The sequence below is a fragment of the Actinomadura sp. NPDC048021 genome, from assembly GCF_040653135.1.
Classification (GTDB): Bacteria; Actinomycetota; Actinomycetes; order Streptosporangiales; family Streptosporangiaceae; genus Spirillospora; species Spirillospora verrucosospora.
Map to the genome: position 1 here is coordinate 54,334 of NZ_JBEZJQ010000030.1, position 54,589 is coordinate 108,922.

The following is a 54,589-nucleotide window of genomic DNA, read 5'->3' on the forward strand; positions in this document are numbered from 1 at the left end:
GCCGCCGCGGATCGCGCCTCCCCCGCCTCCCCCGCCGCCCGCCCCGGCGCGGGAGCAGGCCCCCGAGCCGCCGCCGGAGCGGGAGCCTGTCCCGGAGCCGGTGTGGCCGTCGGAACCCTACGAGACGCAGCTGGACACCGACGCCTTCCGCACCCAGCTCGATCCGGGCCCGGCGTGGCCCGGATCGGACGCGCCGCCGGGCCCCGCCCAGCCCTCCCCCGTCCCGCCCCCCGCGCCGCACGCGGACCTGCCCCCGCCCCCCGCGCCGGTGCCCGAGCCGCCGCCCCCGCTGCCGCCGGCGCCCGCGCCCGAGCCGGTCCCGCAGGTCGCCGAGGCCTACGGGATCCGGTTCCTGTGCGGCGCCGACGACATCGAGCGCGTCATCACCGAGGTGCGGCGGCGCGGCAAGTGGGCGCGGCGGCTGCGCGGGCAGGACGTGTCGAGCGCGTCGGCGCCGGCGCTGCTGCTGATCGGCGCGCCCTCCAGCGGGCAGCGGCGGCTGGCGCGGATGACGGCCCGCGCGCTGGCGGAGGTGGAGGCCTCCAGCGGCGAGGTCCACTCCGTCCACGCCGAGGACCTGCGCGAGCACGGCCCCGACGGGCTGCGCGCCGCGCTGGAGCAGCACGCGGGCCACGTCCTGCTGCTGGACGGCCTGGACGGGCTGATCCTGGACGAGTCGCAGGGCCCCGCCTACGCCTCCGTGCTGTACCGGACGCGGCTGGAGGGCGTGAACGACACGGCCCTGCTGGGCACCTGCGAGCCCGACCGCGTCGGGGAGCTGTCGGCGGCGTCGCCGGAGCTGGTGACCGACCTGCGGGCGGTGCGGCTGCCGGACCTGTCGGGCGCGCAGGCGCGCGCGGCGCTGGTGCGGCTGCTGGCCGAGGAGCGCAGCCTGCGCCTGGGGTCGGACGCGTGGGCGGTGGTGAACCGCGAGGTGGGTTCGCTGCGCCCGCGGGGCCGGCTGACCGGTGCCCGGCTCGTGGAGGCCTACCTGGACCGCGCCGCGACGCGGCATCTGGGCAGCGCGGAGGCCACGCAGGCGATCGGCAGCGCGCTGTCGCTGACGGCGGCCGACTTCCAGGGCCTGGCGGTGGAGCTGTCGGGCCGCTGACCCGCGCCGGGCGGTGTGCCCGGCGGGGCGCGGCCCGCGACGTGCCGCGACGTGCCGCGGGGTCTGGTGCGGGGTCCGAAACCCCGCGCTGGTAAGGGTTTTAAGCCCCTGCGGGAGGGTGTTTCGGGGGCGGGCGGGGTCACGATGGGGGCGTGGACCGCGTAGACCGGCTGCTGGCGCTCGTCGCGGAGCTGCGGGCGGCCTCGCCCGACCCGCTGGATCCGGCGGTGCTGTCGGCGCGGCTGGGGGTCAGCGAGCGGACCGTCCGCCGCGACCTGGAGCTGCTGAGGCACGGCGGGCTGCCGGTGCTGGCCCGCAAGGGCCGCGGGTACGCGCTGCCCGCCCCCGGCGCGCGCGAGCCGCTGAGCGAGGTCGGGTCGCTGATGGGCCCGGTGCACGACACGCTCGCCGAGGCGGTCCGGGCCCGCCGCGTCGTGCGGCTGGCCTACACCGACCGGGCGGGGGCGCGCAGCTTCCGCGACGTGGAGGCCCACGGCCTGGTCGTGGCCCCCTACGGGGAGTACCTGGTGGGGTGGTGCCGCATGCGCGACGGGCCGCGGATGTTCCGGCTCGACCGGATCGGGGCGGCGGTGCTGTCGGGGCGCGGCGCCGAGGTCCGGGACCTGGACGACCTGCTGGCGGCGCTGCGGGTGCCCTTGCCGCGCCCCGCGGCCGAGGCGGGGCCGCGGGGCCCGGCGGGCGCGGCGCGGGCGCGGGCGTGGACGCTGGACCGGCTGGAGTTCGTGCGGTCGCGGCTGCGGGACGCGGCCGCGCAGGTCCGCGGCGGCGGCGAGGGCGCGGCGGCGCTGCGGGGGGTGCTGGGGCATCTGGCGGAGTGGACGCGGTGGCAGGCGGCCGCGATCCGGTCGGCGGCGACGGGCCGCGAGCCGGTGCTGGAGGGCCGCCCGCCGCCGTTCCCGCCGGCGTTCGGGTGGGACGTGCCCTACGACGCGCGGGAGCGGATGATCCAGGACGCGATGGCGCTGCGGTCGCTGGGCGATCTGGCGCGCGATCTGCAGCAGGTGCTGGAGGCGGTGGCGCACTGGGCGGCCGACTGCGACGACGCGCTGTGGGAGGCCGAGCTGCCCGACCCGCGCCCCTACGGGCCGCCGGGGCCGCCGCGCCCGCTGGCCGACCTGCTGGCGGGCTGGCGGGGCCCGCTCGCCCACATCGAGTGGCATCTGGACCGGCTGGCCGACGAGCCGCCGCTGCCGCCGGAGGGCGAGGACGAGGACGTGTGGGTGGTGGACCGCTGCCCTCTGCAGGCCTGACCCCTGCCCGGCCGGTGTCAGCGGGCCGGGGTGTCAGCGGGCCGGGTGCCGAGGGGTGAGGGCGGGGGCGTCGATGGGGTCCAGGTCGCGGGTGAACCAGACGGTCTTGCCCGGCGGCGCGGGCCGGGTGCCGAACTCGGTGGCGAGGGAGGCGACCAGGAGCAGGCCGCGGCCGGCCTCGGCCCAGTCCAGGACGGGGGGCGGCCCGGCGGGCACGCCGGGCGCGCGGGGGTCGGCGTCGCCGACCTCGCCGGTGAGGCGGACCCCGGCGGGCGCGGCCTCCAGGCGCAGGGCCAGGCGGACGGGCCCGGCGCCGTGCACGACGGCGTTGGCGACGAGCTCGTCCACGATGAGGACGACGTCGTCGACGTCGTCGGGGCCGGTGACGCGCCAGCGGCGCAGTGACCGGCGGGTGAGCGCGCGGGCCTGCGCCGGGGCGCTGGGGCCGGCGGCCAGATCCCAGGCCGCCTCCGCGCCGCCGTCGCCATCGCCGTTCTCGGTGTCGCTTCCGGGGTCGTTTCTAATGTCGTTTCTAATGTCGTTTCTGGTGTCCCCGCCCGCAGGCCTGGTGATCCCCGTCCCCGTGGTGCGCACTGCCCCGTCCCCTCGTCTGTGCCGGGCCTGGCCGCCCGTTCGTGTGCGGTCGGTGCGGGTCCCGCGCGGCGATCCGCCGGTCTCCCCGCGTTTCCCCGCATCGACTCATATTCGTGGACGCTTCTCCCGGCGGGGCGGTGCACGGGCGCAGGCGACCCTCACCGCGGGGTGAGGTGAAGTTCACGTGCGGGGTGGCGGTGGAGGAGGCACTGGCGCGGAGCCGCTAGAGTGGGTGCGTCGGTGTGGCATGTGTCCCCCGGGCTCTACCTGATGCCTTCGGGGAATACCGCCGGTCCCATGCGGTCCGGGCTGGAGCTTCGTTGTGCCTTTCGCCGTGAGGCGACCACCACACCGGCTTGACGCCAAGGCCCCGGCGGGTTGATCCCGCCGGGGCCTTGGCGTTCGTCCCTCCTTGGCCCCTCCGTGCGGGCCGTCTCCGCTGTGCGCCCACTCTCACCCTTCATCGCCCTCGTCCTCTCACACCCCAAATTATTCCTTGACAGGAATATTCGTCACGGGGAATGATTGGGGCCATGGAGGAGATCCTCAACGCTCTGGCCGACCCGGTCCGGTGGCGGCTCGTGGCCCTGCTGGCCGAGCGGCCGCGGCCGGTCGGCGTCCTGGCGCAGCTCGCCGGCGCGCGCCAGCCGCAGACGACCAAGCATCTGCAGACGCTGGAGCGCGCCGGCGTCGTCACCTCGCAGCGGGCCGGCCAGCGCCGCGTCTACGCGCTGCGGCCCGGTCCCCTGCGGGACCTGGCGGCGGCGCTCGGCCGCCTCGCCGACGACGCCGACCGGCTCGGCGGCGCGCACGAGACCTTCGACCGCTACGGGGCCGGCCTGGTGGCGGAGCGGCTCGCCGCGCGGGAGGCGGGGTGGGCCGACGGCCGCACGTTCGCCTTCGCCCGGTCGCTGCCGCGGGGTCCCGAGGCGGTCTGGCGGCACCTCACCGAGCCGTCGCTGCTGGCGGGGTGGTGGGCGCCGCAGGACCTGCGGGTGTCCGCGCTCGTGTTCGAGGCGCGGCCGGGCGGCAGGGTCGTCCTGGAATACCGCGACGCCGAGGACGCCGGCGGGTCGGACGCGGTCGCCGGGCGCGCCGAGGGCGTGGTCGACGAGGTGCGGCCGGGCGAGCGCCTGTCCTACCGGTCCTCCCCGGTGCTGCCGGACGGGGAGCCGGCCTTCACCGCCCACGTCGATCTCGACCTGCGCCCCGAGGGCGCCGGCACCGGCCTGGACGCCCGGGTGCGGATCACCGGCAGCACGGTCGAGTCCGCGGACTTCGTCGCGGGCATCGAGATCGGCTTCGGGCAGAGCCTGGACAAGCTCGCGGCGGTCCTCGCCGCGGAATCTTCGCAGGGCACAGGGCACGACACCGAGTACGCCACCGACCATGACGATGACTCAAGGAGCATGAGATGACCGGCACCACCGACCGCAGGGTGACAGCGAATCTGGCCCTGACTCTCGACGGGCGCTACCACGGCCCCGGCGGCCCCAGCGACTTCGGCTTGTTCGTCCCGTATGTGACCAGCGAGGTGGCCCGGGACCACCTCACCCGGATCCACGAGGGCGCCACGACGGCGCTGCTGGGCAGGGTCAACGCCGAGGGCTTCATGGGTTTCTGGCCGGCGGTCGCCGGGGACGCGGGCGCCGATCCGCGTGACCGCGGATACGCCAAGTGGCTGGTCGACACCGAGAAGGTGGTGCTGTCCACCACCTTGACCGAGGCGCTGTGGGAACGGACCCGCGTGGTGAACGCGCCCGCCGCGGACGTCGTCGCGAGGCTGCGAGCCGAGGGCGGGGGCGACATCCTGGTCAACAGCAGCGCCAGCGTCATCAAGCCGCTGCTGGCCGCCGACCTCGTCGACCGGCTGTACCTGCTGATCCTGCCCGAGATCGCCGGGGGCGGGGGGCGTCTGTTCGAGGACGGCCTGCCGTCGACCGGGTGGGCGCTGAGCCGCCAGGAGACCGGTGAGCTGGGCGAGATGGCCGTGATCTACGACCGCGTCCGCTGACGCGGCCGTGCCGCGGTGGCCGCGGAGGCGCGCTCGTGCCGCCTCCGCGGCCACCGCGCGGGCGCGAAGGGCCTTTCCCGCGGGGCCGCCGGGGAGCCGGGGCCCGGGGCGGGCGGGCTGCCTCTAGAGGATCGCCGCGGCGATTCCGGCGGCGACCGCGGCCAGGACGATGATGACGGCGGCCGCGGCGAGGACGATCGTGCGTGCGCGGCCGGCGCGGGGGGTGCCGAGGCGGGCGAGGCGCTGGGCCAGCCGCGGGTCGTCCTCCTTCAGGCGGACCTCGATCTGGCTGAGGATCCGCTGCTCCTCCATCGACAGCGCCATGCTTCATACCTCCGGGGGGTGGTCAGGTGTGAGATTCCTCCCCACGGAGCATGATCATTATCCCTCGGGGGCGGTGGCCGTTGCGCCGCGTCCGGGGCGGCTCTCGTGGTGGAGGCGGTCCAGGGCGGTGACGGAGTAGGTGTAGGAGCGTCCGGGCTTGGCGGTGGGGTCGATGATGCCGCCGCCGCGGACGGCGGCGATGAGCCGGCGGGGGTCGACGGGCGCGCAGCCGGGCTTGGCGCCCTCGACGCGGTAGACGGCGTAGGAGGTGGCGCCCTGCGAGGCGCGCCAGGTGACCTTCACGCCCTTGCCGTCCTTGCCGGTGGCGGGGGCGGCGGCGGTGCCCTGGACGGGCGGGGGCGCCTGCCCGCCGCGCCGGGCGGGGACGGGCGGGACGGCGGGGCGGGTGTAGTGGTCGGCGCGGACGCGGGCGGCGGATCCGCGCCGGTTGGCGGCGATGTCGGAGGCGCTGAAGAACACGTCGCCGTTGATCTGCGGGTACTTGGCGTTCAGGGTGAGGTGGCGCGACAGTTCGTCGGACTTGCGCCAGGCGGCGTCCTCGCCGACGCGGTAGGCGGCCTGCCCGATGGTCAGCTGGACGCCGGTGCCCTTGACCTGGCGGGCCCACCAGGGGGTGAGCTCGGCGTAGTCGGCGCGGGCGTCGCCGATGGGCCAGTACAGCTGGGGGGTGACGTAGTCGAGCCAGCCGCGTTTGATCCATTTGCGGGTGTCGGCGTAGATGTCGTCGTAGCTCTGCAGCGCGGCGGTCGGCGACCCGTCGGGGTCGCTGCTCTTGTTGCGCCACACGCCGAACGGGCTGATGCCGAACCGGACCCAGGGTTTGGCGGCGTGGATGCGGCCCGACAGCGACTCCACGAGGGTGTCGACGTTGCGGCGGCGCCAGTCGGCGCGCTTCATGCCGGCGCCGTAGGCCTTGAAGGCGGCGTCGTCGGGGAAGTCGCCGTCCTCGGGATAGGGGTAGAAGTAGTCGTCGAAGTGGACGGCGTCGATGTCGTACTTGGTGACGACGTCCATGACGGCGTTGGTGGCCAGTTCGCGGACCTGGGGCAGGCCGGGGTCGTACCACAGGCCCTTGCCGTACTTGCGGACCCAGTCGGGGTGCTTGCGGGCGGGGCTCTTGGGCGACAGCTTCTTCAGGTCGTCGTGGCGGGAGACGCGGTAGGGGTTGAACCAGGCGTGGAACTCCAGGTCGCGGGCGTGGGCCTCCTTGATCATGAAGGCCAGGACGTCGTAGCCGGGGTCCTTGCCCTGGGTGCCGGTGAGCCACTGCGACCACGGCTCGTAGGGGGAGTCGTAGAACGCGTCGGAGTTGGGGCGGATCTGGACGAACACCGCGTTCATGTTCATCGCGGCGGCGGTGTCGAGGAGGCGCGTGAACTGCCCGCGCTGGTCGGCGGCGGAGGCGCGGGGGTCCCGGGGCCAGTCGATGTTGCCGACGCTGGCGATCCACATGCCGCGCAGCTGGCGTCCGGCGGCGCCGTCGGGGGCGGGGACGGCCGGGCACTCGGCCTTGGCTCCCGGGGGGACGGCCCCGTCCTCGCGTCCGGTCGCGCCGCCGAAGGCGGTGATGCCGCAGGCGGTGAGCGCGCTCGCCGACGCGCCCGCCGCCAACGCCGCCGCCACTTGCCGGGTCCTCGATCGCCATGCCATAGCGGCCCATTGTTACGCACGAGCCGGGATGCCATGCACGAAACGCGGCCGCCCGTGTGATCCCTCACCGTCCCGTTTCGCCTGATCCTCGCGTTGCGATCTTCGAACACGCGTTTCATACTGGCGGGACGTGGCTTCGCTCAAGTGTTCGAGGAGGTGGGGGGGTGCGCTGGGATCACCTCCGGCTGGACGGGGACGACGGGCCGGCGCCGCCGCTGATCGAGCGCGGCGCGGTGGCGCGCACGTTCGACACCCCGGAGTTCCGCGGCATGACCTTCTATGAGGTGCGCGCCCGGACGGTCGTCAACAAGGTCCCCGAGGCGTCCCGCGTCCCGTTCCGCTGGACGGTCAACCCCTACCGGGGCTGCACCCACGCGTGTTCTTACTGTTTCGCCCGGAAAAGTCACGAGTATCTGGATTTTGATGCGGGTGCGGACTTCGACTCGCGGATCGTGGTGAAGGTGAACGCCGCCGAGCGGGTCCGGGCGGAGCTGGCGGCGCCGCGGTGGCGGGGCGAGCACATCGCGATGGGCACCAACGTCGACTGCTACCAGCGGGCCGAGGGCCGCTACCGGCTGATGCCGGGGATCATCACGGCGCTGGCGGAGGCGGCCAACCCGTTCTCGATCCTGACCAAGGGCTCGTTGATCCTGCGCGACCTGCCGCTGCTGGTGGAGGCGGCGGCCCGCACGCGGGTCGGCGCGGCGGTGTCGGTCGGGTCGCTCGACCGTGACCTGGGGCGGGCGGTGGAGCCGGGCGCGCCGCCGCCGCGCCGGCGGCTGGAGGTGTGCGCGGCGCTGAACGAGGCGGGCATCGGCTGCGGGGTGCTGATGGGCCCGGTCCTGCCCTACCTGTCGGACTCCCCCGCCCAGCTGGAGGCGGCGGTCCGGCAGATCGCCGACGCGGGCGCCACGTCGGTGTCGGCGATCACGCTGCACCTGCGCCCCGGGGCCCGCGAGTGGTTCCTGTCCTGGCTGCGCGAGCACCATCCCGGGCTCGTCGTGCCGTACGCGCGCCTGTACCGCGGCGGCGCCTACGCGCCGCGCGAGTACCAGGAGCGGATCGCGCGGCGGGTCCGCGACCTGGCCGCCGAGTACGGCGTCGGCGGCCGCGCGGCGCACCGCCGCTCCCCCGCCCCTCCGCCTCCTCCTGCCGCGCGATCCCGCCCGGAGCAGCTGACTCTCCTGTGACGCCGACTACGCCACCGCCTACGCCGGGGACGGGCGGCGGCGGACGCCGATTTCGCGGTGGCGGTGCGGCACGGGCTGGAGGCGCTGGAGGTCACGGACACGGTGGTGGTGCCGGCGTCGTACCTGCTGGACGAGAGCCGTCCGGGCAGGGCCGGTGGCGGCGGCCGCGGGGCGGGGCTCGGGGGGAGCTTAGAGGTCGCGCGGATAGGCGCGCTTGGGAACCCCGACAACAGAACGGGCGCAGGTCCCGGTGATCACGGAGTTGCGACGCTCTGTGACCACTGAGGAGACCTGTGCCCGCGTTGCCGTCATGGCTCACCGAACCGCTCTGGGACCAATTCGTGGCTCTGCTGCCCAAGCGGCCGCAGTTCCATCCGGACCATCCACTCGGCTGCCACCGCCGGCGCATCAGTGACCGGATCATCTTCGACTCGCTCACCGGTCGACCGTGGCAAACAGGGCCTGAAACGCTCGGGCATGACGGACGGGTACGGCGCACAACGGGGTGAAGGCGCCCATCCAGGCCAGTCAGAGGTGGCATGTCGAACGCACCCACGCCTGGCAGAACGCCTTCTACCGGCTCACCCGCTGCTACGAGCGGCGCACCGTCATCGACGGCTTCTTCAACCTCGCCGGCACGATCATCACCGTGCGCAGTCTGATCCGGCAGGCATGGACCACACACCGATGGGACACCCGTCCTCGACACCGCCCATGACTGATCACCAGGGCACGGGCGTTCCGTCCCAGGAGAAGAAGCCACCGGTGGGGCCGTCGTCCGGCAGCAGGGCCAGGCGGAGGGCACCCTGCCCGGCCTCGGCCGGGTCGCCGCCGGCAGCGGCGGCCCGGGGGTTGAGATCAGTGGTCCGCAGGCCGGGGGCGAGCGCGTTGACCTTGAAGCCGTCCTCAGCCAGCGTCTGGGCGTAGAGGACGGTGAGGGCATTGAGGGCGGCCTTGGACGACCGGTAGGCGCCGCCGCCGCCGCTTCCCGGGGTGAACTGGGGGTTGGGGGTGGTGCTCCAGGTCAGCGACGCAGTGCCACTGGAGATGTTGACTATGCGCGGGCTCGGGGACCGGCGCAGGGCGGGCAGGAAGGCATTGGTCACCGCCACTACCCCGAACACATTGGTCTCGTATGTGCGCCGGTACTCCTCGACGCCGGTGTCGGCCGGCGGGGCGAGTGACGGCGAGATGCCGGCGTTGTTGACCAGCACGTCCAAGCGGTCCATCCGAGCCGCGGCCTGTGCGACGCCGTCGGGGTCTGTCACGTCGAGGACCAGCAGACGGGCCCCGGCTCCGATCTCCTCGACGGCCCGTTGCCCGCGCCCGGGGTCACGGGAGCCCACGTACACGGTGAGGCCCTCGGCAGCGAGCAGCCGGGCGATATGCTTGCCGATGCCCTTGTTGGCACCGGTGACCAGAGCTGTGCGTTCATTCATGGCGACCACACTTCCCTGGTCGTGGGTGCCCTGCCAGGGACAGCCTGTACCAGGCAGTGGGAGGAGGCGACATGGCGCGGCAGGAGCTGGCCCACTACCTGCGGGACCGCCGGGCGGCCCTGCGTCCGCACGAGATCGGCCTGGCGGCGACGGGCACCGACCGCCGCACACCGGGTCTGCGCCGCGAAGAGGTGGCGGAGCTCGCCCACATGTCGGTCGACTACTACACGCGGCTGGAGCAGGCCCGGGGGCCGCGGCCATCGGCCCGGATCCTGGACGCGTTGGCCCGCGCGCTGCGGCTCACGCCGGCCGAGCGCAGCCATCTGTTCCGCCTGGCGGGTTCGAGCGCGCCGCCCGGCATCAGCGCCGTGCGGCGGGTGCGCCCGCACATGGCACGGATGCTGGAGCGGCTGCCGGAGACCGGTGCCATCGTCACTGACGCGGCGTACGACGTTGTCGCCTGGAACCCCCTGGCCCGGGCACTGCTCGGCGCCGACCTTGGAGGCGGGACGACGAACCTGGCCCGTCGCCGCTTCCTGGGCCAGGGGCGGACGTACGAGAGCTCCAGCGCCGAGGAATTCGGGCACATCGTGGTGGCGCGGTTGCGCCGGGCCGCGGACCGCTACCCGCATGACCCGCAGCTGGCCGCGCTGCTGGCCGAGCTGCACGCCGGCAGTGAGGAGTTCCGGCAGATCTGGGAGGCGCGTCCGGTTCACGCCCCCGGGCATCGCGCCAAGACCCTGGACCATCCAGAGGCCGGTGCGCTGCGGTTGAACTGCGACGTCCTGCTCGTGCCCGAGGATGACCAGGAGGTTGTCCTGATGACGGCCGACCCCGGATCACCTGCCGGGCGGGCCCTGCGCAGGCTGGCCGCGCAGGCGATCTGAAACGAAACACTGGACCTGCGCCCAATATCGTCATTACGTGATTTTTGAGGGCGTTGACGACATCCCGTGGGGGGAACTCACCTACGGTTACTCGGGCCGCTGCGACGTGCCCGCACTCCTGCGCTCTCTCTTGGTCGACGGCGAGGCCTTCGAGGCAGCCGACGAGCTCCTCGACGAGCTGTACCACCAGGGTGGCTTCGTCTGCACGGCCGCCCCGGCGATCCTGCCGTTCCTCATGGAGGCCGCCGAGTCGCCGCGTGTACTCTGCCGTCCAGAGGTGCTGGAGATCGTCGCGCGCCTTGCAGGGACGGCCGCGGCGGTGCCGGCCCGCCGCGTGGCCGCCGACTGGCCTCGGATGTGGGTGCGTGCGCGCCCCGCCCTTCTCGCCCTGCTCGGCGATCAGGACCCGGCGGTCCGGACGGGTGCGATCTGGGCGCTCTGCGAAGACACTGTGGACCCCGACGAGGTCGCCCGGGCGCTCGTCGCGGGGTGGCCCGACCCCGACGTCTCCGTCCGGACCGATACGCTTCTCGCCCTCGGCGGCCTCGCGGAGCGCCTTTCGGTGTCCGTCTTGCCTGAGATCCTCGTCTTTCTGCGTGAGCAGGCGGACGGCGCAGACGCCCACCACGCGCTCTACGCGACCCTCGCGCTGGCCGAGGCGCTCCCCGGCCGCCCGGTTCTCACCGCCCCGATCATCGCTGGGGTCACCGCCGAGCCGGTCCCGCTCCCTCACAGCAACCTCGCCTCAAGCGACCCCGCTCATGCGACCGCGAACGTGCTGCGCAACCTCGACCGGCGGAGCACCGAAGCGATCTGTGCCGCCCTGCTCGCTCACTCCGAACAGCGCCTGCGCATCGCGGCCGTCAGCGCGGCGAGCGGAGCTCTCGTCCGCACGCGCGCGCCCGGCCTGCTCTCTGCTCTGCGCGGTTGCGTGGACACCTTGGACGATCCGGCTCCTGTCCTGGCGATCCTCGCCGCGCACGCCCGTCGCCAGGACGCCCACGACACCGACCTCATGGCCGCCCATCTGGACGGGCCGTCGGCGGACGTCGCGCTCTGGGGCCTGGCCTGGTCCGGTGACGACCGCGCCGTCCCCGGCCTCCTTGGTCTGCTCGCCCGGCGGGAGACAGGCTTCACGCTGCACGGACAGCGCGCCGGGAAGCTCGGCTTCTGGCCGAGCGCGCCCTCGCTCGCGGAGCTGCTGACGCCGTGCGCACCCTGGGCCGGCTCCCTGATCCCCGCGATCGCCCCGAACCTGCGCCCGGACTGCGCCGGCGACCTCCGGCGGTCACTGCTGGAGATCCTCGCGGAGTGGGCCGCCACGCGAGCCTTCGAGGTCGTACGGGTCGTCCCGGAGCTGACCGCGCTCCTCGAGCGCGACGAGTGGGGCCGGGCCGCTGGAGTGCTCGGCGCGATCGGCCCCCAAGCCGCTCAAGCCGCCCCCGGACTGGAACGGCTCCTCGGCACGGGTGAACGGCGGATGTGCATCGAGATCGCTTGGGCGTACTTCCGGGTGACCGGCGATCCCGAGCCGGCCCTGCGGATCCTCGGCCCCCGCCTCGGCGAGGACCACCACGTCTCCCGCCGCCTCGGCGACCTCGGCCCGCACGCCACCGCCCACGTTCCGACGCTGCGGCTGCTGGCCAAGGCCCTCGACCGCTGGACGGCCCACGAGGCCGCCTACGCCCTCGTCAAGATCACCGGCGATCCGGGCGAGGGCGCCCACGTTCTGATCCGGCCCATCGCCGAACTCCTCGAAGGTCGCCCGCTCCCCGTCGCGTCGGCCGCCGCCCGGGCCCTCGCAGGCGTCGACCGTCTGCCAGGCGGCCATCTCGCCATCATGAGGGACGTCCTGGCCGACGACCGCCGCCATAGTTACTGGGGTGGCGTCACCGCCATCAGCGAGGACCTGGAGCTGCGTGCCCTGCTCACCGAGCGGCTATCGCGCGCCTGAGCCGCCTACGGCGAGTCATGTCGCCGGAAGGCCCGAAGTTCCAAGCGTCGGTCGGTGCGCAGTTGGATCTCGCGGTACGGGGTCATGCCGGTGTCGAACAGCGGGGTGGGCCCGCGCCGGTCGACGTCGGTGGGAACGGCTGTTCGTCGACGAGGGCGCGGTGCTGACCTCGGCGGGCGAGGCGGCGGGCATCGACCTGTGCCCGCCGTGATCCGCCGTGATCACGGCGCGACGTTCCGCGGCCCGGGCGGCGGCTGAGGGGTCAGGCGTGCTCGGCGTCGAGCTCGACGGGTTCGGCGATGACGTCGACCATGGCGCCGTTGCGCAGCACCGTGATCGGCAGGGGCCGGCCGATCGCCTCGGCGAACATGAGCCGCTGCAGGGACTGGGCGTCGGTGACCGGCGCGCCGCCGGCGGTCAGGACCAGGTCGCCGCTGCGCAGCCCGGCCCGGTCGGCGGGCCCGGCGGGCACGACCTCGGCGACGCGCAGCGCCTCGCTGCGGCCGGTGCGCTCGCGCAGGTCGGCGGGCACGGGGACGGGCGCGGCGGCCAGGCCGAGGAACGCGCGGCGCACGCGGCCGTCGCGGATGAGGGCGTCGATGATGCGGCGGGTGGTGGCGTTGACGGGGACGGCCAGGCCGAGGCCGATCCCGGCGACGGCGGTGTTGACGCCGACGACGCGGCCGTGGGCGTCGGCGAGCGCGCCGCCGGAGTTGCCGGGGTTGAGGGCGGCGTCGGTCTGGATGACGTCCTCAATGACGCGGACGGCGGTGCCGGTGCGGGTGCGCTGGGAGGCCGGCAGGGACCGGCCGAGGGCGGACACGACGCCGGCGGTGACGGATCCGGCCAGGCCGAGGGGGTTGCCGACGGCGACGACGAGCTGCCCGACGGCCAGGGCGTCGGCGTCGCCGAGGGTGACCGGGTCGGGGACGGGCCCCTCGGCGCGGACCACGGCCAGGTCCGACAGGGGGTCGGTGCCGACGACGGTGAACGGGCCTTCGGCCCCGCCGGAGAACGCGGCGTGCCCGCCGGTCGCGGCGCCGACGACGTGGGCGTTGGTGAGCAGGAACCCGTCGCCGGTGAACACCACGGCCGACCCGGCGCCCTCGCCGCGGCGGTGCCGGACGCGCAGGGCCGCCACGCGCGGGGTCAGGTCGCGGGCGACGGCGGTCACGACGCGCGAGTAGGCGTCCAGGGGCGGCTCGTCCCCGGCGGGCCGGTCCGCGCGGGGGTCGCTGTCATGGGGGATCATCGCACCTCCCGATGATTACATCGTTACACGGTAACGGTGTGAGGGGGAGGTGTGTTCCCGGCCCCGTCCGCCGGGGTCCTCTGCTTCCCCCGGGGGGTTGCCGGTGGCGTCCCTTCCGGGCCCGGGGGTCAGCGCAGGGTGGACAGGCCGCCGTCGACGTGCAGGACCTGCCCGGTGACGTAGGACGCGCGGTCCGACAGCAGGAACACCGCGGCGTCGGCGACCTCCCACGCGGTGCCCTGCCGCCGCATCGGGATCAGCTCCGCGACCCGGTCGCGGCCGGCGTTCCCGGCGGAGGCGTCGCGGCCCATCACGGTGTCGATCAGGCCCGGCGCCACCACGTTGGCGCGCACGCCGCGGGGCGCGCCCTCGGCGGCGATGTGGCGCACCAGCCCGGTCAGGCCCGCCTTGGAGGCGTCGTAGGACGGCGACCGCGAGCCCGGCTTGGTCCCGGCCAGCGACCCGATGAACACCATCGCCCCGCCCGCGTCCAGCGCCGGCATCGCGGCCTTGCCGACCAGGAACGGCGCCCGCAGGTTGACGTGCAGGACGCGGTCCCAGTCGGCCAGCGCCGTGCCCGCCAGCCCGTACCCGATGCCGATCCCCGCGTTGAACACCACCCCGTCCAGGCCGCCGAGGGCCTCCGCGGCCTGGAACACCACGCGGTCGCAGGCCGCCGGGTCGGTCACGTCCGCCGTCACCACGCGGGCCCGGCCCCCCTCGGCCTCGATCATCGCGGCGGTCTGCCCGGCGGCGTGCCCGTCGACGTCGGCGCACGCGACCGCAGCGCCCTCCCGCGCGGCGGTGACCGCGATCGCGCGGCCGTTGCCGACCGGCGCGGCGGGGTCGTCGCTGGGGCGCGTCCCCGCGCCGACGACCAGGATCCTGCGGTCCGGCAGCAGCCCGCCGGGCGGTTCGATGTCGGGCATGCCCGGCACCGTAGCCGACGGCGCCGCCCCCGCCCAGCCTCGCCGGCCCCGGCCCGGCTGCGGGAACCCGTCCGGGCCGGGGCCCGCGGCGGCTAGGGTGCGATCATGGGATCGGCTTCGGACACACGCGCGGAAACGGCGGCGCCGGCCGAGGTGGTCGAGCGCGCCGCCGGCCTGGGCGGCGAACTGGTGCTGCGCCGGGCGGGCGGCCACTACGAGATCATCAGCAACGGCGTGTTCCTGATGGACACCCGCAACGGCGAGTCCGAGCGGCTGCTGGTCCGCGCCGCCCTCGACGCGGCCGTGCGGCGCCCCGGCGGGCCGGCGCGGGTCCTCATCGGCGGCCTCGGCGTCGGGTTCTCCCTCGTCGAGGCCCTCACCGGCGACGGCGTGGAGCACGTCACCGTCGTCGAGCGCGAGCCCGCCGTCATCGCCTGGCACGCCACCGCGCTGCGGCCCTGGTCCCGGGGCGCCCTGGACGACCCCCGCGTCACCGTCGAACGCGCCGACCTGCTCGACTACGTCGCCGCCCCCGGCACGGGCCCCTTCGATGCGGTGTGCCTGGACATCGACAACGGTCCCGACTGGACCGTCACCCCGGGCAACGCCCGCCTGTACGCGGCCACCGGCCTGGACGCCCTCGCGGCGCTGCTGACGCCGCGCGGCGTGCTCGCGGTGTGGAGCGCGGGCGCCGCGCCCGCGTTCGAGGCGCTGCTGCGGGACCGGTTCGGGTCCGTGGAGGCCAGGCCCGTCCCGGTGCCGCGCGGCGAGCCCGACATGGTCTACCTCGCGGGCGAGCCGCGCGGCGACCTCGGCCGGGAGGCGGCGACAAAGCGGGGGCGCTCGTTTCTGTAGGCCGCGGCGTCCACTCCGGAAAAGCAGTTCGCTAGGTTTCGGCCTGACACAACCGTTTTGGGAGGATCTGTGGCTACTGCCCACGCTGCCCGGCGGCGTCCCGCCGTCCTGGGCGACCTGCTGCCCGGCTCGCTGGCCCGCGACGCCGCGCTCGTCATCGGCGCCGCCGCCTTCGTCGGCCTCGCCGCGCAGATCGCGGTCCCGCTGCCCGGCACCCCCGTGCCGGTGACCGGACAGACCTTCGCGGTGCTGCTCACCGGCGCCGCCCTCGGCTTCGGCCGCGCCGGCCTGGGCATGCTGGTCTACCTGCTCGCCGGAATGGCCGGCGTCCCCTGGTTCACCGACGGCACCTCCGGCGCCGGGTTCCCCACCCTCGGCTACGTCATCGGTTTCGTCGCCGCCGCCGCCGTCGTCGGACGCCTCGCCCAGCTCGGCGGCGACCGCACCCCGCTGCGCACCATCGGCACCATGCTCACCGGAACCGCCATCATGTACGCCGCCGGCGTCCCCTACCTGATGGCCGCCCTGCACGTCGACCTCGCCAAGGCCCTCGACCTGGGCGTCACCCCGTTCCTGGCCGGCGACGCGCTGAAGGTCCTGCTGGCCGCCGGACTGCTGCCCGCCGCCTGGAAGCTCACCGGCGCCGCCCGCCGCTGACCCCGGCCCGGCCCGGCCGCGCCGCCGCGTCCCGTCCCCGCGCATGGGGACGGGACCGACGGGCATACGCACGACCGGGCCCGTGTGGCGCACACCTCACCCCCCACCGCCACCCCGCCCGTTTGAACAGGTTCAAATCTGGCGTACAGTGGCTCACGTGAAGCTCGCCGTGACAGCACCGGACCGACTCACCGTCCGCACCGTCCCGATCCCCGACCCGGGCGACCTCGTCGCGCGGCTTCCGCACCCCTCCGCGCTCGCCTGGATCCGCCACGGCGAGGGAATCGTCGGCTGGGGCGAAGCCGCCCGCCTCACCCTCCCCGGCGGCCACGACCGCTTCGACGCCGCCGCCCGCATGCTCCGCGACCTGTTCGGCGCCGCCGCCGTCGACGACACCGTCAACGCCCCCGGCTCCGGACCCGTCGCCTTCGGCACCTTCGGCTTCGACCCCAAATCCCCCGACTCCACCCTCATCATCCCCCGCCGCATCCTCGGCCGCCGCGACGGCCACGCCTGGCTCACCACCATCGGCGACGACACCGACCCCCTCACCCTCGCCAACCCGCCCCAGGCCCCCACCGGCCTGCGCTGGAGCGACGGCGCCCTCCCCGAACACGCCTGGAAGCACGCCGTCGCCACCGCCGTCGACCGCATCCGCCGCGGCCACCTCCGTACCGGCGCCCCGCCCCCGCCCCGCCCCGCCGACAACACCGGCCACCTCGGAAAAGTCGTCCTCGCCCGCGACCTCACCGTCCGCGCCGACACCCCCATCGACGCCCGCGTCCTGCTCCAGCGCCTCGCCGCCCGCTACCCCGGCTGCTACACCTTCTCCTGCGCCGGCATGGTCGGCGCCACCCCCGAACTCCTCATCCGCCGCACCGGCGGCGACATCGAGTCCCTCGTCCTCGCCGGCACCACCGCCCGCGGCGACACCCCCGCCGACGACCAGGCCCGCGCCGCCCGCCTCTTCACCTCCGCCAAGGACCGCGAAGAGCACCGCTACGCCGCCGAGATGGTCCGCGACGCCCTCACCCCCCTCTGCGCCCACCTCACCGTCCCCGACGAACCCGAACTCCTCACCCTCCCCAACGTCCTGCACCTCGCCTCCCCCCTGCGCGGACGCCTGGCCGCCGACCGCTCCGTCCTCGACGTCGTCGCCGCCCTGCACCCCACCCCCGCCGTCTGCGGCACCCCCACCGACACCGCCATGGACCTCATCCGCGAACTCGAGGGCATGGACCGCGGCCGCTACGCCGGCCCCGTCGGCTGGGTCGACGCCCGCGGCGACGGCGAATGGGGCATCGCCCTGCGCTGCGCAGAGATCGACGGCACCCGCGCCCGCCTGTTCGCCGGCTGCGGCATCGTCGCCGACTCCGACCCCGACGCCGAACTCGCCGAAGCCCGCGCCAAGTTCCGCCCCATGCAGTACGCCCTGCAGGGCTGACCCGGCAGCGCCCCAGCACAGCCACGGCACCGGCACACTGGACCCATGCGCGCGAGCCGGCTGCTGTCCCTCCTCCTGCTCCTGCAGACCAGGGAACGCATGACCGCCCGGGAACTGGCCGCCGAGCTGGAAGTGTCCGTCCGCACCGTCTACCGCGACGTCGAATCCCTCAGCGCCGCCGGCGTCCCCGTCTACGCCGACCGCGGACCCGACGGCGGCTACCGCCTCCTCAACGGCTACCGCACCCGCCTCACCGGCCTCACCGCCACCGAAGCCGAATCCCTCACCCTGTCCGGCCTCCCCGGCCCCGCCTCCCAGCTCGGCCTCGGCGACGTCCTCGCCGCCGAACTCAAACTCATGGCCGCCCTCCCACCCGACCTGCGCACCCGCGCCTCCCGCATCCGCGAACGCTTCCACCTCGACGCCCCCGGCTGGTTCCGCACCCCCGACGACGTCCCCCACCTGCACGCCACCGCCGACGCCGTCTGGAACCAGCGCCGCATCGAGGTGCTCTACCGCCGCTGGCGCCGACCCCAGCAAGTCACCCGCCGCCTGGAACCCCTCGGCGTCGTCCTCAAGGCCGGCACCTGGTACCTCATCGCCCGCCCCGCCCCCGACGACCCACCCCACACCAGCACAGACACAGACACCGCCGAGACACCCGGCGACACCGCGCGCGAACCCCGCACCTACCGCATCTCACGCGTCCTGACCCTGCGCACACTCCCCGACCACTTCGACCGCCCCCACGGATTCGACCTCGCCGCCTTCTGGGCCGCCTACGCCGAACGCTTCGAAGCCGACGCCTACCGCGAACACGCCACCGTCAAACTCTCCCCCGACGGCCTCACCCGCGCCCCGATCCTCCTCCCGCCCACCATGGCCCGCGCCGCCCTCGACACCGCCACCCCGCCCGGCCCCGACGGCTGGGTCCACGCCACCCTCCCCATCGAATCCGTCCGCCACGCCCACGTCGAATTCCTCAAACTCGGCGCCGACGTCGAGGTCATCGACCCCCCGCACCTCCGCGCCATGATCGCCGCCACCGCCCGCACCCTCGCCGCCCGCTACACCCCCGACCAGACCTGACCCACCACTCTCCCTGCGTCAGCAGAGAAAGCCGTGACCGCCCACCCGTCCGGCCTGGTGACCGAGGCGTTCGAAGCCCAGCGCGATCGGCTGCGCGCCGTCGCCTACCGCGTGCTGGGCTCGCACGCCGACGCCGAGGACGTCGTCCAGGAAGCCTGGATGCGCCTCGTCCGCCAAGACGAGGCGACCATCGCCAACCTCGCGGGCTGGCTGACCACCGTGGTCGGCCGGATCAGCCTGGACGTCCTCAGATCACGCCAAGCCCGCCCCGAAGCCGCCTACGGGCAGCAGTACGCGGACCTCGTGGTGACGCCCGCGGACGACCCCGCGCCGGACGAGCAGGCCGTGCTGGCCGATTCGGTCGGCCTCGCCCTGCTCGTCGTGCTCGACTCGCTCACCCCGAGCGAGCGCCTGGCGTTCGTCCTGCACGACATGTTCGCCGTCCCGTTCCGCGACATCGCCCAGATCCTGGGCAAGACCGCCGACGCCACCAAGATGATCGCCAGCCGCGCCCGCCGGAAGGTCCAGGCCACGGACCGGCCGGCCGGCCCCGGCCGCGAGCACCGAGAGGCCGTCCGCGCGTTCCGCGCCGCCGCCGTCACCGGCGACTTCGAAGCGCTCCTGCGCGTCCTGGACCCGGACGTGGAACTGACCGTCGACACCCCCGGCGGCATCGTCGTCACCCTCGGCGCCACCGAGGTCGCCGCCGGCGCCCGCATGTTCTCCGGCGAAGCCGCCCGCCACCGGCCCGTCCTGGTCAACGGAATCCCCGGCCACATGTCGTGGCGCGCCGACGGAACGCCCCTCTCCGTCATCGCCTTCACCGTCACCGAAGGCCGGATCACCGGCATCCACATCGTCGTCGACCCGGCCAAACTCGCCTCGATCCGCCTGACCGCCCCGGCCTGAGGCGGCGTCGCCAGAGTCGGCCCGGCATGTGCGAGTCACCCCGGGCCGACCAACTTCCGCCGACGCGTCCGCGAGGCCTCCGCGCCCGACCCCAGCGCCACGCTCACGAAGCGCCAGAACCCCCGGCGCACAGCGCACGGTCGATCAGAGCACTGGCCGCGTCCTCCTGCTCCAGGACGTGCTCCAGCGAGTCCCCCCGCGCCTCCGACATCGACACCACCGCGCTCCGCCTCCCGTCACCGGTCACACCGTTGAGCGTGATGTAACCGCCGTCCCCACCCTCATGGCCCCAGTACGTCCCGCCGCAACTCAAAGGACGCTCGACCAGACCGAGCCCGTACCGGCCGCCCGGCCACATCCGCTCGACCTCCGCACTCACCGGAACGGTCCGCCTCATCTCCGCCAACTGCCGCGCCGGCAGCAGACGACCCGAAAGCAGCGCACGGAACAGACGGTTCTCATCCCGAGTCGTCGTCACCCACGAAAGGTTCCCGTAGTCCACCGTCACCTGATCGGTGACATCCACCCGCGCACCGGGACCGAAGAACTGGTACGCCCTGGCATGCGGCCGGGGCAACGACGGCGACGTCCCCAGCCACCGCGTCCGGTCGAGCCCGGCCGGACGCAGGACACGGTCCCCGATCTCCTCATGGGCGTGCCGCCCGGTCACCCTCTCGACGACCATGTCCAGCAGCACATAACCGGTGTTGGAATACGCCCAGCCCTCCCCCGGCGCGAAGTCCGGCGCATGAGCCATCGCCCGCGCCACCAGCGCCTCAGGCTCATGGACGTCATAGCGCTGCCGGTAGTACTCCTCCGGCGTGCTGTACCCCGGCAGATCGTCGTGGATCCCGCTGGTGTGCTGAAGCAACTGGCGAACCGTGATCCGGCCGCCGTCGTTCCCGTTCCCCCGCACCACCCCCGGCAGCCAGCGCTCCACGCTGTCGTCCAAAGAGAGCCGCCCCTCGGCCTCCAACTGGAGAACCACCACGGCGACCAGCGTCTTGGACGTGCTCGCCATACGGAAGAAGCCCTCAGAAGAGACAGGACGGCCCGTACCCAGATCAGCGGTCCCGCTGACGGCGACCGACTGCCGGCCGTCAGCCGCGACCACCCGGGCCTGCACACCACTGACACCAAGAGCGCGGATCGCCTCGGTATCGCGACGCAACCCCTCCACAGAACCCACCGGACGCGCCACCGCCGGTGCCACATCGGCGGCGAGCAGCGCCGCCACCCCCAGCGCCACAGTGATGCGCTTACGCAGAGTCGAAACCATGCCCGAACGCTAGAACCGCCACCCCACCACGCACGATCAGGCACACCCCAAGATCAAAAGGGGGGCTGTCCCCCCTCACCCCACCGGCGGCTGGCACCCCGGACACCAGAACAGGTTCCGCCCCGCCACCTCCCCCGACGCCACCGCCGTCCCGCACACCAGGCACGGCAGCCCCGCCCGCCGGTACACGTACACCTCCCCGCCATGACCGTCCACCCGCGGCGCACGCCCCATCGCCTCCGGCGTATGCTCCGGCCGCACCGTGTCGATCCGCCCCGCACGCACCCCCGCCGCCATCAACCCCACCAGGTCGTCCCACAGCGCCGCCCACCGCCGCGCGCTCAACCGCCGCCCCGGCAGCCGCGGATCGATCCCCTGCCGGAACAGCACCTCCGCCCGGTAGATGTTCCCCGGCCCCGCCACCACCGACTGATCCATCAGCAGCACCGCGATCGGCGTCCGCGCCCGGCTGATCCGCCGCCACGCCGCCTCCGGATCGGCGTCCCCCCGCAACGGATCCGGCCCCAGCCGATCACGCAGCAGCTTCACCTCACCCGGCTCGAGTAGCTCGCAGGTATTAGGACCCCTCAGATCCGCATAGTGCCCGCCGCCCTCCAGCCGCAGCCGCACCATCCCGACCGGAGCCGGCGCCGGCCCCTCCCCGAACGCGTACTTGCCGTAGATGCCGAGATGCACATGCAGGATCCGGTCATCGTCGAACCCCAGCAGCAGATGCTTGCCGTGCGCGTCCGCCTCGGACAGCACCCGCCCGTCCAACCACCGCGCCCCCTCGGCGAACCGCCCCTGCGGACTCGTCGCGGCAACGGCGAGGCCGCCGAACATCCGCTGATGTTCGACGGCCAGACGGTGAATCGTGTGTCCCTCGGGCATGGCCCGGAGCATAGCCCCGCCCTAGCGCAGCGGCTCCCCGACCTCACGCATGTGCCCCAGCGCCAGCCGGTACGACTCCACCAGCCCCGTCTCCGCGTACGGCAGCCCCACCGCCGCGCAGTGCTCACGCACCAGCGGCTGCAACCGACGCAGACTGCACCGCGGAACACCCGGGAACAGGTGATGCTCGATCTGGTAGTTCAGACCCCCCATCAGCCAGTCCGTCACCAGACCGCCCCGCACGTTCCGCGACGTCAGCACCTGCCGGCGCAGATGCCCCCACCGCTCCCCCGGCCCAGGCATCGCCATCCCCTTGTGGTTCGGCGCGAACACCGCACCCAGGTGCACCCCGAACACCGCGTGCTGAATCGCGACCAGCGCCAGCGCCTGCCCCAGCGGAAGCAAGGCGAACGCCAGCCCCAGATACCCCACCGCATGGACGAGCAGCAGCCCGCCCTCCAGGACCTGGTCCCGCCGCGAACGCCCACGCAGGAACAGCAGGCTGCCCAGCTTCAGGTTCACGCCCTCCAGCGTCAGCAGCGGAAAGAACAACGCGGCCTGGTGCCGCGCCACCCACCGCAGAACACCCCGCTTGCCCTCCGCCTGCTCACTGGTCCACGCCAGCACGCCCTCCCCCACATCGGGGTCCTTGTCGACATGGTTCGGATTCGCGTGATGCCGGTTGTGCTTGTCGTTCCACCACCCGTGCCCCATCCCCAGCAGAAGGTTCCCCAGCAGCAGCCCCAGCCACCGGTTCGCCCGAGCGCTCCGCGCGATCTGCCGGTGCCCCGCGTCATGCCCGAGGAACGCCGCCCGCGCCGACAGCACGGCCAGAGGAATCCCCAGCAGGACCGTCCACCACCCGGCCCCCGCCCACGCGACCGCCCCCCACACCGCTGCCGTCGCCGCCAGGTTCAACCCGATCGCCCGCGCATAGTAACCGCGCCGCCGATCCAGCAGCCCACTGCTGCGGACGCGCCGCGCCAGCGGCGCGAAATCACTGCCGGCCGACCGTTCGGCAGGCCGGGACGGAGCGGACAGGGTCGCGGGCATAGAGACTCCATTCACCAGGGGGTGGAACGTCACGCTGAACGCATGGAAGAAGACTCCTCGAAAGCTATGGAGAGCGAGACCGCCCGGTCGCCCCGCTGCGGAGCCATTCACCGTCTGGCTCCCAGGTCCCGGTACCGCCCGGCTCCCTCATCCGCCAAGTTGATCACCCGGCACAGCGGGCCCCTGCCCCCGAGCGCGGAGGGTGCCGCCATATAGGGTCACAAGTCATGGAAGATGACTCTCGGTGGATCGACCTGGACGGTGCCGTCAACGCCCGCGACCTCGGCGGCCTCCCCACCGCCGACGGCCGCGCCACCCGGCTCGGGCGCGTCCTGCGCTCCGACAACCTCCAGGACCTCTCGGTCGCCGACGTCAGGATCCTCCTCGACGACTACGCGCTCAAGAACGTCATCGACCTGCGCAGCGACGCCGAAGTGCGCCTCGAAGGACCCGGCCCCCTCACCCGCGTGCCGTCGGTGACGATCCACCAGCTCTCACTGTTCGCCGAGGGCGGCCGCCACACCGACGTCGCCGCCGACGTCGACAAGGCCCTGCCCTGGCAGGAGCGCCCCTCCGACGGCCCCGAACAGGACCGCTCCACCGGCCACTACCTCGGCTACCTCGCCGACCGCGGCGACTCCGTCGTCGCCGCCCTGCGCGTCATGACCCGCACCGACGGAGCCGCGCTGGTCCACTGCGCCGCAGGCAAGGACCGCACCGGAGTCGTCTGCGCCCTCGCCCTCGACGTCGTCGGCGTCACCCGCGAGGCGATCGTCGCCGACTACGCCCAGACCGGCGACCGCCTCGAAGCGGTCCTGGGCCGGCTGCGCGGCAGCGACACCTACGCGTCCGACCTCGACTCCCGTCCGGCCGACACCCACCAGCCCCACGCGGCCATCATGGAGAAGTTCCTCGCCCGGATCGACGAGGAGCACGGCGGAACCCTCGGCTGGCTCTCCGGGCACGGCTGGACCGACGAGGACACCGACACCCTGCGGGAGCGCCTCCTCGGCTGACCCGGGGGCTCCGGGAGCGTCGCCCCTCGGACCGCCCCCGGCCTCAGGCGGCGCGCACCGTCATGACGGCAGGAAGATGGCGGTCGCCTCGTCGGCGAGCGCGGCGGAGCGCGGGGCGTCCGGATCGGTCTGCGCCAGGTGCAGCAGGCCGAGGATGGCAGCGTAGGCGACCCGCGCCCGGGAGGTCGCCCGGTCCGGCGGCAGCCCGAGCTCGCGGTAGGTACGGGCGAGAAGTTCCAGCCGGGCCTGGTTCACCTGCCCGACCGCGTCCCTGACCCGCGGGTCGTTGCGATCGCCGAGCAGGCTCAGGTGCACCGACGGCGCCAGCGGCTGGACGGACTCCACGACGATGGTGAGCAGCTCGCGCAGGCGCCGCACCGGATCAGCGATCGCGGCGAATTCGGCGAGCCCGCCTTCGCCGTGGGTCCGCACCCACTCCGCGAGGGCCGCCGCGATCAGCTCGTCCCGATTCCGGTAGTGCGCGTAGAAACTGCCCTTGGTCACACCAAGCGTCCGCGCCAGCGGTTCGACCGCCACCGCGGCGAGGCCGCCGCCCGCGATCGCCTTCAGCGCGGCCCGCGCCCAGTCCTCGGCGGACAGCCGGGTCGACTCGTTCACCACGGAACACAGGATACGCCAGCGTATTGACCGGTCGGCGGACGCCGGATACGGTGGCGTATGGATACGCATCCGTATCCATACGCCACCGTACTAAGGATGATCAGATGAAACCTCCGACGATCCGCCGCGTGGTCACCGGACACGACGCCCAGGGCAGAGCCCGCGTGGTGGACGACCGCGATGTCGAGCCCATCACCTCAGAGCTGATGCCCGGCTGCGCTTTCTTCCGGCTGTGGGGCCGGGACGAACGGCCCGCCTTCCCCGACGACGGCGCACCCCGCCCCGCCGAGGCGTGGTACCCGCCCCGGAACGGATCCCGCTTCATGATCAACACGGTTCCGCCGGGCGAGCCGGCCCCGGCTCCGGGCGTCGACACGGCCGCGGCCCTGGAAGAGCTGGAGCGGCGGATGCCGGGCGCTCTGGCCGCGAACGAGCCCGGCACCCCGGGAATGCACACCACCGACAGCATCGACTATGTCCTGGTCGTCTCGGGCGAGGCCACACTGGAACTCGACGACGGCGAGCAGACCGTATTGCGGGCGGGCGACGTGCTCGTCCAGAACGGCACCCGGCACGCCTGGCACAACCGCGGCACCGAACCTTGCACGATCGTCGGAGTCGCCATCGGCGCGGACCGCATCCGCGAGGCGTAGGACGACCAGCCGGGGCCACCGCGGCGCGCGGACGATGACCGGCCACGTCGACTCGACCGCGCTGCAGGTCGGCGATTCGAGTTCGTCCAGATGCGTCTGGCATTGCTGCGGAGCGTCAGACACGAGCCCGCGCGGCCTGCCCTTGCATGACGTATGGGCTTGTGGGACGTGGAACCAACAGCAAGCGCAGTCCTGTTGTCGTGGTGGTTTTTCCGGGCTGGACAAGCGATCGCTTGTCCAGCCCGGCGCCTTTACAATGTAATTTGAGGGTTAAAGTATCGCGGACGGGTGTCGGTCCTTCGTGCGGGTGGGCTCTCGGTCAGGCGAGGATGTCGCGGACGGCCGCGTGGGCGGCCTGGCGGAGGTCGGCGTGCAGGGCCGCGTTCGCTTCCCTGTCGGTGCGGGCCTCGATGATCCGCAGCCCCTCCCCCGCCAGCGCCTTCGGCAGGTCAGCGGCCGCGGCGAGCCGCCGGTACGGGACGCCGTGCGCGGCGGCGACCGCCTCCAGGTCCACCTGGTGCGGCGTCCCGAAGACCCGCTCGAACGGGCCGCGCAGCGCCGCCTGCGGCAGCAGCGAGAAGATCCCGCCGCCCTGGTTGTTCACGACCACGATCGCCAGGTCGGGGCGCCGCTCCCGCGGCCCCAGGATCAGGCCGTTCTGGTCGTGCAGGAACGCCAGGTCGCCGAGCAGGGCGTAGGAGCGGCCGCTGTGCACCAGCGCCGCGCCCATCGCCGTCGACACCAGCCCGTCGATGCCGCTGGCGCCCCGGTTGGCCATGATCCGGATACCGCGCCGCGGCCGCATCACCTGGTCCAGGTCGCGGATCGGCATGCTCGCCGCCGTGAACAGCAGCGACCCGCCCGGCAGCGCCGCGGCCATGTCGCGGGCCAGCCGCGGCTCGCTCACCTCCGGGACGGCGTCAAGGACGGCGTCCACCGCTTCGGCCGCGGCCCGGTCGGCGGACCGCCACGACTTCAGCCACGTGTCGTCGCCCGACACCACCGGGATCTCGACCTCGGGCGCCACCTGCGTCGCCGACCGCACGGGGTCGGGCCAGTGCGCCAGGTCGGGTGCCAGGACGATGTGCTCCTCCGCGCGGCGCAGCAGCGACAGCAGCGGGCGCGACAGGCCCGGCTTGCCCAGCGTCACCACCACCTCGGGACGGTGCCGCTCCACGAACTCCGGGACGCCCAGCAGGAAATGGTGCGACGACAGCGCGTGGTCGCCGTAGCGGGCGTTGCCGTTCGGCTCGGCGAGCACCGGCCAGCCGGCCATCGACGCCGCCGCCACGTACCGCTTGACGTTCACCGCACCGTCCCCGACCACCAGGACACCGCGCCGCGTCGGCGGGACGTGCAGCACCGACCCGGGCGTCGCCGGGCGCACCTTCGTCCACGCGCCGGTCGCGTCCCCGTCCAGGGGCTCGCACCACGTCTCGTCGCCGTCGGGGATCAGCGGCTCGCGGAACGCCGCGTTCAGATGAACCGGCCCCGGGACGGGCGCCTGCGCCAGCCCCCACGCGCGGCTCACCAGCGACCGCCAGTACGCCACCATGCCCGGACGGTTCTCCGGGACGCCGATCTCGGCGCTCCACCGCACCGCCGTCCCGTACAGCTTCACCTGGTCGATCGTCTGGTTCGCACCCGTGGCGCGCAGCTCCGGCGGCCGGTCCGCCGTGATCACGATGAGCGGGACGCCCGACTCGTGCGCCTCCACCACCGCCGGATGGAAGTTCGCCGCCGCCGTGCCCGACGTGCACACCAGCGCGACCGGGCGCCCCGACCGCTTCGCCATGCCCAGCCCGAGGAACGACGCCGAACGCTCGTCGATCCGCACGTGCAGCCGGAGACCGCCCGCCTCCTCGGCGGCGTGCAGCGCCAGCGCCAGCGGCGCCGACCGCGAGCCCGGCGCCAGCACCACGTCGGTCATCCCGCACCGCTGAAACTCGTCGACCAGGACGCTCGCCAGCGCGGTCGCCGGGTTCACGGCGCCACCTCCACCACCGCCGGGCCGTCCAGATGGGCCTGCGCGGCCAGCGCCCGGCTCCGCCACGCCCCGTCGGGCGCCTCCCAGCGGCGCAGCGCCTCCTCGTCCACCGCCGGCCGGCGCACCTCGATCTCCCCCGCGACCGGACGCAGCGGGTCGCGCACGACGTCGCCCTCCAGCAGCGGCAGCGTCCCCAGCCCGCACGCGTAGGGCAGCTCCGGCAGCGCGGCGGCCAGCGCCACCCCCGCCGCCAGCCCCACCGACGTCTCCACCGCGCTCGACACCACCACCGGCAGCCCGCACGCCTCCGCGACCCGCAGCGACGCCGCGACCCCGCCGAGCGGCTGCACCTTCAGCACCGCCACGTCGGCGGCGCCCGCCGCGCGCACCTTCAGCGGGTCCTCGGCGCGGCGGATCGACTCGTCGGCCGCGATCGGCACGTCCACGCGGAACCGCACCGCCGCCAGCTCCTCCAGCGTCGCGCAGGGCTGCTCGGCGTACTCCAGCTCCCACCGGTCCAGCGACCTGATCATCCGGGCGGCGTGATCGACGTCCCAGCTGCCGTTCGCGTCGATCCGGACCCTGCCCCGCGGTCCGATCGCCGCGCGGACGGCCTCCACCCGGGCCAGATCGTCGGCGTCGCTCTGGCCGCGCTCGGCGACCTTCACCTTCGCGGTGCGGCAGCCGGACTCGCGCGTCATCTCGAAGGCCCGCTCCGGGCCGACCGCCGGGATCGTCGCGTTCACCGGGATCCGGTCGCGGACGGGCGCGGGCCAGACCTCCCACGCGGCCTCCCGGGCGGCGGCCAGCCAGCGGGCGCACTCGGCCGGACCGTACTCGGCGAACGGCGAGAACTCCCCCCAGCCGGCGGGGCCCCGCAGCAGAGCGCCCTCCCGCCGCGTCACGCCGCGGAACCGCGTCCGCATCGGGATGGAGTACACCCGCACTCGCCGACCCCCTGACCTGCCCGTCGAATCACGGCATTTCCGGATCACACCGTGCACTCGAACCCCTAGTAGTACCACCGAAAACGTATCGGATGGTGATGGCTGATGATGGCCCCGCCTGTTCCCGCCCGATACGGCCGTCTTGCCGTGCTGAACGGTGTCAACGGATCCGCCCTGAACGAGGGCAGTCCCGCTCTCCCTGGCTCCCCTCGGGCTCCCCTCCCCCATCCACGCATCGAGCGCCGCGCGCTCACGCGCTGTGCCCAATCCCTCATTCCGAGGCCTGGGAGTGGGGCCTAATCCTCCGTGACCCGGCTGCGGCGCCGCATGAGCGGGACGTGGTGCACCTGTGGCAGGTGCGGCCCGACCTGACGCGCGCGGACTCGCTGGCGCTCTCGAAGAGCGGCTTCTACCGGCGATCCCGGCTCACCACTTCGGAGCTCGGCGGCCGAGCTCGTGAAGGGCCCGGACTCGGCGAAGGTCACCACCGCCGCCGACTTCGCGCAGGTGCTGGCGCCGCTGCTGGACGGCGCCATCGCGGCCAGGGTTCTGTTCGGGCAGCGCGCCGGGTACGGGATCAGCTGGAACGCGCTGGGGCATGAGGTCCGCCCGAAGTTCCACCCCAAGTGGCCCATGGACCGGCCGAAGATCTTCGAGCAGGGTGAGGGACTCTCGCTAGTGCCTATGCCCATCTCCCCTGGAGCTCCGGCGACGTGGCGGCGTGCGTCGGCATCGACGCCCGGCCGCCAGGCCCACCCAATACCGTCCGTCGGCGTCCACCCCTTCCACCCCAATCCACGGCTCCCTATTGCTCCCTGACCGACGCTGGCCAGGCCCGGAACCTACCCGGCGGTCGCGGCTATACCGGACCCTCCTCACGGCGTTCTTCGCGTTCATCGCCCTCGCCTACCTATCCGCAGGGATCTCAGGCGACCAGGTCTGCCTACGCGCCCGCACCGCCCACACGATCATCGGCGGGATCCTCGGGACAGCCATCATCGCGCTGTGTGTCGCACTGTCCTGGGTTCTGGTCTCCTTTGGCAGGTACACCCAGGAAGCACTCACGTTCCTGACCGCACTCATCTACTTCGCGCTCACCCTCACCGCAGTGATGATCACCATGTCCGCCGTCAGCTTCTACCGGACACTGAACGGCGACGCCTTCAACCTCCCGGCCGCGTCGATGGTCGCCACCGGCTTAGTGTTCATCGCTGCCGGAGTCGTGCTGGCTGTACGCACCCGACGGTCCTCGCGCAGCCAGAAAGACAAGCTCGACAAGCGGCAGCGGCGGCGCGTCAACCAACTCGCAGGCGGCACCCTGGCCTATCTCGCGGCAGCATCCATCACCGCCGGCCTCGTCCTCACCAGCACCTCCACCGGCTGGAAAGACCCCGACACCTGGGTCATCCACGCCGCAGGGTGGGGCGCGCTCGTCCTGCCGCTGATGGTCCTGCTGTCCGCTGTCGGGGCAATCGCACACCACGTCCCCGCCGCGGCGCCGGCCTCAGGCGGCAAGCAGGCTCCAGCCCCGGGCGTCCCCGGAGCGAGGAAGCCCGACGAGACCACGGGTAGCCAGTGAGCCAGCTGGTGTGGGGGCGCGGCGCGCCTTCCGCAGAAGGCGGGCAGATACGCCCACCCTGAGCCCAGACGATCGTCAGCGACACCTGCGACAGCCAACGGCCACTCAGCTCGAGCGGCGAAACTCCTGCACCCTCTGAGCGAACTCCTCCGGCCCCTCACCAGGCTCCGGATACAACTCTGGCGGGTCCGGCGGTGGCCGCCGCCCATCACCGTCAAGGCCCGCCTCCGGCTCCGGGTCCACCCCCAGCCGCTCACCGGTATCGAAATACTCCCCGGCCTGCGGATCGTCCTCGATCGCGAAGACCTCACCGAACTCGACACCATCAGCCTCGAAGATCGTCATGTACGCCGGGACCCGAGGCGAATCCAGCAACACCGTCACAACCTCAGGGCTCGTCGGGGTGCTATCGAACTCCGCCACCCACGACCCGTCCAGCAGCGCCCGCAGGAACTTCGCGGCCAGACGCTGCTTCTCCGGGGTCTGGCTTCCCGCCCACTCGGCCACGACTTTCCACGTCGTCTTGGTGAGCCGCAGCGGGCGCATCGCTACCCCTCCAGGCGCCTCAACAGATTCTCGACGGCGGCGGGGTCGGCCGGCTCGGGGACCGCCGCCCGCTGGTCGCGGATCCGCTGACGCAGATCGGTGGTTGACTCCAGACGAACCATCCGGTCAACACTCTCCGCAAACCGCGTCAGGTGGTCAATATCCTTCGAGTGGCCGTACGCGGCAACAACCCTGAACAGCGACCGGAACACTTCCCGCTGCTCCTCCGCAGTCAGCCCGTCCCACACCCCCATCGCCGTCTTAACCTGCGGGTCGTCCTTCGCTGGCACGCCAGGAGGAGTGACCTCGACCGGTTTCATCAGCGACCTCCACTCAACGGTTACATGTCCGTTCTAAGGGCCTGCTCCGACAACCTAGGGGCACTCCGCTGATCCGCTCAGCCGCTCCTCGCCGCAGGAAGGGAACGTGGCCGGATCGGGCCCTCTGCCCGGCGGGGGTGAACCAGCGACCGACCCGACACGTCCCCGTCAACCCGCATGCTGCAACCGGCCGCACCCGTGACACAGCCATCACACATGGGCACGATGCTCTCCGTGAACCCCATCCCCCCGATCATCATCGGCGCCATGCTCCTCGCCGCCCAGGGCGCAAAGATCGACGCGAAACGCTGTAAAGCCGCCTACCACGGCCTTCAGGATGACGAGATCCCAGCCGATAAATCAGGCAGCATATCTACTGAGTGGCGCGAGCAGGTCCGGCAGTTCTTCGTTGATTCCTGCGTCAGCGGCCTCCCTAGGCCCGTCCCTGGGCAGACCGCCCCACCGCCAACGCCGACAAGCACCGCCCCCAAACCCTCCAAGTCCTGACCCCGTCCCCTCGCCCAGAAGGCGCACACGCACGGCAACGAGGCCGCGCTCTCTGGTGCTCCGGGCCGGTCATCACATCACCGCAGGGCAAGATGAGCATGGACCCTGCCTTGTAACCCTTCGCGGAAGGTTTCCCTTAAGGGAAACATTGACGAGGTGAGAAGTCGCCAGCACGTTCCACGCGGCTACGGCATCGACGACAGCGGCCGATAACCCGCTCGCCCGAGGCCCCCTAAATAAGGGCGAGAGATGATCGGCGCCCTGCGGGCCGCTGAGCGCTTCGACTTCAGTGCGTCCCGTCGACCCCGCACAAACGAGGGGCGCGGCTACGGTCACCACAGCACCCGATCGCTTCCGCCGCCGGATGGCCGATTGCGGCTTGACGCGCTGTCGCAGGCGACGAGGGAGCAGCAGACCCGGATCGTGGCCTGCGAGCGGTCGTGTTCGTCGGCGAGTGCTTGACAGGCGGCAACAACCTTGACCGGGGATATGCGCTACTCGAGGCAGAGAGCCGACGGCAAAGCATGGAGAAAAGGGTCGGGCCCTAAAGGGGTACAGCTAAACCAGCGTTGGAAATTACCGTTGTTGAGGCAGCGGCAACAGCACATTCTGACCTCGCCACTGACTTGCCCCTGCACCTAAACAGAGGACGGTCTCTACTGTTTCCCGTCATCGCGATGGGACGTCACCAAAGGAGAGACCATGCACAAGCGCGCTCGCACGGCACTCACCACCGCTGCCTTCGGCACCGGCGGGGCGATCTTCGGAGTCCTCGTCGCGGCCTTGACCCTCGGCGTCTGGGCCGCAGACCCGACCGCCGCCTTCACCGTCCCCGGCGCCTGGTACCCCATCCTCACCGGGACCATCGCCGGTTTGGCCGGCGGCATCATCGGGGGGCTGGTCGGAGGTCGCATGGGTCGTGACTCCGCGGTCTCCATCCTGGCCCTGTGCGGGGGCTTCGGCTTGATGGTCACCTTTCTGGAGACCATCAACGACCGCATCCTCTACTACTACATCGTCGATTTCGGCGTTGTACTGCTCACCATCGGCATCAGCACCATGATCGCCAACCGCATCGCCGCTGAAAGGCGGCGGTGACCACCTGAGGTGTCCGGCCTGCCGGGCACCACTTGAAGGGGCCCGGCACGCCGGGCCCCTTCCTTGGTTTCAGCGCGATCCAGTCCGGCGCATCCATGCCGTTCCTCCCCCTGTCAGCTGCGGCTCTCGGCCAGCGACTCCAGCGTCTCTTGCAGATCCCAGACGTTCTGGCCTGCGCTCGGCGCAGCGTCGGTCTTCAGATTGCGCGGCCACGCCCCGCTCCAGAAGGCGCGGCCGGTGCTCGCCTGAAACTTCGGGTGGCGCCTGCGCGCGTTCTGGAGTCGGCTCCGGACGGTTTGTCCGGTCACCGGCACGACCTCGGCCCACCGCTTGCTGTGCCTCACCCCGATGACGTCGCGAAACGACAGGTACGCGCGACACAGGTGCCCGGCCCGCCACGGCCGGGCTTTGTCATTTCTCAAGCCAGTCCATAGATCGCGTAAATGCTGTGCCGACACACCGGCCCTCGCAGAAGCGGTGTGCCGCGTAATCATTACAGCCCCGACGGAATACCTAAGACGATTACGGGAGTTGCGCGGTAAACGCGCAACGTGCAAGCAAGCACAACGGCCCATGCTCTTGGGCACGGGCCGTCAGCGATTAGTCGTGTGGCTAATCGAGTAGGTCGTGTCCGTCATGGGTCCGGACGGCCGGGGCGCCGCCAGCGACCGAGTCCAGGAGCCGCACGGCGAACGGCTCAGCCATCAGCGCCCGGACGTCGTCGGTGGTCAGCCATGCAACCTCGACCGCTTCGTCCGTCGGGTGCGCCTCTCCCCCCACCACCCGACAGCGGAAGACGAGCGACACCACTCCGCGCTTCATGTTCTTGTAGACGCCGGTCAGTTCGCCGGCCTCTACACGGACCCCGGTCTCCTCCAAGACTTCCCGGACGACCGTTTCGCGCGGGTCCTCTTCGAGTTCCACGACGCCGCCCGGCTGCACCCAAGCCCCGTTGTCTCGTCTCTTGATCACGAGGAAACGTCCGTCGTCGCGAATGACCGCGCCGCCCGCGCTCACTGAATGGCGCGGCAAGTCGGACGGGTAGGACCGTCCGTCGTTCACGGGATACCCACCTATTTGCGACCGTAGTTCGCGACGATGTCGTACCACCAGGAACTCGGTGCCACCTCGAGCGCAGCGCTTGCAAGAGCCTTCCCGGTCGGGGTCCTCATGGCGTCGACCATCGTGTCCACCCACGGCTGCACATCCGCGTACCCCTGGGCCTGATATTCGCGGGCCTGAAGCAGGCATTCCAGCTTGTCGGCGTCCTTCGCGCACCGCGCCTCCGGAGTCGCCTGCTCTTCGAACTCTCCGGTCAGGGCTCGGATTCGGTCCGCGAGATGTTGCGGCAGCTGGGCAGTCTGGTCCCGGATCACATCTGTGTCGGGCGCCATCGACACGTATCGCTTCCCCGTGGACGGAACGTCGCCCTGCCGGGTCTCTGGGAAGTCGTGGAACAGGCAGAGGGTGGCGACTCTCTCAGCGTCGGCGCCTTCCACAGCGCCGATGACGTAGCCGATGACCGCGGTGCGGAAGCTGTGCTCGGCGACCGTCTCCGGGTTCTTCACACCGGCGATCCACCACCCCTGCCGGGCAGACCTCTTCAGGTGGCCGGCTTCGTGCAGGAAAGGCACGATCTCGCGGGCGTCAGACATGGGTTCTCCTTGAGGGGTTCGCGGCCATGCGCGCCGCGTAGTTGATGTTCTCTGGTTCGCGCCTGCTCTGGTTGGGCACGTCGAGGTCCAAGAGCTCTGCTGACTGTGCGCGGGCCTGGTCCGCTAGTTCGGGGTCCTGCATCAACAGTGTGGGTCGGCGCTGGATGAGAGACGACGCGGCGCATCGAGGCGGAGCGGGAGCGGCGGCGGGCGTTGCGGCAGAGAGTGTGGGAGGCGCGTCAGGTCCGCGACACCGCAGCCCGCGACCGTGCGCTCGCTGAGATCGCGGAACTGCCGCCGCCGCGCCGGCCTGTGGGCGCCTCGACCCGGGCGCAGATCCACGCGACCCTCCGCGTCGGTCTGTCAGATGCCGCCACTCGTCACCGTGAACGTCGCGAAGCTCATCCGCATGGGCGGCGGTCGCCGCCCCAAGGCGGTCGTGTGGACGCCCGAGCGGGGTAGCGGCTGGTTCGACACCTACACCGCCGCCCTTGAGGAGGCTGGCGAGCCGCCCGAGAGTCGCTCGACGCGGGCGTTCAAGCTGTGGCGATCGCTGCCACGCCCGTCCCGGGCGATGGTGTGGACACCCGAGCAGACCGGCGCGTTCCTCGACGCCGCCGCCGAGTACCGGCTGTACGCCCTCTACCACCTGATGACGTTCGCGGTGCTCCGGCGCGGTGAGACGTGCGGGCTGGAATGGGCCGACGTCGACCTCGACGCCCGGGAACTGTCGCTGTACATCCAGATCGTGCACATCACCTACGCCGGGGTTGAGGAAGCCGACCTCAAGAGCGACGGCAGCAAGGGCACCATCCCGTTCGACACCGCGACCGGGCAGGTGCTGCGGGCGTGGCGGGCGCAGCAGCGCGAAGAGCGCCTCGCGTGGGTCCAGTCGGGGAAGGTTTTCACCCGTGAGAACGGTGAGCGGCTGCACCCCGACCACGCGTCCGCAGAGTTCCAGGCCATCGCGTTCACGGCGGGGCTCCCATCGATCCGGCTGCACGATCTCCGGCACGGCGAGCTGATGCTTGCCGGCGGCGCGGACATGAAGCTGGTGCAGGCGCAGCTGCGGCATTCCTCCATCGTGTTGACCGCGGACACCTACACGAGCGTGTTGCCGGGCGTGGCGAGGGAGGCGGTGGAGGCGGCGCAGCGATGATCCCGAGGGCCGCCGCGGCAGGCTCAGCGAGCACTTCCGGGCTCCCCTCGGGCTCCCCTCCCGCGCAGGGCGGGGGCGTGGCACCGCTCAACCGCACGAATCAGCAGGTCAGAGCGTCACGGATGCCGCGCCCCACATCCCCAAAAGAACGCGCCCCGAGTCCTAGTAGTACCACGGGAAACGCGACCAATCGGGATCGCGCTTTTCCAGGAAGGAGTCCCGTCCCTCGGCGGCCTCGTCGGTGCCGTAGGCCAGCCGCGTCGCCTCCCCGGCGAACACCTGCTGCCCCACGAGACCGTCGTCGACGAGGTTGAAGGCGTACTTCAGCATCCGCTGCGCCGTCGGGCTCTTGCCGTTGACCTTCCGCGCCCACTCCAGCGCCGTCGCCTCCAGCTCGGCGTGCGGGACGACGGCGTTCACCATGCCCATCCGGTGCGCGGCCTCGGCGTCGTACGCGTCGCCCAGGAAGAAGATCTCCCGCGCGAACTTCTGGCCCACCTGCCGCGCCAGGTACGCCGACCCGAACCCGCCGTCGAAGCTCGCCACGTCCGCGTCGGTCTGCTTGAACCGCGCGTGCTCCCGGCTGGCCAGGGTCAGGTCGCACACCACGTGCAGGCTGTGCCCGCCCCCGGCCGCCCAGCCCGGCACCACGCAGATGACGACCTTGCCCATGAACCTGATCAGCCGCTGCACCTCCAGGATGTGCAGCCGCCCCGCCCGCGCCGGGTCGATCGTGTCCGACGTCTCGCCCTCGGCGTACCTGTAGCCGTCCCTGCCGCGGATCCGCTGGTCGCCGCCCGAGCAGAACGCCCAGCCGCCGTCCCTCGGCGACGGCCCGTTGCCCGTCAGCAGCACGCAGCCGATGTCGCTGGACATCCGCGCGTGGTCCAGCGCGCGGTACAGCTCGTCCACCGTGTGGGGACGGAACGCGTTGCGCACCTCCGGGCGGTTGAACGCCACCCGCACCGTCCCGTGGTCGACGGCCCGGTGGTAGGTGATGTCGGTGAAGCCGAACCCCTCGACCTCTCTCCAGGCGTTCGCGTCGAACAGCTCCGAGACCATGTCTTCCTCTCCGTCGGGCGACCGCGCCGCGGCCGGGGCGCGGCGCTCGGGCACCATTCAACCGGCCCCGCGTTTGAACGCGTTCAGCGGGGTCGTCTACGCTGATGAGATCATGGATCGCCCGCTGCACGCCGTCGTTCTGCCGCCCGGCCCCCGCCTGCTGGACGCCCTCGCCCGTGCCCTCGACGGCGGTCCCGCGATCTGCCCCCTGCCCCTGGACCTGCCCGAGCCCGCGCTGCGCGGCCTCCTGGACGCGCTGGCCCCGGACGCGATCGAGACCGCCGGCGGCACCGTCCCGCACTCCCCCGGCGGCGGGCACTCGCCCGTCGACGCCGGCACGGCGGTGCTCATCGCCACGTCCGGCTCCACCGGCGCCCCCAAGTTCGTCGAGCTGACGGCCGGCGCGCTGCGCCATTCCGCCGCCGGCACCCTCGCCCGCATCGAGGCCGGGCCCGGCGACCGGTGGCTGTGCTGCCTGCCCACCAGCCACATCTCCGGCGTCCAGGTCCTCGTCCGCTCCCTCGTCGCCGGCACCGACCCCGTCATCGCCCCCCGCTTCGACGCCGCCGCCGTCGCGGCGGCCGAGGGTCTCCACGTCTCGCTCGTCCCCACGCAGTTGCGCCGGCTCCTGGACGCCGGCGCCGACCTGTCGCGGCTCGGCGCCATCGTGCTCGGCGGCGCCGCCGCCTCGCCCGGCCTGCTGGCCGAGGCCCGCGGCCGGGGCGGGCGTGTGTTCACCACCTACGGGATGAGCGAGACCTGCGGCGGCTGCGTCTACGACGGCACGCCCCTGGACGGCATGCGCGTCGCGATCGGCGACGACGGCCGGATCCGCCTCGCCGGCCCCTCGCTGTTCACCGGCTACCGGCTGCGGCCCGAGCTGACCGCCGCGGCCAGGGACGGCGACTGGTTCCTCACCCAGGACCTCGGCGCGATCGAGGACGGGCGGCTGCGCGTCCGCGGCCGCGTCGACGACGTGATCAACACCGGCGGGGAGAAGGTCGTCGCGGGCGAGATCGCCACCGTGCTGTCGCGGCACCCGAAGATCCGCGACGTCGTCGTGGTCGGCCGCCCCGATCCGGAGTGGGGCGAGCGGGTCACCGCCGTCGTCGTCCCCGCCGGCCCCGGCCTGCCGGAGCTGACCGAGCTGCGCGCGCTCGTGCGCGAGACGATGCCCGCGTACGCGGCGCCGCGCGAGCTGGAGCTGGTGGAGGCGATCCCGCTGCTGGCGTCCGGGAAGCCCGACCGGGCCCGGCTCCGCGCCTGCGCGCCCTGACGGAGGGCCGCGCCGCGCATGGCACGGTGACCGCCGGGGCAGAGGACGGATCATGGCGGCACAGAGCGGGCAGCAGCGGACCGAGGGCCGGAACGACGGCGGCGCCCAGGACGAGAGCCTCCTGACCGTCGTCCTTGCGTTCGCCGCCAACCTCGGCATCGCCGTCGCCAAGATCGTCGCCGCGCTGATCACCGGGTCGGCGTCGATGGCTGCGGAGGCCGCCCACTCGATCGCCGACACTTTCAACGAGGTGCTGCTGCTGGTGGGGCTTCGCCGCAGCGGGCGCCCCGCCGACCGCCGCCACCCGCTCGGCTACGGCAAGGAGCGCTACATCTGGACCCTGCTCGTCGCCGTCGCGATCTTCGGGATGGGCGCGCTGTTCTCCTACTACCAGGGGATCGAGACGCTCATCGGGCACCGGGCGGCCGGCGAGTCCGGCACGATCGTCGGGTACGTCGTGCTCGCGGTGGCGTTCGTGCTGGAGGCGGTCTCGTGGCAGCAGGCGGTCCGGCAGGTCCGGGCCGCCGCGCGGGCGGAGGACCTGCCGCTGCGCGCCTACATCCGCCGCACCGACGAGCCCACCTCGATCAGCGTCCTGCTGGAGGACTCGGCGGCCCTCATCGGGCTGCTCATCGCGTTCGGCGGCCTGGGCCTGCACCAGCTCACCGGCTCGGCGACGTGGGACGGTGTGGGCTCCCTGCTCATCGGCGTCCTGCTGACCGCCGTCGCGCTCGTGCTCGGCCGGATCAACCTGAACCTGCTGATCGGCTCGCAGGCCGACCCCCGGATCGTCGCCGACGTCCGCGCGCGCCTCGGCCGGGCGGACGAGGTGGAGTGGGTCGTGGACATCGTCACCGTGACCTTCGGCGCCGACCGCGTGCTGGTCTGCGCCCGCCTCGACTTCCGCGACTCCCTCACCGCCGCCGAGGTCGAGCGCGCCTGCGTCCGGATGGCCCGCGAGCTGCGCGGCGCGCACGAGGAGATCGACGAGGTGTTCCTCGAACCGGTCCCCCGCGACGACCCTGAGCTGCGCGAACGGGTCATCGCGCGTTATGGTCGGACATTGCGGCCCAAGGATTCGGGAGCGTAGTGGTCTATCTCACGTCGCCATGACCTGGGGCCTTTACGAAGTAAGGTAGAACCGGATCGGTTCGGGCGGTGTGAAACCGCTGGCCGTGGGCACCACGACCGTCTGGATCGCTCCTCCACGATCCCCCGCGGAGCGCCGCCCGGCGACGAAGCCGGGAACAACAGGCCCGTCCTGCGACGTTCCGTTAAGTGCGTGCGCCACGAGCGAACACAATCCGCGCCGCACTCACACACCGAAGGGAGGGGGGTGTCCCCATGCCGCGAAGCGCCGTCGAGACCCCGCTCACGGAGTCGCCGAGCCCCGCGCTCAACGACCTCCTCAAGCGTGGCCGCGCCCACGGGCGCCTCTCGCTCGACGAGGTGAGGGGGGCCTTCGAGACCGCCGGGATCAGCCCGGCCCAGGGCCGCTCCATCCTGCGCGAGCTGTCCGAGGCCGGCATCAGCCTGGCGGGCGAGCCCGACGCCGTCCGCAAGAGGGCCGCGGCCGCCGACCACGCCGGCGGGGAGACCGCCCAGGACACCTCCGGCGCCGCGGGCGCCGCCAGGAAGCGCACCGCCCGCAGGGGCACCGCCAAGACCACCGCGAAGGCCGCCGGCGCGGCGCCGCGGCCCGGCGGCCAGCGCGACGCCTCCGTCGACGAGGGGTTCGACGTCACCGAGGTCGAGGCCGAGGAGACCTCCGCGGACCTGGACGACCAGTCGACCACGATGGGCGACTCCGTCCACACCTACCTCAAGGCCATCGGCCGCCGCCAGCTCCTCACCGCCGAGCAGGAGGTCGACCTCGCCAAGCGCATCGAGGCCGGCCTGTACGCCGAGCACAAGCTGGAGGCCGAGGACCTCTCCCCCGCCATGCGCGCCGACCTGGAATGGGTCGCCGCCGACGGCCGCCGGGCCAAGGCCCACATGCTGGAGGCCAACCTCCGGCTCGTGGTGTCGGTCGCCAAGAAGTACTCCGACCGCGGCCTGTCGCTGCTGGACGTCGTCCAGGAGGGCAACCTCGGCCTGATCCGCGCCGTGGAGAAGTTCGACTACTCCAAGGGCTACAAGTTCTCCACCTACGCGATGTGGTGGATCCGCCAGGCGATCCAGCGCGGCTTCGCCGACTCGGCCCGCACGATCCGGCTGCCCGTCCACGTCCTGGAGATGCTCAGCAAGCTGAGCCGCGTCGAGCGCGACATGCACCAGCGCCTCGGCCGCGAGCCCACCCCCGAGGAGCTGGCCGCCGAGCTGGACAAGAGCCCCGAGCAGGTCCGCGAGCTGCTGCGCACCAGCCGGCAGCCGATCAGCCTGGACTCCACCATCGGCGAGGACGGCGAGACCCGCATCGGCGACCTCATCGAGGACACCGACAGCCCCGAGGCGTCGGAGCTGGTGGACCGCCAGCTCATGGCCGACCAGCTGCGCCGCACCCTCGACATCCTGTCCCCTCGCGAAGCCAAGATCATGGCGATGCGGTTCGGGCTGTACGACGGGACGCCGCGCACCCTGGACGAGATCGGCAAGGCCCTCGGCCTGACCCGCGAGCGGATCCGGCAGCTGGAGAAGGAGTCGCTGTCCAAGCTGCGGCACCCCAGCAACGCCCGCCCGCTGCTGGACTTCGCCGTCTGACCACCCGCCGGGCACGGCACGCGAAGGGCCCGCGGGACCGTCACGGTCCCGCGGGCCCTCGTGCGTCGGGCGGCGGCGGTCAGCAGCCCCGGACGGCGAACGCCAGGAACTGCGTGGCCTCGCGCTGGTCGAAGTTGTCGTCGGAGCCGGCCACCAGCGTGCACTCCCCCGACCTCAGGCGCGGCCCCCACGCCAGCGCCTCCAGGTTCTGCGCGGGATCGGCGTAGCGGCCGAGGTCGGCGACGAGGCGCTTGCGCGCCGGACGGAACCGCCCGCCCTGGTCGAGCCGGTCGCGGCGCAGCACGTCCGTGGCGCCCCGCACGTCGAACTCGTACAGCCGGACCTTGTATCCGACGCCTTCCAGCCAGGAGCGCTCCAGCGCCAGGAACCGGCGGTCCCCGGCGGCGAGGATCTCCGAGACGCCGCTGTCGGCGGCGCCGGTGGGCGGCCTCGGCGCGACCGGGAGGCGGTCGACGGGGTAGGCGTACTGGGCCGTCACTCGCCCGGCCCGGTCCCACAGGGTGAGGCGGGACATGGCGCCGTGCCGCACGGTCGGCGGCTCCCCGTCCTCGTACCGGGGGCCCTCGGCCATCGCCGCGAGGCCGTGCGGAGTGAACGTCAGCGCCTCGAAGCCGGCGTTGCGGCGCGGCCCCCGGTGCTCGGCGGTCAGCCGCAGCGACCGCGGAAGGGCCAGCTCACCGGCGTACCGGCCGTCGCGTCCGGCCCACCGCAGCGACATCGGCGCCAGGGGGATGCCCTCGTGCGCCTCGTCCGGGCGGTCGCCCTCGTTGCCCCACAGGACGCGCCGGGACCGCGGGTCGAAGCGGATCGTCTCCGGGTCGACCGACCCCGGCTTGCCGAATCCGGGGTAGGGGCGGCCGTCCGGGTCCCGCAGCGTGGACACCCCGGTGAGCCGGACCCCGCTGAACGCGCCGGTGGCGGGGTCGATGTCCAGGCGGCCGGTGTAGAACCGGGCCGGGTCGTAGCGCCACCGGTCGTCGGAGACCAGGTACCAGGTCCCGGTGCGCGGGTCGCGGTCGATGCCCGACAGCCCGCCGACCGTGGTGCCCTTGAACTTCGCCATGTGGGGAAGCCGCCGCTCCCCCAGGAAACGCGTGATCCGCAACTCCCGCGCCGCGGTCGCGGGCCGGGCCCCGTCCGCGGCCTGCGCGCGGACCGGTCCGTCCACGGCCGCGGCGCCCGCCACCGCCGCCAGTACGGCGGCCGTCGCCGCCGCCCCGCGCCATATCGTCCTGTACCCGTTCACGTTGCCGCCGTCACCCTTCGCGTCCGACCGAGTGCGCTGCGTCGCGCACGCGGCCAGTATCCTTCATCACGGCGGGTGACGGCGGCGTTTCCTCAGTCGGCGCGGCGGAACTCCAGGATGGCCACGCCCATCAGCCCCAGGCCCATGCCGAGGACGAGCAGGATCTCCAGCCAGATCGGGACCACCCAGCCGCCCCAGGTGACGCCCGGGTCGAACGTCCGCAGCAGCTGCGGCGAGACGTCCAGGTGGGAGAACACCGCGTGCCGCAGCGGGTCGACGGCGTAGGTGAGCGGGTTGAACCGGGTCAGCACGGTCAGCCACGCCGGGAGCCCGTTCAGCGGGTACAGGGCCCCCGACAGGAACATCATCGGCATCATCGCCATCTGCATGAGGCCGAAGAACGACTGCATGCTGTTGATCCGCGCGGCCATCATGACGCCGAACCCGGTGAGCGCGAACGCCCCGACGAACATCAGCCCGAGCAGCTCCAGCAGCAGGCCCGGGTCGTAGGGGACCCCGGCGAGGCCCGCCAGCGACACGATCACCGCGCCCTGCACGGTCGCCACCAGGGCGCCGCCGACGCACTTGCCGACCACGATCGCGGCGCGGCTGACCGGTGCGACGAGCATCTCGCGCAGGAACCCGAACTCGCGGTCCCACACGATCGACCCGGCGGAGAACATCGCGGTGAACATCACCGACATCGCGCACACGCCGGGGAAGATGAACGTCTTCAGGTCGACCGACCCCGCGGGGCCGCCGCTGCGGGCCATGAGGTTGGACAGCCCGGTGCCCATGACCAGCAGCCACAGCACCGGCTGGACGAGCCCGGACACCATCCGCAGCTTGTCGCGCCAGAACCGGATCAGCTCCCGGTGCAGAACGATCTTCACGGCGCGCAGGTCCTGCCGCAGGCCGCGCTCGGGCACCCTGACCCGGACGACCTCGGCGCCCGCCGCCCTCTCGGCCGTGCTCGCCATCGTCACCTCCTCATCGCGCGCATCGCGACGCGCATCCCGTCGGTCGCCGAGGCCTCGGCGTCGCGGATGGTGGTGCCGGTGAACGACATGAACACGTCGTCCAGGGACGGCCGCGCCACGTTCACCGACCTGATCGGCACGCCCAGCTCGGCGAACAGCCGCGGGACGAACGCCTCGCCGGAGGCCACCGAGAACGCCACCGCGCCCTCCGACACGACGGCCTCCAGCCCGAACCGGTCCTTCAGCGCGGCGATCGCGGCCTCGTCGTCGGCGGTCTGGATGCGGACCCGGTCCTCGCCGACGCCGGCCTTGAGCGCCTCGGGGGTGTCCAGCGCCACGATCCGCCCCGAGTCCATGATCGCGATGCGCCCGCAGTACTCGGCCTCGTCCATGTAGTGCGTCGTCATGAAGATCGTGATCTCCTCGGCGGCCTGCAGGTGCCGGATGTACTCCCAGATCGACGCCCGGGTCTGGGGGTCCAGGCCGACGGTCGGCTCGTCCAGGAACAGCACCCGCGGGGAGTGCAGCAGGCCGCGCGCGATCTCCAGGCGGCGCTTCATCCCGCCCGAGTAGGTCTGCACCAGGTCGCCGCGCCGGTCCCACAGGTTGACCATCTCCAGCACCTGCCGGATGCGGTCGGCCGTCACCGAGCGCGGCACCCCGTACAGCTCGGCGTGGAAGCGCAGGTTCTGCTCGCCCGACAGGTAGCCGTCGAGCGTCGGGTCCTGGAACACCAGCCCGATGTTGCGGCGGACGTCGTCGCGCTCGCGCACCACGTCGTACCCGGCGACCCGCGCGCCGCCGCCGCTCGGGCGCAGCAGCGTGCACAGCATGTTGATCGTCGTGGACTTGCCCGCGCCGTTCGGGCCGAGGAAACCGAAGATCTCCCCTGGCCGCACGGTGAAGTCGATTCCCCGCACGGCCTCCACGTCACCGAACCTCTTGGTCAGGCCGTCGACCTCGACGGCCGGTCCCCCGTCCGGCATGGGGGCCTCCCTCCGCATGGAGCGAACACCCATATTTTGGGCCACCCAACGGTAGGGATAACCTATTTCTCAGGTCAAGAGAAATAAGACCGGCCAAGAACCCCCAGGGAGCAGTCGTGGAGGACCGGCCCGATCCCCTGTCCGCGTCGCCCACCTACCTGCTGTTCGAGACGGGGCGGCTGGTGCGCCGCACCTCCGCCCGGATGCTCCCCGACGGGTCGAGGCTGCCCCACCTGCTGGTGCTCGGGTGCGTGGCGCGGCACGGGCCGCTGTCGCAGCGCCAGGTCGCCGAACGGCTGCGCATGGACGCCGGCGACCTCGTGGGCATCGTCGACGCGCTGGAGACGGCCGGCCACGTCCGGCGCCGCCGCGACCCCGGCGACCGGCGCCGGTACGCGCTCGACGCCACCGAGGACGGGCGGCTGTTCCTCGGCGCGTGCCAGGACGACCGCGCCCGCCTGGACGAGGCGCTGTTCGAGGCGCTGTCGCCCGACGAGACCGACCTGCTCAAGGAGCTGCTGCTGCGGGTCCTCGCCCACCACGACGAGCGGTTCGCCGCCCCGGACGAGGAGCCGGCCCGCCGGGACGGGACGGGTCAGCGGGCCGCCGCCGGGATCGCGAGCGGCAGCACGGCCTCGTCGTAGCGGCGCAGGACCAGCCGGGCGGCCGCGCCGTGCGCGCCGAGCGGCGCGGCGACCGCGTCGGCGCCGCAGGCCCGCATCCGGTCGTGGAAGCGGCCGGGCGCCAGCAGGTAGGACGCCACGGCGATCCGGCGGGCGCCGCGCCTGCGCAGCCCCGCGACGACCTCGTCCAGCGGCGGTCCGCCCGCCGCGACGAAGCCGTGCGGGACGGGCCGCCCGAGCCGCCGCGCCAGCAGCCGGGCGGCCGCGCGCACGTCGGCGGCGCCCGCCGGGTCGGCGGACCCCGCCGCGCCGAGGACGACCGCGTCCCGGCGGTCCGGCGAGATCCGGTCCTCCTCGGCCAGCCGGGCGGCCAGCGCCCCGGCCAGCAGCGCGTCCGGGCCGAGCGGCCGGGACGTCACCGCCCCCGGCAGCAGGCGGCCCGCCCGGCCGGGGACGTCGACCAGGGCGTGGTACCCGCGCGCCAGCAGCAGCGGGACCACGACCACCGGGACGCCGCGCAGCCCCTCCGCCGCCTCCTCCAGCGACGGCTCGGACAGCTCGCCGTACGCCTCGGCCACCCGCAGGCCCGGACGCATCGCCCGGACCCGGTCCAGCAGCGCCCGCACCACCGCGGGCCCCGCCGGGTCCCTCGTGCCGTGCGCCACCGCGAGCAGCGCGGGCGGCGCGCCTCCGGCCTCAGCCACCGGCGCCCGCCGGGAGCCGGTCGGCGATCCGCGGGTCGCACGCCAGCCGGTACCCGCGCTTGACGACGGTCTCGACGATGCCGGGCCGGCCGAGACCGCGCCGCAGCCGCGCCACCGCCATCTCCACCGCGTGCTCGTCGGCCTGCGGGCGGGCGTCCCGCGGCCGCGCCTCCCGCGCCCAGGCCTCCCTGATGCCGGGCGCGACGGCCAGCCGGCCCGGCAGCACCCCGCACAGCTCCGCCCGCGACACCACGTGCCCGGGGCGCCGCGCGAGAGCCCGCAGGATCGCCATGGGCGCGGGCGCGATGGGCCTCAACTGGCCGTCCAGGACGACGGCGTGCCCGCGCAGCTCCAGCGAGAAGCCCCGCACCGACAGCCGCCGCGACCGCCGCCGCGGCAGGTCGGCGACCAGCGCCCGCACCAGCGCGCCGAGCCGGGCGCGTTCCGGCTGGACGGTCGGGACGCCGCGCTCGGTGAGCGCCTGCGCGGTGACCGGGCCGACGCACGCCGCCACGACATGGGTGCGCAGGGCCTCCAGCAGGGCCTCCTCCAGGTCGTCCTCGGCGGCGACCGCGAGCGTCGCGGCGACCGCCGGAGCGCTGGTGAAGGTGATCGCGTCGATGGTGCCCGCGACCGCCTGCCCGACGAGCCGGCGCAGCTGCGTGGAGTCCTCGGACCGCGACCAGCGGTACACCGGGATCTCGATCACCTCGGCGCCGGCAGCGCGCAGGGCCGCGATCAGCTCCGGCTGGCGCTCCCCGTACAGCTGCACGGCCACGCGCGCCCCGGCCGGCTCCCGGTCCAGCAGGTGCCGGATCACCTCGGCGCACTCCTCCGAGTCCGGCGACCAGCGCTCCTGCAGGCCCGCGGACCGGATCGCGCCGCGCGCCTTCGGGCCCCGCGCCAGGATGTCGGTCTCGGCCAGGCGCCCGATGAGCGCCTCGCGCATGCCGTGCCCGTCGGCCGCCTCCAGCCACGCCCGGAAACCGATCCCGGTCGTGACCACGACGTGGTCCAGGGGCCCGGACAGGCACGCCCGGGTGGCCTCCAGCAGCTCGGCGTCGTCGGCGAGCGGGACCAGGCGGATGGCGGGCGCCAGCACGACCCTCGCCCCGCGCCGCTCCAGCAGCGTCGCGAGCTCCTCGTGGCGCCGGGCCGCGGTCACGCCGACGGCGAACCCGGCCAGCGGCTCACTGCCGGTGCTCATCGGTGAGCGCCACCTCCACCCGGTCCCCGGAGCGGCGGACCGGGAAGGTCGGCAGCGCCACCCGCGGGTCGTCCAGGCACGCCCCGGTCCGCAGGTCGAACACCTGCTTGTACATGGGGGACGCGACGGTCGGCGCCTCGTCCCTGGTGCCGAGGATCCCCCGCGACATCACGTAGGCGCCGCTGAACGGGTCGAGGTTCGACAGCGCGTACAGGCCGCCGTCGAAGGTCCGGAAGATCGCCACCTGCGTCCCGTCCACCATCGCGCAGGCGCCCCGCTCGGGGGTCAGGCCGACGTAGGAGCAGATGTCGAACCAGCGGGCCGCGGGCCGGCCCGCCCGCTCCCTGACGATCGTCGCTTCGGGTGTCGTGGTCATCGCGCGGCAACCTCCTGGCGGGGAACTGTCCGATGGTCCGATACTCGGAAGGGGCGGTTTCGCGGTTGGGTCCCCTTTGTCACCGCCGTGTTAAAAGGGGCTCACCTCGCGCCGGGTGCGGCGCCGTCCCCCTCGGCGGGCAGGAGCCGCAGCCGGACGGCGCACACCTTGAACTCCGGCATCCGCGAGACCGGGTCCAGCGCGGGGTTGGTGAGCAGGTTCGCGCGGCCCTCCCCCGCCCAGTGGAACGGGATGAAGACGGTGTCGGAGCGGATCGCGCCGGTCAGCCGCGCGGTCACGGTGGCCGCGCCCCGGCGGCTCTCCACCCGCACGCCGGCGCCGTCCTCGATGCCGAGGCGCCCGGCCAGGTCGGGGTGCAGCTCGACGAACGGCCCCGGCGCCGCCTCGGCCAGCCGCCGGACGCGCCGGGTCTGCGCGCCCGACTGGTACTGCGCGAGGACGCGCCCGGTGGTCAGGTACACCGGGTAGTCGGCGTCGACGTCCTCGGCGGCGCCGCGGTGCTCGACGGGGACGAACCGCGCCCGCCCGTCGGGGGTGGGGAAGCGGTCCAGGTAGGGCCTCGGCGTTCCGGGGTGGTCCGGCGACGGGCAGGGCCAGAACACCCCGCCCTCGGCCTCGATCCGCTCGTAGGTGATGCCGGAGTAGTCGGCGGGGCCGCCCGCGCTCGCGCGGCGCAGCTCCCCGAACACCGCCCGCGGGTCGGTGCTCCACTCCCCCGGCGCCCTGAGCCGCTCGGCGAGCGCGGCGAGGATCTCCAGGTCGGTGCGCACGCCGCCCGGCGGGCGGACGGCGCGGCGCCGCCGCAGCACCCGGCCCTCCAGGTTCGTCATCGTCCCCGACTCCTCGGCCCACTGCGCGGTCGGCAGGACGACGTCGGCGCGCCGCGCGGTCTCCGACGGCACGAAGTCCGCCACCACGAGCAGGTCGAGCGCGCCGAGCCGCTCCTGCACGGCCGCGGCGCTGGGCGCCGACACGACGGGGTTGGACCCGAACAGCAGCAGCGCCTTCGGGCCGTCCGCGGTGCCGAGCGCCGACAGCAGCTCGTAGGCCGACCGTCCCGGCCCCGGCAGGGCGCCGGGGTCGACGCCCCAGACCCCGGCGACGTGCGCGCGGGCCTGCGGGTCGTCGATCCTGCGGTAGCCGGGCAGCTGGTCGGCCTTCTGGCCGTGCTCGCGCCCGCCCTGCCCGTTGCCCTGCCCCGTCAGGCACCCGTACCCGGAGCCCTCGCGGCCCGGCAGCCCGAGCGCGAGGGCCAGGTTGATGAAGGAGCTGACGGTGTCGGTGCCGCGCGCGTGCTGCTCGGACCCCCGCGCCGTGAGGACGTGGGCGCGGGAGGCCCGGGCCAGCAGCCGGACGGCCTCGCGCATCAGCGGCACGGGCACGCCGGTGATGCGCTCGGCGCGGTCGGGCCAGTAGGCGTTGGCGACCGTCCGGACGGCGTCGAACCCGGTGGTGCGGGCCGCGATGTACTCCTCGTCGGCCAGGCCCTCGGCGAGCGCCAGGTGCAGCAGCCCGTTGGCGAGCGCGATGTCGGTGCCGGGCGTCGGCTGCAGGTGCAGGTCGGCCTGGCGGGCGGTGGCGGTGCGGCGCGGGTCCACGACGACGAGGGCGCCGCCGCCCTCGCGCATCCGCGCCAGGTGCCGCATGAACGGCGGCATCGTCTCGGCCGGGTTGCCGCCCGCGAGCAGGACCGCGCCGGACGCCGCGAGGTCGGTGACCGGGCCCGGCAGGCCGCGGTCCAGGCCGAACGCCCGCCCGGACGCGGCGGCCGCCGACGACATGCAGAAGCGCCCGTTGTAGTCGATCTGGGAGGTGCCGAGCGCGATCCGCGCGAACTTGCCGAGCTGGTACGCCTTCTCGTTGGTCAGCCCGCCGCCGCCGAACACCGCGACGGCGTCCGGCCCGTGCCGCTCGCGCAGCCGCCCGACCTCCGCGGTGACGCGGTCGAGCGCCTCGTCCCAGCCGCACGGCTCCAGCGGCGCGTCCCGGTCCCGGCGCATCAACGGCGCGGTCAGCCGGTCGGGGACGGTGAGCACCTCGGCCGCCGTCCACCCCTTCTGGCAGAGTCCTCCGCCGTTGGCCGGCACGTCGTCGCGCGGCGCCACCCGCGGGGGCTCCGTACCGCCGTCGTGCAGCGTCATGCCGCACTGCAGGGCGCAGTACGGGCAGTGCGTGGGAGTCTCGGCCATCCGCCGAGAGTCGGCGCGCCCGGTTTCACCGGCGAGTCCCGCGCGTGACCCCGGCGTTAAATGCCGTTCACCCCGTGCGCCCGGCGATGTCAAGGAGTCGGGCCCGCGGAGCCGCGACACGCCTTGACGAACGCGTGTCAAGCGTTGTCGATCCCTGTCATGGCCTATTCGTTGCCTTTTGCCCGGTTGTCGAACGGATTCGCGGTGCTCCGGCGATCTCGCGGACGGATGCGGCCGCCGTCCCGGGACGGCCGGAACCGGTCCGGGGTGATCACGCTTAACCTCGGAGCATGCCCGACCTTGCCTACTACGCCTCCCTGCCGCGGGCCCGCGGCGCCGCGGCCGCCCTGCTGCTGGACGACCTGGGGCGGGTGCTGCTGGTCAAGCCCACCTACAGCGAGGGCTGGTTCCTGCCCGGCGGGGTGATCGAGGCCGACGAGTCCCCGCTGTCGGCGTGCGTGCGCGAATGCGAGGAGGAGCTCGGCCTGGTCCCCCGGCTGCACGGCCTGGCCTGCGTCGACTGGGGATCGCCGCGCGACGACGGCGTCGACGCGGTCAACGTCTTCGTGTTCGGCGGCACCATCACCGGCGAGGAGATCGCGGCGATCCGGCTGCCTCCTGAGGAGCTGTCGGACCACATCCTCGTGGCACCGGAGAAGGTCCCCGAACTCGCGCCGCCGCATGTGTCGCGCCGGATGGAGCCCAGCCTGCGGGCCATGGCCGCCGGCAGCGCCGTCTACCTGGAGGACGGCCGCGAGCAGGCGTTCGGGACCGCCCGCGCCTGAACCGGGCCGGGCGGTCGCTCCGGCGCCCCGCCCGCACCCGCGACACGGCCCCACCCGTACCGCGGCTGGAGCCGCACCGCGCCTATCTCCGCAGCGCTCTACACCGACACGGCGTCCTGGATCGTGCGGGCGCGCTCCGGCTCCGCGGCATGGGCGCAGTGGGCGCAGCAGTAGAAGTGCCCGCCCACGTCCACGCCGTGCCCCATGATGCGGCACTGGCAGTGCTCGCAGATCGGCGCCATCTTGGTGACCGCGCACTCGAACGAGTCGAACGTGTGCACCTGGCCCTGCGCGTGCACCTCGAACGCCATCGCGTACTCGTTCCCGCAGACCTCGCAGGTTCCCATCCTCACGTCTCCGTTCCCCCGCCGCCTCCCCCTGCCTACCCGGGCGCGCCCGGGTCTACCCCGCACCTCACAGCGGGCGGGACACGCTGTGCAGCGGAGTTATCACTGCCGTATGACCGGTCACACACGGGCGAAACCCCGGATTCCTACGGTCGGGCCGTCCGAGCGACCCAAGGAGACCCCCTGATGACCGCCACGACCGAAGCCGCGCGCGCCGAGCGCACCCGTCCGCCGAAGGGCCGGTGGATCGACGACTGGCGCCCCGAGGACCCCGCCTTCTGGGCCGCGGGAGGCTCCCGGACGGCCCGCCGCAACCTCGTGTTCTCGATCTTCTCCGAGCACATCGGGTTCTCGGTGTGGACGCTGTGGTCGGTGCTGGTGCTGTTCCTCGGCCCCGCCTACGGCGTCGACCCGGCCGGCAAGTTCACCCTCACCGCCGTCCCGGCGCTCATCGGGGCGGCGCTGCGCATTCCCTACACCCTCGCCGTCGCCCGCTTCGGCGGCCGCAACTGGACGATCTTCAGCGCCGCGCTGCTGCTCGTCCCGGCGGTGCTGGCCGCCGTCCTCATCCAGCCGGGCGTCTCGTTCACCACGCTGCTGGTGCTGGCGGCCGTCGCGGGCGTCGGCGGCGGCAACTTCGCGTCCTCGATGGCCAACATCAACGCGTTCTACCCGCAGCGCCTCAAGGGCTGGGCCCTCGGGATCAACGCGGGCGGCGGCAACCTCGGCGTCGCCGTCGTCCAGCTCGTCGGGCTGGCCGTCCTCGCCACCGCCGGCAAGGACCACCCCGGCCTCGTCGCGGGCGTCTACATCCCGTTCATCGTCCTCGCCGCCCTCGGCGCCGCCCTCGCCATGGACAACCTCGCGCACGCCCGCAACGACGGGCGGGCCATGCGCGACGTCTGCCGGGACGGCCACACCTGGATCATGTCGGTGCTCTACATCGGCACCTTCGGGTCGTTCATCGGGTTCGGCTTCGCGTTCGGGCAGGTCCTGCAGGTGCAGTTCGCGGCCGAGTTCGACACGCCGATCAAGGCCGCCTACCTGACGTTCCTCGGCCCCGCGCTCGGGTCGCTGATCCGCCCCGGCGGCGGGTGGCTCGCCGACCGGCTCGGCGGCGCCAAGGTCACCTTCGCGACCTTCGTGGCGATGGCCGTCTCGGCGGCCCTCGTGCTCACCGCCTCGCGGCTCGGGTCGCTCGGGCTGTTCCTCACCGGCTTCGTGCTGCTGTTCGCCTTCAGCGGCCTCGGCAACGGCTCCACCTACAAGATGATCCCGGCGATCTTCAGGGCGAAGGCGCACGCCGGCGTCGCGGACGGCGGGGACCCGGACGCCGCCGAGCACGAGGCCCGCCGCCTGTCCGGCGCGCTCATCGGCATCGCGGGCGCCGTCGGCGCGTTCGGCGGCGTCCTGGTCAACATCGCGTTCCGGCAGTCGTTCCTGACCTACGGGACCGGCGACGGCGCGTACATCGCGTTCATCGCCTTCTACGCCGTGTGCTGCGCGCTCACCTGGCTGGTCTACCTGCGGGCCCGCCCGGGGAGGCCGGCGGGCGTCTGACGGCGGACTGCCGGCCCGAGCGCCGCCGCCGCGCCCGGCCGGGCCCCTCCCCGGGGTCCGGCCACCGCGGCGAGCGGCCCGAGGAGCGCAGCACCGCCTCCCACGCGTCCCCCGGCTCCAGCGGCAGGTGCGGGACGCCCCAGTGCCACGCCGGCACCAGCAGGTCAGGGTCGCGCGGCCGGTAGTCGGCCCCGATCGCGCGGGCCATGTCCCAGGCGTGCAGGTGCCACTCCACGCACGCCGCGCCCGCGTGGTCGCCGACCGTGTACTTGGTGCCCCGGTAGATCAGGTGCGTCCGGTCCCACATGTCGGGCATCAGGTCGGCGTACGCCCCCGCCGACACCCCGAACGCCAGGATCCGCTCCGGGCCGGGCTCGGGCGGCAGCACCGCCAGCTCGGCCGCGTTCTGCCGCGCCTGCTGCCTGATCAGCACCGCCGTGGCCGCGTCCTGCGCGAACAGCTTCGCCAGCCGGCTGTCGGGCGCGTCCTGGAGGTACTCCAGGAAGTTCTCCGCGACGCACCGCAGGTGCCCCGCGAGGTCGATCAGCTGCCAGTCGGCGCAGGGAGTCGGCACGTCCCAGTCGGCGACGGTCTCCGCCAGGGCGATGATCGCCTTCACGCCGTCCTGGTAGGACTCCAGTACGCGGCACCGGTCCGGCGGCGTGCGCTCCACGTGACATCCCCCAACGTCCAGAGCACCCTGTGCCCTCCCCGCCGGGACGCGCAGGCGCGAACGTGCGGCGCGAGCACCCCCGGCGTTCCCCGGAGAGGGCAGACTCTCAAAGTTCGGTGGCCCGTGCCACCCGGTGACGCCGTGTCGCCGCGTGCCCGCGGCGGCTCACACGCGGGCGGCGGGCCGCGTCCTGAAGCTCAGCCGGTGCGCCTCGCGCGCCGTGCGCAGGCGGTCGACCTCGTCGGTCCACGGGCGCACCGCCGGGCGCGCCTTGGCCTTGCGGTAGGCGATCTCGGCGGCGCGGCGCGTCTTGGCGTCCTGCGCCGGCGTCGAGTACACCTTCGGCCCCATCGCGACCCGCTCGGCCGCCTCGGCGGCGGCGAGCACGGCCGTCATCGCCCGGTCGAACGCGACCGTCAGCTCCCCCAGCTCCGGCTCGGCGGCGCCGGACGCCTGCGCGTCCCGCAGCGCCCGCTCCGCGTCGCCCGCCGCCGCGAGCCTGTCGTCGTACTCGGCGGCCAGCCGCTGGTCGGCCTCGTACGGCTCGGCGACGTCCTTGCTCACCCGGCGACCCAGCGGCATGGCGGTACTCCCTCGACGGTCGTGCAGTGTTCGATCGAGGTAAGCGTACGCGGGGTCCCGGCGTGTTGCGGCGGCGGACACCCGGCTTCGGTCCTTTACGTAGTAAGGTCTGTCCTCATGGTCAGGCAGCCCAGCATCAACGCCCAGAACCGCGCCCCCCTGTCCACCGAGCGGATCATCGAGGCGGCCCTGCGCATCGTGGACGGCCAGGGACTCGGCCGCCTCACCATGCGCCGCCTCGGCGACGCGCTGGAGGTCGAGGCGATGGCGATCTACCACCACCTCCCCCGCGGCAAGGAGCAGCTCCTGGACGGCCTGGTCGCGCACGTCGCGGCAGCCCCGGCCGACACGTCCGCCTCCGGGCGCTGGCAGGACGTCCTGCGGACGTGGGCGGACGGCTACCGCGAGCGCCTGCTCGCCCACGCGGGCGTCCTCCCCCTGGTCGTCACCCGCCGCAACCCGGCCGCGCTCGCCGCCACCCTCGCGTCGCTGCGGGAGGTGCTGCGCCGCGGCGGGGTCGCCGAGGACGCCGCGGCCGTCGCCGCGCACACCCTGCTCGGCTACGTGATCGGCCACGCGGCCCTCGAGGTGCGCGGCACCGCCGAGGACGGCGCCGCCGCCCGGATCGCCTCCGGCGAGGACGGCGCGGTCGACTGGGACGCCCGCTTCCGCGCGGGCCTCGGCGTCGTCCTCGGCGGCGTGCGCTAGAACCGGTCAGTCCTCGATGAGGATGACCTCCAGGTGCCGGGGGCCGTGGGCGCCCTCGACCCGCGCCGCCTCGATGCCGTAGGTGGCGGACGGCCCGCTGATCCACGTCAGCGGGCGCGCCGGGTCGAGCCGCCCGACCGCCTCCGGGACCGTGCCGACGATCTGGTCGGCGTGCACCACGCACAGGTGGTAGCCGGGGACGAGGGTGAGCGCCCGCCTGCCCTGCGCCCGGCCGCCGTCCAGGACGACCGTGCCCGTCTGCGCGACGGCCACCGCGCACCCGGTGACGACGCCGTCCGACGCGGCGAGGGTCTCGAGGTCGACCGCCGGGGCGTCGGCCAGGGCCCGCACGCCGTCCAGCTCGGCGAGCCACCCGAAGGGCAGGTCAGCGGGGACGACGATCTGCTTGACCTCACGCCCCCACAGCGCGGCCGCCACGGCCGTGCCCGCCTCGTCCGCGCCGACGTGCCGGACCGCCGCGCGGTTGTCGGCGACCCGCTCGGTGAACAGCGCGAGGACGTCGGCCCTGGTCTCGGCGTCGGCCGCGGCCGGCCGCCGGGCGTAGCCGCGCGGAACCGGCGGGCGCGGGCCGCGGGCACCGCCGAGCGCCTCGCGGACCCGGCGCAGCACCTCCTCGCGCGAGCTCATGCCCGCGTCCTGTCCCACCAGCCGCGGAAGCTCTCGGCCGGCGGCGCGGGCAGGTCGCGGGCCTCGGTCCACTTGCCGAGCAGGCCCGGGAGGCGGCGGATCCGCCCGCCGCGCGACAGCAGCCGCGCCCAGCGTGCGCCGCGCCGCACCGCCGCCTCGTGGCGGCGCGGATCGCCGAGCGTCCAGGCGAGGCCGCGCATCAGCGCCATCTCGGGCGTCGGGACCGGGCGCCTCCGGCGCGACTCCACCACCTTCCCCCGCAGGTGCACCAGCAGGTCCGGGATGTCGATCTTCACGGGGCAGACGTCGGCGCACGCGCCGCAGAGCGTGGACGCGTAGGGCAGGGACGCGTCGGCGGCGCTCTCCACGCCCCGCGTCAGCGGGGTGAGCACCGCGCCGATCGGGCCGGGGTGGACGGGGCCGTAGGGGCGCCCGCCCGTCCGCTCGTAGACGGGGCAGACGTTCAGGCAGGCCGAGCAGCGGATGCAGCGCAGGGCGGCGCGGCCGACCTCGTCGGCGAGCGCGCGGGTGCGGCCGTTGTCGAGCAGGACGAGGTGGAAGGCGCGCGGCCCGTCGTCCGGCGTCACGCCCGTCCACGTCGAGACGTACGGGGTCATCCGGTCGCCGGTCGACGAGCGCGGCAGGAGCTGGAGGAACACCTCCATGTCATCCCATGTCGGGACGACCTTGTCGATACCGGCGACACTGATCAGCGTCTCCGGGAGCGTCAGGCACATCCGCGCGTTGCCCTCCGACTCCAGCAGGACCAGGGTGCCGGTCTCGGCCACCAGGAAGTTCGCGCCGGTGACCGCGACGCGGGCGCGCAGGAAGCGGTCGCGCAGGTGGGCGCGGGCGGCGGCGGTCAGCGCCTCGGGGTCGTCGGCCGGGCCCGGCCCGGCGGCCGGGACCGCGCGCCGGAACACCTCCGCGATCTCCGCGCGGTCGCGGTGCGCGGCCGGGGACAGCAGGTGGGACGGCGCGTCCTCGCCGAGCT

Annotated in this window: 56 protein-coding genes and 1 pseudogene (2 of these 57 running past the window's edge); 27 read left to right on the top strand and 30 right to left on the bottom strand. The window is 73.5% G+C overall.

What is annotated here, in order from left to right:
• Together AB0C87_RS35870 and AB0C87_RS35875 are read left to right on the top strand one after the other, a co-directional pair.
• Positions 1-1,111, top strand: partial view of a hypothetical protein gene (locus AB0C87_RS35870; protein WP_360581438.1) — the 3' end only. 1,757 nt of this gene lie to the left of the window's left edge; the window shows 1,111 of its 2,868 coding nt (coding positions 1,758-2,868); its start codon lies beyond the left edge, outside the window; the stop codon is at positions 1,109-1,111.
• 152 nt (positions 1,112-1,263) lie between these two features.
• The gene (locus AB0C87_RS35875; RefSeq protein WP_360581439.1) at positions 1,264-2,382 is read left to right on the top strand and encodes a WYL domain-containing protein; all 1,119 of its coding nucleotides are present in this window, start codon (positions 1,264-1,266) and stop codon (positions 2,380-2,382) included.
• A gap of 33 nt (positions 2,383-2,415) precedes the next feature.
• Here the strand turns inward: AB0C87_RS35875 and AB0C87_RS35880 are convergent, their stop codons facing one another.
• Positions 2,416-2,976 (bottom strand): ATP-binding protein, encoded by a 561-nt coding sequence (locus AB0C87_RS35880; RefSeq protein WP_360581440.1) that lies wholly within the window; start codon positions 2,974-2,976, stop codon positions 2,416-2,418.
• A gap of 533 nt (positions 2,977-3,509) precedes the next feature.
• On the opposite strand from AB0C87_RS35880, the gene AB0C87_RS35885 reads away from it, so the two are divergent.
• Both AB0C87_RS35885 and AB0C87_RS35890 read left to right on the top strand, forming a co-directional pair.
• A complete protein-coding gene (locus AB0C87_RS35885) occupies positions 3,510-4,394 on the top strand; it encodes a metalloregulator ArsR/SmtB family transcription factor (protein ID WP_360581441.1) in 885 nt (294 codons plus the stop codon).
• Positions 4,391-4,990 carry a dihydrofolate reductase family protein gene (locus AB0C87_RS35890; protein ID WP_360581442.1) on the top strand — a complete coding sequence of 200 codons (600 nt, stop codon included), beginning with the start codon at positions 4,391-4,393 and terminating at the stop codon, positions 4,988-4,990. The genes AB0C87_RS35885 and AB0C87_RS35890 overlap by 4 nt, the downstream gene beginning before the upstream one ends.
• 123 nt (positions 4,991-5,113) lie before the next feature.
• Here AB0C87_RS35890 and AB0C87_RS35895 read toward each other — a convergent pair whose 3' ends face one another.
• Positions 5,114-5,314: a DUF3040 domain-containing protein gene (locus AB0C87_RS35895; protein WP_360581443.1), complete on the bottom strand. Its 201-nt coding sequence runs from the start codon at positions 5,312-5,314 to the stop codon at positions 5,114-5,116.
• A 57-nt stretch (positions 5,315-5,371) separates the two neighbouring features.
• Positions 5,372-6,958 (bottom strand): family 10 glycosylhydrolase, encoded by a 1,587-nt coding sequence (locus tag AB0C87_RS35900; protein WP_360581444.1) that lies wholly within the window; start codon positions 6,956-6,958, stop codon positions 5,372-5,374.
• Between the two features lie 191 nt (positions 6,959-7,149).
• On the opposite strand from AB0C87_RS35900, the gene AB0C87_RS35905 reads away from it, so the two are divergent.
• Positions 7,150-8,175 (top strand): Rv2578c family radical SAM protein, encoded by a 1,026-nt coding sequence (locus tag AB0C87_RS35905; RefSeq protein WP_345183841.1) that lies wholly within the window; start codon positions 7,150-7,152, stop codon positions 8,173-8,175.
• 293 nt (positions 8,176-8,468) lie between these two features.
• Positions 8,469-8,893: pseudogene (locus AB0C87_RS35910) on the top strand (hypothetical protein).
• A 4-nt stretch (positions 8,894-8,897) separates the two neighbouring features.
• On the opposite strand, the gene AB0C87_RS35915 reads toward AB0C87_RS35910, so the two are convergent.
• The gene (locus AB0C87_RS35915) at positions 8,898-9,614 is read right to left on the bottom strand and encodes an SDR family oxidoreductase (RefSeq protein WP_360581445.1); all 717 of its coding nucleotides are present in this window, start codon (positions 9,612-9,614) and stop codon (positions 8,898-8,900) included.
• A 71-nt stretch (positions 9,615-9,685) separates the two neighbouring features.
• Between AB0C87_RS35915 and AB0C87_RS35920 the strand changes: the two genes are divergently transcribed.
• Both AB0C87_RS35920 and AB0C87_RS35925 read left to right on the top strand, forming a co-directional pair.
• Positions 9,686-10,501 carry a helix-turn-helix domain-containing protein gene (locus tag AB0C87_RS35920; protein ID WP_353835599.1) on the top strand — a complete coding sequence of 272 codons (816 nt, stop codon included), beginning with the start codon at positions 9,686-9,688 and terminating at the stop codon, positions 10,499-10,501.
• Positions 10,502-10,538: 37 nt separating this feature from the next.
• Positions 10,539-12,455 carry a hypothetical protein gene (locus AB0C87_RS35925; RefSeq protein ID WP_360581446.1) on the top strand — a complete coding sequence of 639 codons (1,917 nt, stop codon included), beginning with the start codon at positions 10,539-10,541 and terminating at the stop codon, positions 12,453-12,455.
• A gap of 262 nt (positions 12,456-12,717) precedes the next feature.
• Here AB0C87_RS35925 and AB0C87_RS35930 read toward each other — a convergent pair whose 3' ends face one another.
• Positions 12,718-13,707 carry a trypsin-like peptidase domain-containing protein gene (locus AB0C87_RS35930; RefSeq protein WP_353835597.1) on the bottom strand — a complete coding sequence of 330 codons (990 nt, stop codon included), beginning with the start codon at positions 13,705-13,707 and terminating at the stop codon, positions 12,718-12,720.
• A gap of 128 nt (positions 13,708-13,835) precedes the next feature.
• Complete coding sequence (locus tag AB0C87_RS35935) at positions 13,836-14,636, bottom strand: SDR family oxidoreductase (protein WP_360352087.1); 801 nt, start codon at positions 14,634-14,636, stop codon at positions 13,836-13,838.
• A gap of 105 nt (positions 14,637-14,741) precedes the next feature.
• Between AB0C87_RS35935 and AB0C87_RS35940 the strand changes: the two genes are divergently transcribed.
• The 5 genes from AB0C87_RS35940 to AB0C87_RS35960 all read left to right on the top strand — a co-directional run bounded on the left by AB0C87_RS35940 (position 14,742) and on the right by AB0C87_RS35960 (position 19,590).
• On the top strand, positions 14,742-15,491 hold the full coding sequence (locus AB0C87_RS35940) for a spermidine synthase (protein ID WP_345183855.1): 750 nt from the start codon (positions 14,742-14,744) through the stop codon (positions 15,489-15,491).
• A 69-nt stretch (positions 15,492-15,560) separates the two neighbouring features.
• On the top strand, positions 15,561-16,148 hold the full coding sequence (locus AB0C87_RS35945) for a biotin transporter BioY (protein WP_345183860.1): 588 nt from the start codon (positions 15,561-15,563) through the stop codon (positions 16,146-16,148).
• A 157-nt stretch (positions 16,149-16,305) separates the two neighbouring features.
• The gene (locus AB0C87_RS35950; protein ID WP_353835155.1) at positions 16,306-17,592 is read left to right on the top strand and encodes an isochorismate synthase; all 1,287 of its coding nucleotides are present in this window, start codon (positions 16,306-16,308) and stop codon (positions 17,590-17,592) included.
• 45 nt (positions 17,593-17,637) lie between these two features.
• Positions 17,638-18,681 carry a WYL domain-containing protein gene (locus AB0C87_RS35955; protein ID WP_360581447.1) on the top strand — a complete coding sequence of 348 codons (1,044 nt, stop codon included), beginning with the start codon at positions 17,638-17,640 and terminating at the stop codon, positions 18,679-18,681.
• 33 nt (positions 18,682-18,714) lie between these two features.
• Complete coding sequence (locus AB0C87_RS35960) at positions 18,715-19,590, top strand: sigma-70 family RNA polymerase sigma factor (RefSeq protein ID WP_360581448.1); 876 nt, start codon at positions 18,715-18,717, stop codon at positions 19,588-19,590.
• 103 nt (positions 19,591-19,693) lie between these two features.
• On the opposite strand, the gene AB0C87_RS35965 is transcribed toward AB0C87_RS35960, so the two are convergent.
• The 3 genes from AB0C87_RS35965 to AB0C87_RS35975 form a co-directional block, all read right to left on the bottom strand.
• Positions 19,694-20,869 carry a serine hydrolase domain-containing protein gene (locus tag AB0C87_RS35965; RefSeq protein WP_360581449.1) on the bottom strand — a complete coding sequence of 392 codons (1,176 nt, stop codon included), beginning with the start codon at positions 20,867-20,869 and terminating at the stop codon, positions 19,694-19,696.
• A 75-nt stretch (positions 20,870-20,944) separates the two neighbouring features.
• Positions 20,945-21,760: a DNA-formamidopyrimidine glycosylase family protein gene (locus AB0C87_RS35970; protein WP_353835150.1), complete on the bottom strand. Its 816-nt coding sequence runs from the start codon at positions 21,758-21,760 to the stop codon at positions 20,945-20,947.
• Between the two features lie 21 nt (positions 21,761-21,781).
• Complete coding sequence (locus AB0C87_RS35975) at positions 21,782-22,813, bottom strand: acyl-CoA desaturase (RefSeq protein ID WP_360581450.1); 1,032 nt, start codon at positions 22,811-22,813, stop codon at positions 21,782-21,784.
• Positions 22,814-23,040: 227 nt separating this feature from the next.
• Between AB0C87_RS35975 and AB0C87_RS35980 the strand changes: the two genes are divergently transcribed.
• Positions 23,041-23,829, top strand: a complete 789-nt coding sequence (locus AB0C87_RS35980; RefSeq protein ID WP_360581451.1) for a tyrosine-protein phosphatase — start codon at positions 23,041-23,043, stop codon at positions 23,827-23,829.
• A 60-nt stretch (positions 23,830-23,889) separates the two neighbouring features.
• Here AB0C87_RS35980 and AB0C87_RS35985 read toward each other — a convergent pair whose 3' ends face one another.
• Complete coding sequence (locus tag AB0C87_RS35985; protein ID WP_353835149.1) at positions 23,890-24,447, bottom strand: TetR family transcriptional regulator; 558 nt, start codon at positions 24,445-24,447, stop codon at positions 23,890-23,892.
• Positions 24,448-24,554: 107 nt separating this feature from the next.
• Between AB0C87_RS35985 and AB0C87_RS35990 the strand changes: the two genes are divergently transcribed.
• A complete protein-coding gene (locus AB0C87_RS35990; RefSeq protein ID WP_360581452.1) occupies positions 24,555-25,103 on the top strand; it encodes a cupin domain-containing protein in 549 nt (182 codons plus the stop codon).
• A 319-nt stretch (positions 25,104-25,422) separates the two neighbouring features.
• Here the strand turns inward: AB0C87_RS35990 and menD are convergent, their stop codons facing one another.
• Positions 25,423-27,090, bottom strand: coding sequence for a 2-succinyl-5-enolpyruvyl-6-hydroxy-3-cyclohexene-1-carboxylic-acid synthase (menD, locus tag AB0C87_RS35995; protein WP_360581453.1), 1,668 nt, complete (start codon positions 27,088-27,090; stop codon positions 25,423-25,425).
• On the bottom strand, positions 27,087-28,037 hold the full coding sequence (locus tag AB0C87_RS36000) for an o-succinylbenzoate synthase (protein WP_345183884.1): 951 nt from the start codon (positions 28,035-28,037) through the stop codon (positions 27,087-27,089). Before AB0C87_RS36000 ends, menD begins: the two co-directional genes overlap by 4 nt.
• Positions 28,038-28,493: 456 nt before the next feature.
• Here AB0C87_RS36000 and AB0C87_RS36005 point away from each other — a divergent pair, with 456 nt between their 5' ends.
• Positions 28,494-28,856: a hypothetical protein gene (locus AB0C87_RS36005; protein ID WP_360581454.1), complete on the top strand. Its 363-nt coding sequence runs from the start codon at positions 28,494-28,496 to the stop codon at positions 28,854-28,856.
• Positions 28,846-29,616, top strand: coding sequence for a hypothetical protein (locus AB0C87_RS36010; RefSeq protein ID WP_353835145.1), 771 nt, complete (start codon positions 28,846-28,848; stop codon positions 29,614-29,616). The genes AB0C87_RS36005 and AB0C87_RS36010 overlap by 11 nt, the downstream gene beginning before the upstream one ends.
• Before the next feature lie 105 nt (positions 29,617-29,721).
• Here the strand turns inward: AB0C87_RS36010 and AB0C87_RS36015 are convergent, their stop codons facing one another.
• Together AB0C87_RS36015 and AB0C87_RS36020 are read right to left on the bottom strand one after the other, a co-directional pair.
• Positions 29,722-30,162, bottom strand: coding sequence for a hypothetical protein (locus AB0C87_RS36015; RefSeq protein WP_360581455.1), 441 nt, complete (start codon positions 30,160-30,162; stop codon positions 29,722-29,724).
• Between the two features lie 2 nt (positions 30,163-30,164).
• Positions 30,165-30,482: a hypothetical protein gene (locus tag AB0C87_RS36020; protein WP_345183894.1), complete on the bottom strand. Its 318-nt coding sequence runs from the start codon at positions 30,480-30,482 to the stop codon at positions 30,165-30,167.
• Between the two features lie 216 nt (positions 30,483-30,698).
• On the opposite strand from AB0C87_RS36020, the gene AB0C87_RS36025 reads away from it, so the two are divergent.
• On the top strand, positions 30,699-30,989 hold the full coding sequence (locus tag AB0C87_RS36025) for a hypothetical protein (protein WP_360581456.1): 291 nt from the start codon (positions 30,699-30,701) through the stop codon (positions 30,987-30,989).
• Between the two features lie 702 nt (positions 30,990-31,691).
• Positions 31,692-32,087: a hypothetical protein gene (locus AB0C87_RS36030; RefSeq protein WP_360581457.1), complete on the top strand. Its 396-nt coding sequence runs from the start codon at positions 31,692-31,694 to the stop codon at positions 32,085-32,087.
• Positions 32,088-32,200: 113 nt separating this feature from the next.
• Here the strand turns inward: AB0C87_RS36030 and AB0C87_RS36035 are convergent, their stop codons facing one another.
• The 3 genes from AB0C87_RS36035 to AB0C87_RS36045 all read right to left on the bottom strand — a co-directional run bounded on the left by AB0C87_RS36035 (position 32,201) and on the right by AB0C87_RS36045 (position 33,742).
• On the bottom strand, positions 32,201-32,431 hold the full coding sequence (locus AB0C87_RS36035; protein WP_360581458.1) for a hypothetical protein: 231 nt from the start codon (positions 32,429-32,431) through the stop codon (positions 32,201-32,203).
• Between the two features lie 268 nt (positions 32,432-32,699).
• Positions 32,700-33,149: an NUDIX domain-containing protein gene (locus tag AB0C87_RS36040; protein ID WP_360581459.1), complete on the bottom strand. Its 450-nt coding sequence runs from the start codon at positions 33,147-33,149 to the stop codon at positions 32,700-32,702.
• Positions 33,150-33,160: 11 nt separating this feature from the next.
• Positions 33,161-33,742 carry an HD domain-containing protein gene (locus AB0C87_RS36045; RefSeq protein WP_345183904.1) on the bottom strand — a complete coding sequence of 194 codons (582 nt, stop codon included), beginning with the start codon at positions 33,740-33,742 and terminating at the stop codon, positions 33,161-33,163.
• 367 nt (positions 33,743-34,109) lie between these two features.
• Between AB0C87_RS36045 and AB0C87_RS36050 the strand changes: the two genes are divergently transcribed.
• Entirely contained in the window at positions 34,110-34,901 is a 792-nt protein-coding gene (locus AB0C87_RS36050) for a site-specific integrase (RefSeq protein WP_360581460.1), read from the top strand.
• Positions 34,902-35,063: 162 nt separating this feature from the next.
• Here AB0C87_RS36050 and AB0C87_RS36055 read toward each other — a convergent pair whose 3' ends face one another.
• Positions 35,064-35,963, bottom strand: coding sequence for a 1,4-dihydroxy-2-naphthoyl-CoA synthase (locus AB0C87_RS36055; RefSeq protein ID WP_360581461.1), 900 nt, complete (start codon positions 35,961-35,963; stop codon positions 35,064-35,066).
• 112 nt (positions 35,964-36,075) lie between these two features.
• Between AB0C87_RS36055 and AB0C87_RS36060 the strand changes: the two genes are divergently transcribed.
• The 3 genes from AB0C87_RS36060 to AB0C87_RS36070 all read left to right on the top strand — a co-directional run bounded on the left by AB0C87_RS36060 (position 36,076) and on the right by AB0C87_RS36070 (position 39,939).
• Positions 36,076-37,239, top strand: a complete 1,164-nt coding sequence (locus tag AB0C87_RS36060) for an AMP-binding protein (RefSeq protein WP_360581462.1) — start codon at positions 36,076-36,078, stop codon at positions 37,237-37,239.
• A 52-nt stretch (positions 37,240-37,291) separates the two neighbouring features.
• A complete protein-coding gene (locus AB0C87_RS36065; protein WP_360581463.1) occupies positions 37,292-38,329 on the top strand; it encodes a cation diffusion facilitator family transporter in 1,038 nt (345 codons plus the stop codon).
• Between the two features lie 254 nt (positions 38,330-38,583).
• Entirely contained in the window at positions 38,584-39,939 is a 1,356-nt protein-coding gene (locus AB0C87_RS36070) for an RNA polymerase sigma factor (protein ID WP_360581464.1), read from the top strand.
• Between the two features lie 79 nt (positions 39,940-40,018).
• Here the strand turns inward: AB0C87_RS36070 and AB0C87_RS36075 are convergent, their stop codons facing one another.
• The 3 genes from AB0C87_RS36075 to AB0C87_RS36085 all read right to left on the bottom strand — a co-directional run bounded on the left by AB0C87_RS36075 (position 40,019) and on the right by AB0C87_RS36085 (position 43,172).
• Positions 40,019-41,206: an esterase-like activity of phytase family protein gene (locus tag AB0C87_RS36075; protein ID WP_360581465.1), complete on the bottom strand. Its 1,188-nt coding sequence runs from the start codon at positions 41,204-41,206 to the stop codon at positions 40,019-40,021.
• A 92-nt stretch (positions 41,207-41,298) separates the two neighbouring features.
• Complete coding sequence (locus AB0C87_RS36080) at positions 41,299-42,186, bottom strand: ABC transporter permease (protein WP_353835577.1); 888 nt, start codon at positions 42,184-42,186, stop codon at positions 41,299-41,301.
• A gap of 2 nt (positions 42,187-42,188) precedes the next feature.
• Positions 42,189-43,172: an ATP-binding cassette domain-containing protein gene (locus AB0C87_RS36085; RefSeq protein ID WP_353835576.1), complete on the bottom strand. Its 984-nt coding sequence runs from the start codon at positions 43,170-43,172 to the stop codon at positions 42,189-42,191.
• A 116-nt stretch (positions 43,173-43,288) separates the two neighbouring features.
• Between AB0C87_RS36085 and AB0C87_RS36090 the strand changes: the two genes are divergently transcribed.
• On the top strand, positions 43,289-43,816 hold the full coding sequence (locus tag AB0C87_RS36090) for a MarR family transcriptional regulator (protein ID WP_360581466.1): 528 nt from the start codon (positions 43,289-43,291) through the stop codon (positions 43,814-43,816).
• On the opposite strand, the gene AB0C87_RS36095 is transcribed toward AB0C87_RS36090, so the two are convergent.
• From AB0C87_RS36095 to AB0C87_RS36110, 4 genes are all read right to left on the bottom strand, one after another.
• Positions 43,768-44,499, bottom strand: a complete 732-nt coding sequence (locus AB0C87_RS36095) for a CbiX/SirB N-terminal domain-containing protein (RefSeq protein ID WP_360581467.1) — start codon at positions 44,497-44,499, stop codon at positions 43,768-43,770. The two genes, AB0C87_RS36090 and AB0C87_RS36095, sit on opposite strands and share 49 nt — an antisense overlap.
• Entirely contained in the window at positions 44,492-45,706 is a 1,215-nt protein-coding gene (locus tag AB0C87_RS36100; protein ID WP_345183930.1) for a uroporphyrinogen-III synthase, read from the bottom strand. Before AB0C87_RS36100 ends, AB0C87_RS36095 begins: the two co-directional genes overlap by 8 nt.
• Entirely contained in the window at positions 45,690-46,082 is a 393-nt protein-coding gene (gene nirD, locus AB0C87_RS36105; protein WP_345183932.1) for a nitrite reductase small subunit NirD, read from the bottom strand. Before nirD ends, AB0C87_RS36100 begins: the two co-directional genes overlap by 17 nt.
• A 101-nt stretch (positions 46,083-46,183) precedes the next feature.
• Entirely contained in the window at positions 46,184-48,292 is a 2,109-nt protein-coding gene (locus AB0C87_RS36110) for a molybdopterin-dependent oxidoreductase (RefSeq protein WP_360581468.1), read from the bottom strand.
• Between the two features lie 290 nt (positions 48,293-48,582).
• Between AB0C87_RS36110 and AB0C87_RS36115 the strand changes: the two genes are divergently transcribed.
• Positions 48,583-49,077: an NUDIX domain-containing protein gene (locus AB0C87_RS36115; RefSeq protein ID WP_353835621.1), complete on the top strand. Its 495-nt coding sequence runs from the start codon at positions 48,583-48,585 to the stop codon at positions 49,075-49,077.
• A gap of 98 nt (positions 49,078-49,175) precedes the next feature.
• Here AB0C87_RS36115 and AB0C87_RS36120 read toward each other — a convergent pair whose 3' ends face one another.
• The gene (locus AB0C87_RS36120; RefSeq protein WP_345183963.1) at positions 49,176-49,424 is read right to left on the bottom strand and encodes a hypothetical protein; all 249 of its coding nucleotides are present in this window, start codon (positions 49,422-49,424) and stop codon (positions 49,176-49,178) included.
• A gap of 186 nt (positions 49,425-49,610) precedes the next feature.
• On the opposite strand from AB0C87_RS36120, the gene AB0C87_RS36125 reads away from it, so the two are divergent.
• Positions 49,611-50,984, top strand: coding sequence for an MFS transporter (locus AB0C87_RS36125; RefSeq protein WP_353835620.1), 1,374 nt, complete (start codon positions 49,611-49,613; stop codon positions 50,982-50,984).
• Here the strand turns inward: AB0C87_RS36125 and AB0C87_RS36130 are convergent.
• Positions 50,932-51,657 (bottom strand): maleylpyruvate isomerase N-terminal domain-containing protein, encoded by a 726-nt coding sequence (locus AB0C87_RS36130; protein WP_345183940.1) that lies wholly within the window; start codon positions 51,655-51,657, stop codon positions 50,932-50,934. The genes AB0C87_RS36125 and AB0C87_RS36130 overlap by 53 nt on opposite strands.
• Positions 51,658-51,822: 165 nt before the next feature.
• A complete protein-coding gene (locus AB0C87_RS36135) occupies positions 51,823-52,239 on the bottom strand; it encodes a plectin (protein WP_345183942.1) in 417 nt (138 codons plus the stop codon).
• Positions 52,240-52,356: 117 nt separating this feature from the next.
• On the opposite strand from AB0C87_RS36135, the gene AB0C87_RS36140 reads away from it, so the two are divergent.
• A complete protein-coding gene (locus AB0C87_RS36140) occupies positions 52,357-52,947 on the top strand; it encodes a TetR/AcrR family transcriptional regulator C-terminal domain-containing protein (protein WP_360581469.1) in 591 nt (196 codons plus the stop codon).
• A 6-nt stretch (positions 52,948-52,953) separates the two neighbouring features.
• Here the strand turns inward: AB0C87_RS36140 and AB0C87_RS36145 are convergent, their stop codons facing one another.
• Entirely contained in the window at positions 52,954-53,595 is a 642-nt protein-coding gene (locus AB0C87_RS36145; RefSeq protein WP_345183946.1) for an LUD domain-containing protein, read from the bottom strand.
• Positions 53,592-54,589, bottom strand: partial view of a lactate utilization protein B gene (locus tag AB0C87_RS36150; protein ID WP_345183965.1) — the 3' portion only. 379 nt of this gene lie beyond the right edge of the window; 998 of the gene's 1,377 nt are visible here — the last part of the coding sequence; the start codon falls outside the window, past its right edge; the stop codon is at positions 53,592-53,594. Before AB0C87_RS36150 ends, AB0C87_RS36145 begins: the two co-directional genes overlap by 4 nt.

What these genes read in the sequence shown, in the direction of transcription:
- AB0C87_RS35965 (WP_360581449.1), bottom strand. Translation starts at nt 20,869, where the DNA reads ATGGTTTCGACTCTGCGTAAGCGCATCACTGTGGCGCTGGGGGTGGCG.
- AB0C87_RS35930 (WP_353835597.1), bottom strand. Translation starts at nt 13,707, where the DNA reads ATGATCCCCCATGACAGCGACCCCCGCGCGGACCGGCCCGCCGGGGAC.
- AB0C87_RS35975 (WP_360581450.1), bottom strand. Translation starts at nt 22,813, where the DNA reads ATGCCCGCGACCCTGTCCGCTCCGTCCCGGCCTGCCGAACGGTCGGCC.
- AB0C87_RS36050 (WP_360581460.1), top strand. Translation starts at nt 34,110, where the DNA reads ATGCCGCCACTCGTCACCGTGAACGTCGCGAAGCTCATCCGCATGGGC.
- AB0C87_RS36070 (WP_360581464.1), top strand. Translation starts at nt 38,584, where the DNA reads ATGCCGCGAAGCGCCGTCGAGACCCCGCTCACGGAGTCGCCGAGCCCC.
- AB0C87_RS35895 (WP_360581443.1), bottom strand. Translation starts at nt 5,314, where the DNA reads ATGGCGCTGTCGATGGAGGAGCAGCGGATCCTCAGCCAGATCGAGGTC.
- AB0C87_RS36060 (WP_360581462.1), top strand. Translation starts at nt 36,076, where the DNA reads ATGGATCGCCCGCTGCACGCCGTCGTTCTGCCGCCCGGCCCCCGCCTG.
- nirD (WP_345183932.1), bottom strand. Translation starts at nt 46,082, where the DNA reads ATGACCACGACACCCGAAGCGACGATCGTCAGGGAGCGGGCGGGCCGG.
- AB0C87_RS35970 (WP_353835150.1), bottom strand. Translation starts at nt 21,760, where the DNA reads ATGCCCGAGGGACACACGATTCACCGTCTGGCCGTCGAACATCAGCGG.
- AB0C87_RS35935 (WP_360352087.1), bottom strand. Translation starts at nt 14,636, where the DNA reads ATGCCCGACATCGAACCGCCCGGCGGGCTGCTGCCGGACCGCAGGATC.
- AB0C87_RS36125 (WP_353835620.1), top strand. Translation starts at nt 49,611, where the DNA reads ATGACCGCCACGACCGAAGCCGCGCGCGCCGAGCGCACCCGTCCGCCG.
- AB0C87_RS35915 (WP_360581445.1), bottom strand. Translation starts at nt 9,614, where the DNA reads ATGAATGAACGCACAGCTCTGGTCACCGGTGCCAACAAGGGCATCGGC.
- AB0C87_RS35890 (WP_360581442.1), top strand. Translation starts at nt 4,391, where the DNA reads ATGACCGGCACCACCGACCGCAGGGTGACAGCGAATCTGGCCCTGACT.
- AB0C87_RS35990 (WP_360581452.1), top strand. Translation starts at nt 24,555, where the DNA reads ATGAAACCTCCGACGATCCGCCGCGTGGTCACCGGACACGACGCCCAG.
- AB0C87_RS35980 (WP_360581451.1), top strand. Translation starts at nt 23,041, where the DNA reads ATGGAAGATGACTCTCGGTGGATCGACCTGGACGGTGCCGTCAACGCC.
- AB0C87_RS36065 (WP_360581463.1), top strand. Translation starts at nt 37,292, where the DNA reads ATGGCGGCACAGAGCGGGCAGCAGCGGACCGAGGGCCGGAACGACGGC.
- AB0C87_RS36135 (WP_345183942.1), bottom strand. Translation starts at nt 52,239, where the DNA reads ATGCCGCTGGGTCGCCGGGTGAGCAAGGACGTCGCCGAGCCGTACGAG.
- AB0C87_RS36085 (WP_353835576.1), bottom strand. Translation starts at nt 43,172, where the DNA reads ATGCCGGACGGGGGACCGGCCGTCGAGGTCGACGGCCTGACCAAGAGG.
- AB0C87_RS36115 (WP_353835621.1), top strand. Translation starts at nt 48,583, where the DNA reads ATGCCCGACCTTGCCTACTACGCCTCCCTGCCGCGGGCCCGCGGCGCC.
- AB0C87_RS36030 (WP_360581457.1), top strand. Translation starts at nt 31,692, where the DNA reads ATGCACAAGCGCGCTCGCACGGCACTCACCACCGCTGCCTTCGGCACC.
- AB0C87_RS36015 (WP_360581455.1), bottom strand. Translation starts at nt 30,162, where the DNA reads ATGCGCCCGCTGCGGCTCACCAAGACGACGTGGAAAGTCGTGGCCGAG.
- AB0C87_RS35940 (WP_345183855.1), top strand. Translation starts at nt 14,742, where the DNA reads ATGGGATCGGCTTCGGACACACGCGCGGAAACGGCGGCGCCGGCCGAG.
- AB0C87_RS35920 (WP_353835599.1), top strand. Translation starts at nt 9,686, where the DNA reads ATGGCGCGGCAGGAGCTGGCCCACTACCTGCGGGACCGCCGGGCGGCC.
- AB0C87_RS36025 (WP_360581456.1), top strand. Translation starts at nt 30,699, where the DNA reads ATGGGCACGATGCTCTCCGTGAACCCCATCCCCCCGATCATCATCGGC.
- AB0C87_RS36020 (WP_345183894.1), bottom strand. Translation starts at nt 30,482, where the DNA reads ATGAAACCGGTCGAGGTCACTCCTCCTGGCGTGCCAGCGAAGGACGAC.
- AB0C87_RS35885 (WP_360581441.1), top strand. Translation starts at nt 3,510, where the DNA reads ATGGAGGAGATCCTCAACGCTCTGGCCGACCCGGTCCGGTGGCGGCTC.
- AB0C87_RS36045 (WP_345183904.1), bottom strand. Translation starts at nt 33,742, where the DNA reads ATGTCTGACGCCCGCGAGATCGTGCCTTTCCTGCACGAAGCCGGCCAC.
- AB0C87_RS36110 (WP_360581468.1), bottom strand. Translation starts at nt 48,292, where the DNA reads ATGGCCGAGACTCCCACGCACTGCCCGTACTGCGCCCTGCAGTGCGGC.
- AB0C87_RS36080 (WP_353835577.1), bottom strand. Translation starts at nt 42,186, where the DNA reads ATGGCGAGCACGGCCGAGAGGGCGGCGGGCGCCGAGGTCGTCCGGGTC.
- AB0C87_RS36100 (WP_345183930.1), bottom strand. Translation starts at nt 45,706, where the DNA reads ATGAGCACCGGCAGTGAGCCGCTGGCCGGGTTCGCCGTCGGCGTGACC.
- AB0C87_RS36120 (WP_345183963.1), bottom strand. Translation starts at nt 49,424, where the DNA reads ATGGGAACCTGCGAGGTCTGCGGGAACGAGTACGCGATGGCGTTCGAG.
- AB0C87_RS36145 (WP_345183946.1), bottom strand. Translation starts at nt 53,595, where the DNA reads ATGAGCTCGCGCGAGGAGGTGCTGCGCCGGGTCCGCGAGGCGCTCGGC.
- AB0C87_RS36055 (WP_360581461.1), bottom strand. Translation starts at nt 35,963, where the DNA reads ATGGTCTCGGAGCTGTTCGACGCGAACGCCTGGAGAGAGGTCGAGGGG.
- AB0C87_RS35955 (WP_360581447.1), top strand. Translation starts at nt 17,638, where the DNA reads ATGCGCGCGAGCCGGCTGCTGTCCCTCCTCCTGCTCCTGCAGACCAGG.
- AB0C87_RS36140 (WP_360581469.1), top strand. Translation starts at nt 52,357, where the DNA reads ATGGTCAGGCAGCCCAGCATCAACGCCCAGAACCGCGCCCCCCTGTCC.